Genomic DNA, 40564 nt, shown 5'->3' on the forward strand with positions numbered 1-40564 from the left:
AATGTACTGGGCACGTTCGGTGCCTTGTTCCTGAATCAGGGTATCCAGGGACTCCAGCCATTCGGCGGTCTCTTCCGGATMACGATCAGGCAGCTGGTTTGTCAACCCGCTGAGGATATGGGAGGTATCTTCTCCTGCAGCCACGTCCACCTCACTCTTCATCGTTGAATGGTGATCAATATTTTTCATTATGTGAAAAAACTTTCTTGCATTTCGAGATTATCGAGAGAGGCTGGGACGCGTCAACATCAGCGGCGCATCAACGCGGCCCGGCAGTCATAATCGGTTGGAAGGTCGGTACACAAGGCAACGCGGGGTCAGATGCGGCCCATAAAGCCGCCCGGCATCGGCCGTATCTGACCCCGCGTTGCCTTGGCGGTCAGGCTTAGGTGAGCAGCCTGCCCCACCGCGGGGAGAGCAGCGGGGCGCCGGCCATTTTGAGGCAGTGCCACAGGGTCACGGCCACCGAATCGAGCACGGGAACGCCCATGGCCGCCTCGATTTCCTCCGCGATGTTGGCACCGTAGAGATTGGTGCAGAGGTACACGAGCGCGTCCGGGTTCTGTGCCGCGAGTTCCAGGGATCCGGGCCGCATCTCGGCGTCGGAGACCCGGGCGAATGATTCGTTGTCGCTCAGGCCGAGGAAACGGTGGTCAAGTGTTTTGATCCCGTCCCGTTCGTAGGACGCCACGATCCGTTCGTTGACGTCCTCCGTGTACGGGGTGAACAGCCCGATCCGCTCGGTGCCGAAGGACCGGAAGGCCTCCATGTAGGCCAGTGTGGAGGTGGTGGCGGGAATGCCGGTGGCGTCCTGTATTCCCTTGACGAGTTCGCGGTCGTGATCGGCGCCGAGCCACGATCCTGAAGTGCCGTTCCACGCGATGACGTCGACGTCGGCGGTCGCCAGGATCTCGGCGGCAGCCCGCATTGCCGGGGCATCAAATTGCCGGTCGGAGGAATCGTCGAGGGCGATCCGCGTGACCTGGATCCTGGCGAAGTGGATTGTCACGTCGTCGCGGTCGCCGAGGATCCGGTAGCTTTGCGGCTCGAGGCAGGTGTTGGAGGACGGCACGATCATGCCGATACGGGTGGGGCGGGTTGCGGAAGGCATGGGTGCTCCTAGCGGGCAGCGGGGTAGACAGCGGCGGGGGCGGGGGTGGCGCTGACGGGGGCGGTGGCCGCGGCCGCCTGGTGCTCGCGGAAACCGTTTCGGGCCACAAACTGGCCCACGGGGCCGGGGTCATGGAAGCCGCCGGCGTCCAGCACGACGCGTCCGGCGGACACCACGACGGCGGGCCAGCCGGTGAGCGTCCTGCCGTCGAACGGCGAGAAATCCGTTCCCATGTGCAGGGCAGCGCCGTCAACGGTGCGTTCCTGTGCGGGATCGAAGACGACGAGGTCGGCGTCGTACCCTGCTGCGATCGTTCCCTTGCCCGGCAGGGCGTTGATCCGGGCCGGACCGGCGGCGAACACTTCCACGAAATCCTCCACCCGGGCTGCCCCGCCGGTGGCGTCCATCATGGCGGTAAAGGTGACAGGCATGCGGGTTTCCACTCCCGGCAGGCCGTGCGGCATGGCGCGGATGTCATCGGATCGCTCGCGTTTTTGCGTGAGGTCGTAGCAGGAGTGGTCCGAGGCCACCGTGTGGATGGCTCCGGCGGCAAGCCGGTCCCGCAGCGCGGCGACGGTCTCGGGGCTGCGCATCGGCGGGCAGCAGGCGTACCACTCGGGGAAGGACGTGCCGTAGACGGTGTCGTCCAGGGTGAGGTAGTGCGGGCACGTTTCCGAGAAGGCGTCCATTCCGTGGCTGCGGGCCCCGGCGACGAGGTCTACGGCCCCCGGCGTGGACTGGTGCACAAAGTAGACGGGAGCGTTGGTGTACTCGGCCATCGCCAGGGTCTCCTTGACCGAGATCTCCTCCGCGAGTTCGGGCCGGGTCCGGTGCAGGTGTTCGATGCCGATGCGGCCGTCGTCCGCATGCTGCTGGGTGCAGTCGGCAATGATGGGATCGTGTTCGGCGTGGATGTAGGTAAGGCCGTCGAGCCGGACCATCTCGCGCATGACCTTCAGGATGGTGTCCCCGTCGGCCATGGTGGTGCCCCGGTTCGTGGTGTACATCTTGACCGAACGGACACCTTCGGCGGCGAGCTGTTCGAGCTGCCACGGCACAGTCTCGTCCCACTGGACCACCGAGCCGTGCAGGGCGACGTCGCAGCGGGACTCGCGTGCCAGTTCCTTCTTGTGCAACACCGCGGCCAGCGGGGTCTCGCGGGCGTCGCGGGGGATGCCGAAGTCGATAATGGTGGTGGTGCCGCCCCAGAGGGCAGCGGTGGATGTTGTCCGGTAGTCGTCCAGGGTACGGAACCGTCCGGTTACCTGGGCGACATGGCAGTGGCCGTCCACGCCACCCGGAATCACCAGCTGGCCAGCGGCGTCGATGCTCCTGGCGGCAGCGGGGACCGGCTCAGAAGCGTCCACGAGCTGGACGATCGTCCTGCCGTGCACCACGACGTGCACATTCTGGCGGCCGAAACTGTTGACCACGGTGCCGTTGGCAATGACAAGGTCTGGGGTGTGGGACATCGTTGTCCTCCTTCGAGAAAGAAAATTAGTGGGACGGTGCGGGCAGCCGGGTGGCGTGCTGCGCCGTCGTGAGGGCGGCATCGAGGTTTTTCGAAAGCCCCTTGCGGGCCTTGACCGGTGGCGGCGCGAAGGCGCCGGCCCGGTGCGGACCGGACTGGAGGTTGACTACGGACTGGGCCATCTGGATGCCAGCGGAAATGCCGTCCACCACGGGGACGGGGATCTGGCCTGCAAGCTCGCGGGCAAGTCCGGCGAGCGGCGCGCCGGCGAGGATCACGACGTCGGCCCCGTCCTCGGCGACGGCCTGGCGGCTGAGCGCCAGCAGGGTCTCCTTGAAGTCCTGCTGCACGGAACCGATGCCGTTGAGGCTCTCGTTGATGGAGCGGATCGAGGCCAGCCGGCCGGCGAGCCCGAACCGTTCAACGCAGTCCAGATACCAGGGCCGGATGCGGTCCGAGATGGCGATGATCGAGAACCGGTGCCCCTGCAGGGCGGCGGCGCAAAGTGCCGCCTCGGTAATTCCGATGACGGGGACGTCGGCGAGTTCCTTCAGCGCCGGCATCCCTGGGTCGCCGAATGCGGCGACCACCACGCCGTCGACGCTGGCGCCGTCGCGAGTGTACTCTGCGATGATTTCGGCGACGGCACCGGCGGCGATCAGCGATTCAAAGCGGGTTTCGATATATTCGACGCCGTGGCCGGCGGTCCGGACTGCCAGTTCGGTTCCGGGCGAGGCTGAACGCCGGGCTTCGGATTCGATCAGCGAAGTGACATCGTTGCTGATGTTGGGGTTGATGACAAGGAGTTTCATTACTTCTTCCGATGAAGGTCGGGTTCCGTCCGGCGGAAATTCTCCGGAAACTGTTCCCGGTATTTGTCGATGTGCGACGCCGACTGGGCAGCCGCCCGGTCAGGGTCACCGCTGGCGATCGCGGTGTAGAGCGCCCGATGTTCTTCGATGAGTTCGGGGAGGTCGCTCACATGCCGGAACAGCCAGTGCATCCGGCCCTGGAGGGGTTCGAGCGCCGATTTGAGGAAGCCGTTGTTGGCGATCCGGGTGATGGCATCGTGGAATTCGCTGTTGGCCCGGTGGGCGTCCATAATGGCGCCCTTGGCTAGAGAGAGCTCGGCCACGTCCAACAAGGCTTCCAGCGCACTGAGGTCCTCCGGTGTGGCGCGGGCCGCGGCCAGCCTGCAGGCCAGCACTTCGAGCGACTGGCGGACGTCGAAGAGATCCTCCACGTCTTTGGGGCTGAGCGAGCTGACTTCGGCCCCGCGAGCGCCGCGGTCGCTGACCAGGCCTTCCTGGCGCAGCATTCGCAGCGCCTCGCGGACCGGGAGGCGGGAGACGTTGAATTCGGCGGCGAGGTCGCGCTCCACCAGCCTGGTGCCGGGAACGTAGTGCCCTTCAAAGATCCTGTTGCGGAGGGTGTCCCGGACAGCCTCCCGGAGGGGGCGTTCCTTGTCCTGGGTTTCTTCTGCGGTAAGCATGGTGCTCCATTTCGGGTTCTTTATGGCACTGCGTTCCCGGCTTCGGGAACTGGTGTTTCGTGGCCTAGCTTAGACAGGGAGCCGCTTGTTGTAGTTCAGGGTCAGCACGGATGCGCCCATGATGATCGCGGATCCCACGAAGTACAGCAGCGCCCAGGTGTATGAGCCGGTGGCACCGACGATCAGGCCGACCGCGATCGGGGTGACGAAGCCGGAGATGTTGCCGCTGAAGTTCATCGCGCCGCCCAGGACGCCGGCGTTGGTCCGGCCCCCAAGGATCGAGGGGATGCTCCAGAAGAGGCCCACCCAGCGAAGGAAGAACATGACGACGGAGAGCAGGACTACCGCCGTCGTCGGGTCGGCAACGACGGTGACACCGACAAGGCCGCCGATCACTACGACGCTGGAGGTGCCCAGGAGGGTGCGCATGACGCGGTTGGCCGAGGCGCCAGATGCCCGCCATTTGTCGGCGATGGTGCCGCCGAGGATTTCGCCGACGAAACCGGCGCCGAAGATCACGAACGTGGACCAGCCGATGGTCTTCAGGTCAAAGCCCTTGGCCTGGGCCAGGTAGAGCGGGCCCCAGGTGAGCAGGCCGTAGAAGACGCCGTTGAAGCCCAGCCAGCCGAAGCACATGGCCCAGAAGGAACGGAACTTCAGGTAGGGGAGCAGGGCGCGCTTGCCCTTGCTGCCGTCGAGCTCGGCTTCGGCGTCCTCGGCGGCGTGGGAGGCCTCGATGTACTCGGCCTCGGCATCGTTGACTCCGCGGTGCTGGCGGGGGTTGTCCCGGACGTACCACCAGACGGCGAGGCCCATGAGGACGGTGGCGGCGCCGGCGATGATGAAGGAGCTCCGCCAGCTGCCCGTCGAGGCGATCAGGCCTGCGATGAGGATGCCGCCGAGCCCGGCGCCCAAAGGGGCTCCGGCGTCAAGGATGGTGGCGCCGCGGCCGCGTTCCGATTTGTGCATCCAGATGGCATTCAGTTTTCCGCCGGCCGGCATGACCCCGGCCTCGGTGACGCCGATGCCCAGGCGGGCGATGAACATGCTGACAAAGCCTCCGGCCAGGCCGGAGGCCGCCGTTGCGGCGCCCCAGCCGACGCAGGACGCGGTCATCACCTTGCGGGGGCCGAACTTGTCGATCAGCCAGCCGACCGGGATCTGCATGAGGGCGTAGGTCCAGAAGAAGGCCGAGAGCAGGAGGCCCACGAGCTCCGGGGCCATGTTAAATTCCTTCTGGATGATGGGCAGGGCAACAGAGATGGATCCCCGGTCGATGTAGTTTACGGAGACGAGGACCAGCAGGAGGAGGAACATTTTCCATCGGACATTCGTGCGCCGTTGCACGCCGTCCTTGGAGCTTGTGAGGTCATCGGGCTGTACTGCTGTTTCGGTATTTGGAAGAGACACAACTTCTCCTTGATAGAGAGTAAACATGCCGGCAGGTGATGGGGGATTTGTTTGAGGGTCAGGATGCCGGAGCGTGGGGCGTCCTGTGCGCGGGCCCTGTGTCGATCGCAGCGGTTGATAGGGCTGATGTCAGCGCTGACATCAGGTTCGGATCAGGTGCAGAATCTGGGAGGGCGGGGCCCGGCAAGCTTTCTTATTTTGGGATCCCGATTTGGGATCCCAAAATTCAGATTAGGAGTGACGTGGGCCACTGTCAAGGGTCATGGGCCGGCTGGGCCGGTTCGCCGCGAAAATGTCGTTTGTGACTGGTCCTGGGGGCCGGGCGGGCTGCGCCGGAACATGGCTGCGCGGGAACATGGCTGCGCCGGCCACCAGGCAGGGAGGCCTGTTCCCGGAGCGGTGCCGGGGCCGGTAGGGGTGTGACGTGGTGCTGGCAGCCGGTCTTGGCTGCTCCGGGCTTAGCTGCCCCGGTAGGTGGAGTAGGCGAAGGGGCTCAGCAGAAGCGGGACGTGGTAGTGGGCCTGCGCTTCGGACACCGCAAAGGTCAGTGTGACTTCGGGGAAGAAGGTCTCGGTCCCGGCGGCCTCGTAATAGGCTCCGGTGTCGAAGCCCAGGCGGTAGGTGCCGGAGCCCAGGCTGTCGGGGCCGAGTGACTTGACTCGGCCGTCATCGTCCGTGGCGCCGGCCGCGATCCTGACCCAGCGTTCGCCGTCGAGCATGTCCAAGGTGACTGCGACGCCTGCGGCGGGCTTGCCGGAACCCGTGTCCAGAACGTGGGTAGTGACGTGGGAAGTGCTCATGCGCCTATCAGTCCTTCGAGTCGGAGTAACGCGATTTCGCGCAGCTGCTGGCCGATGACCACTTGTTCTTCTTCGGGAGTGTGGGCGAGCCGGGCGTTGAGGGCCGCCAGGATCTCCTCGCGGCTCCGGCCGGCCGCGCGGATCAGGAAGACCTGGCCGAATTTCTCTTCATAGCTCCGGTTCCCTGCGGCGATGGCTGCGGCGACGGCCGGATCCGGAGCGCCCAGGCTCGCCTGCTCCGATTGGGAGAGCCGGGCCTCCGCGCCGTTTCCTGCGGCCCGTTCGCCGATGCGGGGATGGTGGGCCAGCGCGGCTTCCACCTCCGCCTCGGTGAACGGTTCCGCCGCGCGGCCGGCGGTTTGGAGGAGGATTTCCGTACTGTCGAAGGGCCTCGAGCCGACGATCTCCTCAATCCATCGCTCGATGTCCAGACAGGGGCGCAGGGCGGCGGCGGCCTCCGCGCGTCCGGCGGCATTAAAGTCGTCCAACAGCATGTGCCAGATCCTTAGTGTCAATGCTGGCATCCACGGTGTAGGGCTATACGGACATAATATTCGTATCGTGGAACTGTTATTTCAGCATATGCAAAAGATTGAACCGTACCCGTCTGAGCTGTGTCAACCAGGGGCGGTTCCGCGACAGCCCCGGTCAGCTCGCCAGGAACCGCAGCAGAACCTCGTTGATCTCCGCGGCGTGGGTCCACAGCATGCCGTGCGGGGCGCCGTCGATCTCCACGTACTCGGCACTCGGCAGCGCCTTGGCGAATTGGCGGCCGGCGACGTCGATCGGCAGGATGTTGTCCGCCGTGCCGTGCACAATGAGGGCCGGGACATCGATCTTGGGGATGTCGGCTCGGAAGTCCGTGAGCCAGGTTGGCTGCGCCGCCGACGACGCCGTGGGCCCACCCCCGGTGGCGAGGTTCCAGCCCGCGTTCAGGACCTCCTGGCTGAGCCGGGGAGTGCCCAGGAAAGTGTCGCTGTTGTAGAAGTTCTTGAAGAATTCCGTGAAGAAGGCGTACCGGTCCGCCGTCACGGCCTCCATCAGCCCGTCGAACACCGACTGCGGGACACCGTCGGGGTTGTCCTCGGCCTGCAGCACGTACGGCTCCAGCGAGGCCAGGAACACCGCTTTCGAGACCCGGGCGGACCCGTAGGTTCCGAGGTAGCGGCCCACTTCGCCGGTGCCCATGGAGAAGCCCACCAGCACGGCGTCGTTCAGGTCCAGCGTGGTCAGGAGGGTGTTGAGGTCCGCCGCGAACGTGTCGTAGTCGTAGCCCTCGGTGGGTTTGCTGGACTGTCCGAAGCCGCGCCGGTCGTAGGTGATCACACGGTAGCCCGCGCCGAGAAGCGCCGCGGTCTGCTTTTCCCACGACGAGCCGTCCAGCGGGTAGCCATGGATAAGGACCACGGCCTGGCCGGATCCGTGGTCCTCGTAGTAGAGCTCAACGTCTGTGCTGTTTTCGGTTCCAACCTTGATGTAAGCCATGCCAGCGGTCCTCCCGGTTCGGCGCAATGCGCGGTGGTTCGGTGGTTCGGTGTGGGGCGGTTCGATGTGGGGCGGTTTCGATCTGGTGTGCAGTCAGTACGTGGGCTCCACTTTAGCGGCCGGAACTCCCGCCGCCAGGGCCTGTTCACCATCCGGAATGAGGAAGTCCTCCGCCAGGTCGGCCCACTGCGGCCGGAAGGAATACAGGCAGCCGAGCCGCAGGCGGGTCGCGGCGGCGTAAGCGTCGAAGCGTGCCGGGGTGACATGCAGTTCCTCGGCCGTGGCGATGACGTGGCGGCGGGCGGTTTGGTACCTTTCGGCGGTCAGGCGGTGTTGGTGCAGGCGCAGCTGAAGGTGCACGGCGATGTTGCCGAGGTCGGCGGCGGCCTCGGCGCGGCAGGCTTCATCGAAGTCCAGCAGACCCAGGGGAGCGCCGGGATCCAGGGTGAAGATCTGCTTGTCGTGAAGGTCCCCGTGCGACCACACCAGCGGATCCGGATCGGTCCGGAGCAGCTTTTGGGCGGCCTGCCCCGCGGCCCCGCGGACGGCCGCGCGCTCGGCTTGCGCCGCCGGAATGTCCCCGGCGTGCACCAGCCACAGGTGCACCGTGTGTTGCAGTCTCGCCAGTTCGACGGCGGCCGTCCGGACAGGGAGCGCATGGAGAGTGGGGCGGTGCGCGGGCGCCAAGGCCAGGGAATGCTGCCGGACCCAGGCCCGGGACCATTTTTGCCAGGCATTTTCAAAGACCACATCGCTGACCGCGGGGTCGATTCCCAGCTCGAACAGGGAACGGCCGGGCAGCGTCATGAGGGTGAGGCAGCCAGGGGTGGAGGAAACAATTTCCGGGGTGAGGAAGTCCCCTGCGCCGAGGAGCTCGTTCATCCGTTCGTGCCTGCCCACCGCTTCGTCGGACTGGCGGGCCCGGAAGAGCTTGAGGTGGTGCTCCCCGGCTCTGACCACGGCACGCTTGTGGGCCCGGTGCACCACCACCACCCCCAGCGGCGACGCGCGCTTCAGGGCGGGGAGACGCCGGTCGCGGCCGTCCCGCAGGAGCTCCAGCTGGCCCGCCCGGAGGTGGGCTGCCCGGACCCCTGCCCGGCCGGGAACCCCCAACTCCAGGACGTAGTCCTCCGCGGAGTCGTCGGGCCAGGAGCGGATGACCTGCCATTCGGTGTTGTCAGCATCCAGGATGGCGGCCGGGACGGGCGGGTGCCAGCCCATGGGGATCAGCTCCGGGATCCGAGGGGCCGGCTGCTGGCCAGGACGGTGGATCCGAAGGACTGACGATGCCTTACCCGGTCCTCGAGAACGCGGGTCGCCAGCGATGAGCCCGAAGGGAGCGAAGAACAGGCCAGTCGCAGCCAGCGTGCGTCCGAGTAGGCATCGAACCGATCCGGGTTGACCTGCAATTGCTCGGCCACGGCCAGCACCTTTGTGTGGGCCTTAAGGTATCGCGCCGGCGTCAGGTTACACCGCCACATGCGCCGCTCCAGATGGAAATCCAGGTAGGCGAGGTCGCGGGCGGCCTCGGCCCGGGCAGTATCGTCGAAGTCCAGCAGCCCGAACGGGGACCGGCCGTCGCCAGCGATGATCTGCCGGTCATGCAGGTCTCCGTGGGCCCATACCAGCGCGTCGGGTACCGAGCCGAGCAGGTTCGCCGTGACGTAATCTGCCATGGCGGTCAAGGTGCCGCGTTGGGTGGACAATTCCGGAACATTCTCTGTGTGGCGCAGCCATAGTTTCAACCAACGGGCCACGCCCCTCGCTTCCACCTCCGGTGAATGGACCGGCAGGGCGCCCAGAACGGTTTGTCTGCTGACGTCAGACGCCGCGCTCAGCTGGGCGAGCCAGGCGCTGGACCATTCTTCCCATGCGCCGGCAAACTCCTTGTCGCCGATCGTGACGTAGTCCTCGCCGATTTCGCCGAGCGTCGGTCCGGAGAGGGCGCTCAAAACGAGGGTGTCCGGGGAGCTCTGAAGCACCTCGGGCGCCGTAAAGGCGCCGGCGTCCAGCAGGAGGTCCATCTGGGCGTACCGTTCGGCCGGGACCGCGGCCCTGCCGGGCCGGAAGACCTTGATGTAGCAGCCCTCCGCCCGGATGATCGCCCGCGTGTAGGGCCAGTGGGAAATGATTTCCCCGCGCTGTCTTTCGGTCCGAAGGGCCGGCAGTTCGGGATCGTCCTCCGGCAGGATCTCAAAGTGGCCATGGCTCAGATGTGCTCCCCGAACGCCGGGCCGTTCTGCAGTCCGGACCTCAAGCAGGTATTCTCCGGGTTCTTTGTCGGGCCACGCGTTGTGGACGCGCCACGCCGTGCCGGCGTCGTCGGTGTATTTCCAAAGCGGCGGGTGCCAGCTCATGCGATCAACTCCAGGGCCCGGCGGATATGCCAGCTCGTGTCGGCCGGCCAGTCGCTGGCCCGGTTCCTGAACGGGTCGACGCTGTTCAGGAACAACCGGAAGGCCGCCCAGGTCTCCACCCTGGCCTGCGATACGTGCCCGCCGGCCTCGCGGTAACCGTCGATCAGCTGGGCCGTCTTGCGGCCGCCGGCGACGGGCCCGACGCCGGCGGGGTCTGCGATGTCCTCCACCGCGGCAAAGGACCCAAGGTCTCTGCCCGGGTCGGAGGTCCTGACTCGGTCGAAATCGATGATGCGGACGGCCGGGCCGTCCACCAGTACCTGGTCCGCCGAAAAGTCACCATGGACCATCACCGGCTGTTGCCTTCGGGGGCCGGCGGCGCCGACAGCTGCCAGGAGCCGGCCGGAGAGCGCGTCCACCGGAGCCTCGAGCCCGGGGAGCAGGCAAGTGATCATGGACCGCGTGGCCATGAGCTGGCGTACAAGGTCCTCCATGTCCGCCATCGGGTCCGCTCCGGTTCCCGCGTCCATTCCATGGATCGCCGCCAGGGCTTGGCCGGCCCGGTAGGCGGCCGGATCGTTGTCGACGCCGCCCAGGTCTCCGTGGCCCCAGTCCGGGGAGGCGCTGATGCCGTGCGCGGCGCATTCCGGGTCGGCGAGTTCGGGCAGGACCGGGATGCCGTGGCTCTGAAGCCGCTGCCGCAGGCGGAGACCTTCGGCAGCTTCGTCAGCTTGGACGGCGGTCTTGACGACGACGGGCAGTGTCGCCGATGGGATCCTGACAACGAGCCTGCGCTCCGGGTTGTATCTCAGCACGCTGACCGGGGGGTCCAGGAAGCGCCCTGCCGCGGGGAGCGCTCCGAGCCGTCCGAGTCCGTGGTCCCGGAGCCACCGCAGGTTGGGGCGCAGCGGCCAGTCCTCTTCGATGGGGCCGACAGCCACGACGACGTCACCGTGCGGACGGTCGGGCTGGACAACCCGGATGCCGCCGTCGCGCTTTTGCGAGCTGTCTGCCCGCTGCTGCAGTTTCCCGACGTGCTCCGGTGTTGTGGTCAATGCCCAGCCGTAGCTGCCGGCCCCATAGCCGGCCCGGCGGAAGGCGACGAGGGCGGAGGTGTGCGGTTTGTAGCGGGTCCTGATGATCTGGACACTTTCGCCCAGGAGCCCGGAGAGCAGCTCGTCGTCGAGCACCCAGTTCAGGGCCGGGATCCGGGGGTCCCGGGCCGCCAAGGCACGGTCAGCGTCGCGCCGCTGCGCCTGCAGCCACTCTTCCTGCAGCCTTTGTCCCTGCGGGGTGCTCATGTCGGCACCTTGAACAGTTCACCCGGCTCGGGGGTCTGCTGCCGGTGGACCCAGCCGGCAAAGCGGGAATCCGGATCGGCCAGCAATGACTGCGGCGGCCCGTCTTCCAGGATTTGGCCGTCTTCGAGCCAGATCACCCGGTCGCACGATTGGGCCGAGTTGACGTCGTGGGTGATCGTGATGGAGGTCCGGCCCTCGGTGAGTGTGTCCAGGGCGCTGAGGACCGAATCCCGGGATGCCGGATCGAGCCCGGCGGTCGCCTCGTCCAGGATCACGATCGGGGCCTTGCGGAGCATGGCACGGGCGACGGCCAGCCGTTGACGCTGGCCCCCGGAAAGATTGTTGGCCGCCTCGCCAAGGACGGTTTCGTAGCCCTGGGGCAGCGCGCGGATGAAACCGTCGGCCTGTGCGAGGGCCGCCACGGCTTCGATCTCCTCATCGGTGGCATCGAGGCGGCCGAACCTGATGTTCTCCCGGACGGAGGTTCCGAACAGCACGGAGTCCTGGAGCAGGATGGAGACGTGGGCGCGGACGGAAGCGATCTTGAGGTCCCGCAGGTCCTCGCCGCCGAGGCTGACATTCCCCTTCCACGGGTCCACCATCCGAAGGATCATGCTTGCCAGTGTGGACTTTCCGGCCCCGGAGGGCCCCAGCACGGCGCAGTGCTGACCTGCCGGTATGGTCAGGGTGATTCCCCTGAGCACCGCGGTTTCCTCGAAGTGGCCGGCCCAGACGTCATCGAACACAATGTCCGGGTGCGGGTTCCTGAGGGCGACGGCGTGCGGTGACTCGGGCACGTCACTCTGGGCCTCAAGCAGGTCCGCAACCCGTTCCCCGGACGCCGTCGCGCGGGCGATGCGGCTCGTGTACCTGGCCACATCCTTGAGTGGCCTCAGCCCGGTTTTCAGGTAGGTCAGGAAGACGACCAGATCACCCGGGGTCATCACGTGCTGCATCACCCTCCATCCGCCGGCGGCCAGGACCACCGCCGTCGCGATTCCCGTCAGGACGTCGGTCTTCCGCTGCAGGCTGGCGGCCAGCCGCAGCGTGACCACGCCGGAGCCAAGGGCCGACTGGTTGCTCTTGCTGAAGCCCGAGCTGAGGGTGTCTTCGAGTCCATACGCCTGGACTTCGCGCATTGCGCCCAACGTCTGGGCGGCGGTGGTGGCCAGGGCGCTTTCACCCTTGCGTGACTTGCGGGCCGCGGTAGTAATCGATCCCGAGTTCTTGCGGGACACCAACACGAATATCCCGATGGACACGAACGTCACCAGTGCGATCAAAGGATCGAGCCAGAGCATGATGAACATCATTGCTATCAGCGACACGAAATTGCCGATGAGGGGGAGCCCCGCCGTGACGGCCACATCCTGCAGCCGGGACACGTCTCCGACGAGCCGCTGGACAGTGTCGCCGGTGGAGGCGCGGCTGTGGTGGCGCATCGACAGGCCCTGGAGGTGGCGGAAGGTTCGGGCGCGCAATTCGGAGGAAATCCGGGTACCCACCAGGGCAAACGAAATCGCGGACACGTAGCCGGCCACGGCCCGGATCAGGCAGATGACAACCACCGCACCGGCGCAGAGGAGCAGCACCTCCGCACTCGCCTCCACGCTGAGCGGGGACCTGCGGAGATTGGCGCCGAGTGAGTGTGAGACGGAGTCCAGGACGATTTTCACCGGCCACGGCTCAAGAAGCCGGAAGAGGATTTCCACGGCCATGGCAATGAATCCCCAAGTGATGAGCAGCCTGTGCCCGCGCAAATGCGGGCGGACGCACCGCAAGGTCCGCCGCAGCGGTGAGAGTTCAGCCGGTGGGCTGGTGCGGGTCCGTCGCCACAAGGTCCGCCAGCTGCGGGGGTGCGAATGCCTGGCAGTGGTGGTCATTGCCTGGCCAGTCTGCGTGCAGGCGGCAGCGCCTCGGTGATCCGGGACAGCACCCCGCTCCAGCTGAACCGCTGCACGGCGTCGTTGCGGGCCTCGAGCCCCAGCCTTTCCCGCAAATTCGGGTCTTGGCCGAGCCGGAGGAGGGCGTCCGCGAGCGCGGCGGGGTCCCCGGGCGGGACGAGGATCCCGGTGCGGCCGTCCTGGATGATGGACGGGATCTGGCCCACGGCGCTCGCGATCACAGGCAACCCGGCCGCCATGTACTCAAAAACCTTCAGCGGCGAGAAGTAATCGTCCTGGCCAGGTCCGTCCGGGGGATAGGGTGCGGCGGCGGCGTCGAATTCTGCCAGGAGGCCGGGCACCGCAGCCGGCGCGACGGGGCCCGAGAAAACCGTCGGCACGCCGAGGGATTCGGCGAGGCGTTCGAGGTCCTGCCGGCCGGGGCCGTCACCCACCACATGGAGCTGCCAGCGCAGGCCCGGGTCGGCGGTCTGCTGGTTGGCCAGGGCGACACCGTGCAGCAGGCCGGGGACACCGTGCCAGGGCTTCAAGGTTCCGACGAACCCGACGGTGAGGTGGTCCGGATTCCGGCGGCCGGGGCGGCGGGCCGTGATCCGTTCGACGTTCACTCCGTTCGGCGCCAGCACGGTCCTGGCGGTCGGCACCCGCGCCCGCACCCAGCGGACCACGGGATCCGAGACGCAGGCCACGACGTCGGCCGTCGCGGCGTTGCGGCGGAACACCGTCTCAGCCTTCTTCACGTCGAGCAGCTGGCGGTACCGCTGCTGCTCCTCGATCAGCGGAGCATTGACCTCCAGCACGGACGGCACGTCCAGGATGCGGGCCACCACGGACAGCGCCGGGCTGAACAGCGAATAGCGCTCGTAGAACAGCCCGCAGCCGTTGCGCAGGACCTCGTCCGCCAGGCCCAGCGCGGCGTCCTGGACCGCCCGTTCCCGCGCGGAGGCGGGGACCGATTCCGGTTTGACTTCGACGACGTCGAGATCGGCAAGATCGCTGGGCCGCTCGGTGCCGAGCAGGGTGCAGTAGACGGTGACGGCGGCGCCGGTGCCGCGCCACGCCCGGACGATTTCCTGGACATGGACGGAGGAGCCCTTGGTGCCGAAGACAGGAACGCCGGGGTCGGCGCAGAGATAGGCCACGCGGGTCATGCGACTCTCCTTTCAGAACGGGAGAGGGACCTCAGGAGCTCGGCCTGGCGCTGGACGTCGTAGTCCTCCTCGATCAGGGCGCGGGCGTTGCGGGACATGGCGAGCCTGTCCGTGGCCGGGGAGCCGAGCTGGCAGATGCCGCGGGCCAGGGCGTGCGGGTTGCCCGGCCGGACCAGGACCCCGGTGGAGCCGTTCCGGACTACTTCGGGGATCCCGGTGACGGACGTGCTGACGCAGGGGACGCCCGTGGCCATGGCCTCGAGCAGGACCGTGGGCATGCCGTCCGCGTTGCCGTCGGCGCCGACGACGCAGGGCGCCACGAAGACATCGGAGGAGTGGAGCAGCTCGTGGACCTGGTCCTGGGTCTGCGGGCCGAGGAGGCGGACATGGGCGCCGAGTCGGAGCTGGCCGATGCCTGCCTCCAGTTCTTCGGCCATGAGCCCGGTCCCGGCGATCCGGAGGTCCAGTTTGACCCCTTGGTCCAGCAGTTCGGCGGCCGCGGGCAACAGATACTGGAAGCCTTTTTTCTCCACCAGGCGCCCGACGGCGGCGATGCGGAGGGTGGCTTCGAGCGGCCGGGGCTCCCGGTACGGGAAGCGCTCCAGCTCCAGGCCGTTGCGCACCAGATGGAGCCGGGCGGTCGAGGACGGGAAGCGGCGGCGCAGGTAGCGCATGTTGTATTGGCTGATGGTCACGGCGTGGTGGGCCTGCTCGAGCTTGAGCCGCAGGTCCTCGTCCTGGACCGATTCATGGAAGATATCCACCGCGTGCGCGGTGAACGAGAACGGGATGCCGGTGATGAGGGACGTCAGCCGGGCCACGGTGGTTGATCCCGAGGCGAAGTGGACGTGCATGTGCCGGATGTTGCGGTTCTGCAGCGCGGTGGCCAGGTTGATGGCCTGTACGGCGTCGTCTGCCGAGGCGGCGGCGAGTTCGCCCAAATTCCGGCCGACGGCGGCTGTGAGCCCGGCCGCGTCGGCCATCCGGAGGCTCTCCCACAGGGCCACGGTCTTGATGGGGCGGTCAATGTACGTCACCGGTGCCTGGACCCGGGCGAGCTCGGGGTGGAACCGGGGGTCGTCGGTGGGACGGAGCGAGAAGATTTCGATCCGGTCCCCGGCGGCCTCGCGGGCCAGGATCTCCGAAACGATGAACGTTTCGGAGAACCGCGGGTACATCTTCAGGACGTACGCCGTCCCGGGTTCAAACGGCGACACGGCTGGCACCTTTCACGCTCGCTGCGGCCTCGCTTTCGTCCGCGCTGAATTGTTCGGCACTGGCCCGTTCGGCGGTGACCTGATCGGCGCCGTCCCGATCCGCTTGGGCCAGCTCGGTAGTGGCCAGCGGCCGCAGCAGCTCGGCGGCCAGCTGCGGAACCCGGATCAGGCCGTCCAGCACCGCACGACGGCGGTCCACGGTGGTGCCGAACCGGGCGGCCAGCCAGGCTGCCAGGATCTCCGGCGTCAGCGTGCCAATCTCGTGTTGCTCCAGGTACCCGGCCGCGGCGAGGGACTCGGCCCGGATCCGCTGCTCGGCGCGCGACTGCGTGCGGGGCACGATCAGGGCCGGGACAGGGGTGCTCATGATTTCGCACACCGTGTTGTAGCCGCCCATGGCCACGACGGCGCCGGCGTGCCGGATGTGGAACACGATGTCATCGACTGTAGCGACCACTTTGACGCCGGGGCGGGCCCGCTGCCGGAGGTCATCGAGCTGCTCGGCGGGCATCTGCGGCCCGGCGACCACGAGGTGTCCCAGCCCGTCCGGGACCGGGGTGGCGACGGCGACGCGGGCCAGGGCATAGCCGTCCGAGCCGCCGCCGACCGTCGTCATGCAGTACCGCCCGGGCATGCAGCTGGTGCCGGAGGCCGGAGGGCGCCCCACGGCCAGGTAGCCCGTGTACCGGATGAGCTTTCGGAGGGCGAACGGTATTTCGCCGGCGGCTACGGGATCGTGGACGGCGGGATCGCCGTAGACCCAGATGGCATCGAACAGGTCCTTCACCACGCGGGGACCGCCCACCCTGGCCCATTCGGCGAGGGCCGCGGCGGGCGAGTCGAGGACCTCGCGGAGGCCCAGCACCACGCGCACGGGCCCGGCGGTGCGGGCGTGGCGCAAGGCTGTTTCGAGTTCGCCATGAACGCCCGTGGCGTGCCGGTCCACCACCACGAGGTGGGGGGAGAAGCCGGCCAGCGTTGCCTGCAGCAGCCTGGCCCGCAACGGCACGAGCTCCCCCATGGGCAAGGTCAGGTTCCGCGGCAGGTAGCCCGCGGAACCCTTCGCCACACCGGGAAGGAGCACCCAGTCCCACCCCTCGGGCAACCGGAACGCCGGTGCGAGGGCTGTGCCGGTGATGAGGATTCCGGTGACGGGGCGGCCGATCAGCCCGGGAAGCTGATTGTTCAGCGCGTGGGCCAGTGCCAGATTCCGACGCACATGTCCCAGGCCCACTGAATCATGTGAGTACAGCACTATCCGCAGTGGCTCCACAACAATCCTCCCCCGCCCCCGGTGCCCCGGACAAGGCCGCGATCGCGACTGTGTCCGGGCAGGTGCTGTCTGATGTTAAGCATCAGCGTGCGCCCCGAGAGTGAGGGTGGGATGAGGGGAAGATTAAGGATTCCTCATCCAAGGGCCCGCTTTTGCGGCGCCGCGCTTAGGCACGGGCACCAGCGGGTGCGGGCCAGAGGCGAGGTGGGGCCAGAGGGCTGGGGCAGGTCAGACGGCGGGGCAGGTCAGACTCGGACCCCGGAGGACTGCAGGGGGATCCGGATCAGGAACGTGGCCCCGTGGCCGTATTCGGATTCCACCGTGGCCACGCCCCCGTGTGCCTGGGCGATGGCCGCGACAATGGCAAGGCCCAGTCCCGAGCCCTCCACGCCGCGGCCCGTGTGCGCCCGGCCGAACCGCTCGAAGATCCGTTGCTGGTCCTCGGCGGCGATGCCGATCCCGTCATCGCGCACCCACAGCACGAGGGTGTCCTGCGGGGGCAGCGAGGTGCCGTCGTTCGCCGTCGGGCGCTCAATCCGGGAGCCGAGCGCGATGGTGGAGGACGGCCCGGTGTACTTGACGGCGTTCGCGGCGAGCTGGACCAGTGCCTGGGTGAGGCGCTGCGGATCCGCCTCCACCACGTAGTCAGCTCTTTCATCGATCTGCCAGTGCCGGTCGGCCAGGACGTGCACCTTCTCCATGACCTGATCCAGGAGCTCCGGGACCCGGACGGGTTCACGCTGGATGAAGCCGATCTCGCCGGAGTTGGCGAGCAGCAGGAGGTCGTCCACCAGGCGCTGCATCCGGTCCACCTCGTCCAGCAGCACGTCCCTGGTGGCAATGACATCGTCCGGATCATCGACCGTCACGAGCTCGAGGTGCCCGCGGAGAATGGTCAGCGGGGTCCGCAGTTCATGGCCGGCGTCGTCCAGGAACTGCTGCTGTTGCTGGGCGCCCTCATCGAGTCTTTCCAGCATGGTGTTGAAGGTCTTGGCAAGCAGGGTGACGTCGTCCTCGCCCTTGCGCACCGTCACCCTTTGCGTGAGGTCCTCCGGGCCCACCGCCCGGGACGTCTCGCGCATACGGCGGAGCGGATCGAGCAGCCGGCCGGCAACCACGCTGCCGATCACCGCGGCGGCCAGGAGCATGCCGAGGGCCACCAGCGAATACGTCCGGACCGAGCTGGCGTTGTGCTCGCGCTGGTCGCCGGCGTCCCGGCCGACCAGGAAGAATGTCCCGGGGGCGCCCTTCATGGGCACCACCACTGTCCTGAGTGGACGGCCGTCCGAGTTCAGCTCGCCGAAGGACGCGCCGGCCGGGTTGCTGAGCTGGGCAGCATCGGCCAACATGCTGTTGTTCAGGAGGTTGCTGTCCCCGTTGCCTTCAACGGTCCATGCCACATGCCCATCCACTATCCCTGCCATGACCTCGTTGCTGCGCGGCTCGATATCCTCCGCGGCCTCGTGAAGGGCGCTGACGTACGTCCTGTTGGCGTAGTCACCGGACGTTTTCTTCTTTGTCTGGACGACCTTGACCACGGCATTCGCCTTGTCGAGAACCGCCTGGTCGGTCCTGGCATCAGAGTCCTGGAACTGGACCACGAACGTGACCATCCCGGCTGTGACCACCCCGGCGAGCATCATGCCCAGCATGGCGGCCACCACCCGGAAACGCACCGAGTGGATCTTTGCGCCCCAGCCGGACGGGTCCTGGGTTTCCGCCTCAGGGAAGGCAACCGCCGGCGCGGCCTGGCCGTCTTCACTGGGATGTTCATCCAAGGTGGCCACTCTGTTCCCTTTCTGCGCGGATCAGCTTGCTATGCCTAGCTGAGGCGGTACCCGGCGCCGCGGGTGGTGAGGATCCGGTCCGCGCCGAGTTTCATCCGCAACTGGCGCACGTACACATCCACCACGTTGGACGTGCCGTCGAAGTCGTAGCCCCAGACATGGCTGAGCAGTTGCTGCCGGCTCAGGACCTGCCCGGGGTGGAGCAGGAACATTTCCACCAACGCGAATTCGCGGGCAGAGAGTTCCACCATCCTGCCGTCGACGCTGACCGAGTGGGTGAGCAGGTTCAGCTCCAAGTGCCCGTAGCGCATGACGCTTCCCGCCAGCACATCGCCGGTGTCCGACTTGCGGATCCGGGCCTTGATGCGGGCAACGAGTTCCTCGAAGTGGAAAGGCTTGACGATGTAGTCGTCGGCGCCGCCCTCCAGCGCTGCGACGGTGTCGCTGGATGATCCGCGGGCCGTGAGGAAGATGACCGGGATGCCCACCTGGCCGCGGCGCAGCGCCGCGAGGACGGCGTACCCGTCCAGGCGGGGGAGTCCGATGTCCAGGAGCAGGAGATCGAATTCGCCGCTGGAGGCGTAGTCCACGGCCGTGACGCCGTCGGCGACCACCGTGGGCACGTAGCCGGCCGCGCGCAGGCCCTTTTCGATGAAGCGGGAGATGCGTTCTTCGTCTTCTGCAATGAGGATGCGGGTCAAGGTGACTCCCTGGACAGCCCGGCTCCGGAAGGCTCCCCTAGCCGCGCATCTGCACGGTCCTCTTCGCGGGATCCTGGGCCTGCTCCAATACTGCGGCGTCTCCTACATGTGACTGGGAGGAATTCCGGGGCCCCAGCAGCCTCGATCAGCCCGGAGTGCGGGCCGCACCCGTGCCCCGTTGTGTGGGGCCGGCGGTTGAGCTGGCGCGGACCCGTCAGGGCGGCGCCGCGGCCCGTGCGGGACCGCGCGCTGGACAAGAGGCCCCTGCGTCGGGGCGACTGAACGTTCTTGATTCAGAAGGAATGGACATCTGGTGCTCCTCCAGAGGACGGCCCCACGGCGTGGGGTTCCATCGGGCAGCTGCGGCTGAGACTATTCCCGCTTCTTTCATCCTGCCCCCGTAATGGAGCCTGCGCCACCTCTGATCGGTTGATTTTCAGCCTGTTAACAGCTCACTCGCAGGAGCGGGCCCCTGCCGGCCCGTTATTGCCCAAAAAGCGCGCCGGTGAGCTGGTGAGTCAGGTCGTGGATGAGGTCCAGGCGGTCCGCACTGTCGGCGTCGTCCAGGCCCCACGTGTAGATGACCACCGCGTAGGAGCGGTCCCCGGCGCTGAGCAGGGCGGCGTCGTGGACGTAGCCCTGCACCACGCCGTACTTGTGGTGGACCGTGATGCCGGGCGCGACGGCGGCCGGGATGAGGTCCTCGTCATTGGTGTGCTGCATGTAGCCGAGCAGCTCCGCGGTGTGATCGGCGTTGAGCAGCTTGCCCGTGGTGAGCTGCGCCAGGAGCCGCGCCATGTCCGTCGGGGCCAGCAGGTTTTGTTCGGGATCGTAGGTGATGCCGAGGGTGGCGGCGTAGGCGGTGAGGTTGGGGTAGCCGATGTCCCGCATCAGCAGGAGCCATGAGTCGTCGCTGCTGGTGTTGATCATGGCTTTGAGCTGGAACGCGGCATTGAACGCGCCCAGGGGAGCATCGAGTGACTTATCGCCGGTTTCCACGAGGTGGTAGTAGGCGGCGGCCGTCAGGACCTTCGCGGTGCTCGCCGCCGTGTAGGGTGCCACGTCGCCGTAGCTCTGCAGCTGGCCGTCGCGGGTGTCCAGCACGGCGACGCCGATCCGGTGGTCGGGGTGCGCGCCGATGATCCGCTGCATCTCGGCGGGAAGGTCGACGGCGGCGGCCGCCGGGGCTGCCGGTGCGGTCTCCGCCGGCTCCTGCTGCCGGGCGACGGTCAGGACGTCACCGGTCAGGAAGTCGCGGGTCAGGAAGTCACGGGTGTGGGAATCGCTGCCGGGTGCGGTGCGGATCGCGCCGAGGACCACGACGGCGACCAGCACCAGCACGGCGGCGGCCCAGACGAGCACCACGTTCCTGCGGTGGTTGGGAGCGGCCGGCCGGGGGCCCGGATTCGTCATGTACGTGGGCCTTTCCGGACTCGACTGGGTGGTGCCTCCGACGTTAGGCCGGGCCAGGGGCGAAGTCCACGGAGCGCGCGGCGCGCGGCCCAAGTGGTACAAAAATCCCGGATGCGGGTCCACTACGCTGGCATTCATGACCCGGAAAATTACTGTCAGCCTGCCGGACGCCGCGCTGCGTGAGTATCTTCAGCCGCACCCGGACGTCACCGTCCTGGAGTGGGACCTCGCCGGTGAGCCGCCCCTGCCGCGGATCGACATCGTGGTCCCGCCGTACATGGGCGGCCCGGAGGTCCTGCGGAGCCTGGCAGCGGTGGACACGGCCCTGGTGCAGAGCCAGTCGATCGGGTACGACGGCGTGGCGGAGTTCCTGCCGGCCGGGCGGGTCTTCGCCAACGCGTCCGGCGTGCACGAGACCTCCACCGCGGAGCTGGCCCTCGCCCTGATCCTCGCCAGCCAGCGCGAACTGCCCCGCCTGATCCAGAACCAGCAGGACGGACGGTGGGACGCCCGGCCCACGGCCAGCCTGGCCGACCGCCGCGTCCTGATCGTTGGCTACGGCGGGGTGGGCAAGGCGATCGAAGACCGGCTGCTGCCGTTCGAGACCACCGTGACCCGGGTGGCCAGCACCGAACGGACCGATGGCCGAGGCCGGATCCACGGCATCGCCGAGCTGCACACGCTCCTGCCGGAGCACGACATCGTGGTGGTGGCGGTTCCGCTCAGCGACTCCACCCGGCACCTGATTGATGACGCCTTCCTCGCGGCCATGCCGGACGGCGCCCTGGTGGTGAACGTGGCCCGCGGCCCGGTGGCGGACACGGAGGCCCTGGTCCGCCACACCGCCTCCGGCCGGATCCGCGCCGCGCTGGACGTCACCGATCCCGAACCCTTGCCGCAGGACCACCCGCTCTGGCGGACCCCGGGCGTCATCATCAGCCCGCACGTGGGCGGCGCGAGCTCGGCGATGCGCCCGCGGATGGGCCGGCTGCTGCAGCGGCAGATCGAGATCATGCTGGCGGGCGAGCCGCCGGTGAACGTGGTGCTGAACGGCTAATCGGTCGCGGGCCACCGCCCAGGGCGTGTCGCTTTAGCCCTCCTGGGTCACGGCCGACATGTCGCCGACGCCAGGTGTGCCGTCGGCGAGCGCGTAGCGCTGCAGCACCGCGCCCTTCGGTGAGGCGACGACCGGCTCGATGAGCCTGAGGTTCGTCGGAACCACCCCGTCCGCGAAGACCTTCTTTCCGCCGCCGAGGAGGATCGGATACACCCAGAGCGTGAGTCGGTCGAAGAGCCGCTCGGCAAACAGGGTCTGCACGAAGTCGAGGCTGCCGATGACGTGGATGTTCTCGTGCCGGTCGCGCAGTTCGCGCACGGCGGCGACGATATCAGGACCGAGGAGCGTGGAGTCGGCCCACTCGAGGGCCGGCGACTGGCGCGATGCCACATATTTCGGGATGCGGTTGAACAGCCGCGCGATCTCACCGTTGGCGTGCGGCCAGTACCCGGCGAAAATGTCGTAGGTCCGGCGCCCGAGCAGCAGCGCGTCCATCCCCGTCATCCCGGAGGTGACCTGCCCGCCGACCACCTCGTCAATGAGGGGCGCCTGCCAGCCGCCAAACTCGAACCCGCTGTCGGTGTCCTCGTCCGGGCCGCCGGGCGCCTGCGCAACGCCGTCGAGAGTGGTGAACAGGTCGATATGGATCAGTCCCATGCCGTGCTCCTTCTCCGTCGCCCGTCGTCGCCGCGGCGACGGGATCACTTCGAGGCTGGCACACCGTTCCCTCGCGAAGCAACAGGTTTCAAGGGCTCCCGGCGGTGTCCACCACGCAGAACCTGTTGCCCTCCGGATCGGCCAGGATCACGTAGTCGGCGTCCGCCGGCCGTTTGCTCCATTCGACTCGGGTGGCGCCCAGGCCCAGGAGGCGCTGCACCTCGGCGTCCTGGGTGTCCGTGTAGAGGTCCAGGTGCAGGCGCGGGGGAATCTGGACGGCCGCGGGGACGCGGTCCAGGGAGACGCAGGTGCCCACCCCGCCCGGCGGCTGGAGGATCACGAAGTCGCCGTCGGGCTCGTAGCGGGGCTCGTAGCCCAGGGCGGCCTGCCAGAAACTCATCTGGCGTTCGAGGTTGTCCACCCGGATGACGATTGAGCCAATGCGCAGCATCCGGATCAAGCTACACCCGGGCCGCAGGCCCGGCAAGCAGGCCGGCCGGGCAAGCAGGCAAAGCGGATGAGCCACGGTCGGGTTGCTCCGACCTGCAGTCTTGTGCGGCGCGGTGGCATCGGCGAGGATGAACGCGACAGCCGTGCTGCGAAGAGGGAGTCCACCCGAATGACCAAGTATCAGATCTCGTTTCCGAGTGCCGCCAGGGTTGTCCCCGAGGAAGAGTTGCGGGCCGCAACGGAGGCGGCGCACGCGGTTGTCCAGGAGGCGAAGGACGCGGGCGTCTGGGTGTCCGGCGGCGGCATCGATGAGAGCATTCCGCCCGTCATGGACGACGCCGACGGGAGCGTCCGCGCGGGTACTTACCCGCAGACTGCGCAGTTCCATGGAAGCATCGTGGTGCTGGAGCTGCCCTCGTACGAGGCGGCCTTGGAGTGGGCGGCGAAGATTGCAGCCTCGTGCCGTAGTGCGCGACAGCCGCCCGTCTTCCAGGACGGCCCGGCTGACGTGGGCGATCCGAAAGAGATCGACGTAACCTTCGACTTCCGTTCCGACACGCCCACAGGCAAAGATCCGGATAGGTTTAGCCCAGCCCTCCGCAGTACCCATCGGAGGCTCTGGGGCAGGCCCGTGCCGAATGGTGCGCTGTTCGACCTGGACGTAAACAACCCCAACCGATACCTCTATCACGAGTCCGACTTGGGCCGATTCTTTCTGTCGAGTGACGCGATCATTCGGACCTTCTGCCGGCACCCAAGGGCCGCTTCGATCATGGCGCACATTCCGGAGGCAGAGCAGGAAGCCTTTAGCCGGCAGGGCTACACCATCGGCGGGATGATCGTTTTCCCGGGCAACAGGGTCAACAACAAGCAGACGATCAATCAGCGCCGAGGCACTCACCCCCGCATCGCCGACCGGTTTGACCTGACTCTCGAGTGCATCCGGCGTCACTATCTCCGCCAGTCCAGCCCGCTGGCCGACACCTTGGAGCTATACCCCGAGTTCTTCGGCTTGTTTGGCGACTTCCGTGGCTACGTGGACTTCTTTCTGCTCCAGGACCTGGTAACGGAGGACTACGCCAGCGTCCGGTTCTTCCTGCCGTTCGCCGATTTCACGACTCGTGCCATACCAAAGACCCTCGATGAGTATCTGCTCTACCGGCAAGCCAGCCTCGAGTTCGTGGGTGCACGGAACGCTCAGATCGCTGACTTCTGCGCGTAGCCAATATCGTCTTCGAAGCCACCACCTCGGACAACTGCCCCTCAGGCATCGCCGCAGGCCCGCCCCCGATTCGCCCTCAGAGGAACCCGGCCCACTCCCGGGTTCGGGACGTAAACTGACCCTCACATCGTTCTGTGTGAGACAGTCTGTGACGCGTGAAGTGGAGACCGGATGCTCTGGAAACTGCTCGTCGAATACCTGAGGCCGCAGCGGCGGCTGCTGCTCGCCGTCGTCGTCTTCCAGCTGGCGGCTTCCATTGCCTCGCTGTACCTGCCCACCCTGAACGCGGACATCATCGATCAGGGCGTGGCGAAGGGCGACACCGAGTACATCCTGCGCATCGGCGGGCTCATGCTGGCGGTTACCCTGCTGCAGGTCATCTGCACCGTCGTGGCCGTGTACTTCGGGGCGAAGGCCGCGATGGCACTGGGCCGGGACGTCCGGGGCGCCATCTTCAGCCGGGTCGCCGCGTTCTCCGAGCAGGAAGTCACCCGGTTCGGCCCGCCCAGCCTCATCACCCGCTCCACCAACGACGTCCAGCAGGTCCAGCAGCTGGTCCTGATGTCCGCCACACTCATGGTCACGGCGCCCATGCTCTGCATCGGCGGGGTGATCATGGCCATCCGGCAGGACCTGCAGCTGTCCTGGCTGATCGCCGTCAGCGTCCCCGTGCTGCTGGCCGCGGTGGGTTCGATCATCATCCGGATGGTGCCGCTGTTCCGGGTGATGCAGGCCCGGATCGACACCGTTAACCGGGTGCTGCGCGAACAGCTCACCGGCATCCGGGTGGTGCGGGCCTTCGTCCGGGAGGACGTGGAGACGGCCCGGTTTGCCCGCGCCAACGAGGACGTCACGGACACCGCGCTGCGCGCCGGCCGGCTCATGGCGCTCGCGTTTCCCACCGTGATGCTGGTGCTGAACGTCTCCAGCACGGCCGTGATCTGGTTCGGCGCGTTCCGGATCGAGGACGGCTCCATGCAGGTGGGGACCATGATCGCGTTCCTGAGCTACCTGATGCAGATCCTGATGTCGGTCATGATGGCCACGTTCATGGCGATCATGATCCCGCGCGCCGCCGTGTCCGGGGACCGGATCGGCGAGGTGCTCGGGACCGAATCCAGCGTCCGGCCGCCGCTGCGCCCGGTTTCGCGCGCGGCCGGGCGGGCAGCCCGTGGCGAGCTGGAGATGCGCGACGTCGGGTTCGCCTACCCGGGTGCCGAGCAGCCGGTGCTGTCGGACGTGAACTTTACCGCCCGCGCGGGGCAGACGACGGCGATCATCGGCAGCACCGGCTCCGGCAAGACCACCCTGGTGAACCTGATGCCGCGGCTCTTCGACGCGACCTCCGGCGCCGTGAAGATTGACGGCGTGGACGTCCGCGAGCTCCACCCGGACCTGCTGTGGGGGCACATCGGCCTGGTCCCGCAAAAGCCCTACCTGTTCTCCGGCACGGTGCGCAGCAACCTGCTCTACGGCAAGCCCGATGCCACCGAGGACGAGCTCTGGCGGGCCCTGAGGATTGCGCAGGCGCAGGATTTTGTGGAGGAGCTGGAGGGCGGGCTGGATGCGCCGATCTCGCAGGGCGGCACCAACGTCTCCGGCGGCCAGCGGCAGCGGCTCGCGATCGCCCGGGCGCTGGTGAAACAGCCCGAGCTGTACATCTTTGACGACTCCTTCTCCTCGCTGGACACCGCCACGGACGCCCGGCTGCGGCAGGCACTCAAGCAGCACACCGCCGGGGCCACCATGGTGATCATCGCCCAGCGGGTCTCCAGCATTGTGGACGCGGACCGGATCCTGGTGCTCGAGCGCGGCAGGATCGTCGCGCACGGCACGCACGAGGAACTGCTGGCGACCTCGGAGACGTACCAGGAGATTGTGAACTCCCAGCTCGCAGCGGAGGAGGCAGCGTGAGCCGCACCGACAAGGCGCCGACGCCGGCCCCCGCCGCCGCTCCCGCCGCCGGGACACCCGGGGCTCCCGCGGCGCAAACCCCGATGCGGATTCCCCGCCCGGCGGGCGGACCCGGCCGCGGCGGCCCGTTCGCCGGGATGAACATCCCGGCCGAGAAGGCCATGAACTTCTGGCCCTCCGCCCGGCGGCTGCTGGGGGAGCTTCGGCCCGAACGGCTGTGGCTGACGCTGGTCCTGGTGCTCGCCGTCGTCGGGGTGACGTTCTCGGTGATCGGGCCCCGGCTGCTGGGCGAGGGCACCAACCTGATCTTCGCCGGCGTCGTGTCCAAGCAGCTGCCGCCCGGGGAGACCCAGGAACAGGTGATCGCCCAGATGCGCGCCGCCGGGCAGACCCAGCAGGCGGACATGCTCAGCGCCATGACGCTGACCCCCGGCGCCGGGATTGACTTCACCGCGCTGGCCACCGTGCTGCTGTGGGCGTTGGTGCTGTACGTGCTGGCGTCGGTGTTCGGCTGGATGCAGGCGTACATCCTCAACGGCGTCGTGCAGCGCACGGTTTTCCGGCTGCGTGAGCGGATCGAGGCGAAGATCAATAAGCTGCCGCTGCGCTACTTCGACTCCGTGCAGCGCGGCGAGCTGCTCAGTCGGGTGACCAACGACGTCGACAACATCTCCCAAAGCCTGCAGCAGTCCATCAGCCAGGCCGTGACCTCGGTGCTGACCGTGGCCGGAGTGCTGGTGATGATGGTCCTGCTCTCGCCCACGCTGGCGCTGATTGCGCTGGTGACCATTCCGCTGACCCTCGTGACGACGGCGGTGATCGCCAAACGCTCCCAGAAGCTGTTCGTGGCGCAGTGGAGGCACACCGGCGAGCTGAACGGGCAGATCGAGGAGACCTACACCGGGCACGCGCTGGTGAAGGTGTTCGGCCGGCAGCGCGAGGTGGAGGAACGGTTCCGGCAGAAGAACGCGGAGCTGTACCAGGCGAGCTTCGGCGCACAGTTCATTTCCGGCCTGATCATGCCGGCCATGACGTTCATCGGGAACCTGGTCTACGTGGGGATCGCCGTGGTGGGCGGGCTGCAGGTGGCCTCCGGGGCGATGCAGCTCGGAGATGTGCAGGCGTTCATCCAGTACTCCCGGCAGTTCACCCAGCCGCTGGCCCAGCTGGGGTCCATGGCGAACCTGCTGCAGTCCGGCGTGGCCTCGGCCGAGCGGGTGTTCGAGCTGCTGGACACGGACGAGCAGTCGCCCGATCCTTCGCCGTCTGAAGCTCCTTCCGGGGGCCGGGGGCGGCTGGTGTTCGAGGACGTCTCCTTCTCCTATTCACCCGACAAGCCGCTGATTTCCTCGCTGAGTCTGGTGGCGGAGCCGGGGCAGACAGTGGCCATTGTGGGTCCGACCGGGGCGGGCAAGACCACGCTGGTGAACCTGATGATGCGCTTCTACGAGCTCGACGCCGGCCGGATCACGCTCGACGGCGTGGACGTCACCGCGATGACCCGCGACGAGCTGCGCTCGCGTATGGGCATGGTGCTGCAGGACACCTGGCTGTTCGGCGGGACCATCCGGGACAACATCGCCTACGGCCGGCCTGGCGCTTCGGAGGACGAAATTCTGGAGGCCGCGCGGGCGACATACGTGGACCGGTTCGTCCGGTCCCTGCCGGAGGGCTACGATACCGTGCTCGACGACGAAGGCGGCAACGTCTCGGCCGGCGAGAAGCAGCTGCTGACCATCGCCCGGGCCTTCCTGGCCCGGCCGTCCGTGCTGATCCTGGACGAGGCGACTTCTTCCGTGGATACGCGGACTGAGGTGCTCGTGCAGAAGGCGATGAGCGCGCTGCGCTCGGACCGGACTTCGTTTGTCATTGCCCACCGCCTCTCCACCATCCGCGACGCCGACCTCATCCTGGTGATGGAAGCCGGGCAGATCGTGGAGCAGGGGACGCACGCTCAATTGCTGTCCGCGGGCGGGGCGTACGCGGCGCTGTACGCGGCCCAGTTCGCGGCTCCTGTGGCGGAGGTTTAAGACGACGATCGAAACGCGACATGTCTGGGCGAACTCGTATTAGTCGTTTGGAATGTCGTGTCGAAAGGGAACCTGTTGGGGCAATTCCCCTAGTCTGCGAGCGGTGCTGGGGGCGATAGGTGTTCTAAATCTAGGCTCTCTGTCCTGAGGTAAAGGAAGAGGCTGAACTCATCGTCCGTGGATAGCTGACCAGTGACTGAGGCTACAGCTTCTGAAATCTCGGGTCGTAGTTCCGGCCCCTTAGGTTGACACAACTCGGCCAGAGACTCCGCAAAAGCTGACCATAGCATATGCCTGTCTGGAGCCGAGTAGGCTGGCGACTGTCTTGCGTCGGTCGCCATTAGTCTGTCAGCAATTTTGGCCGCGTCTTCGACCAGTTCGCCGTTTTGCCGCAGCTCGTTCATGAGCTCTGGGGACGCATCGCCCGGTTCAAAGTCCTCTAGAGCCGGCACAAGAGATGATGGCACGATTACGTGGATGGTCAGATGCATGCCGGTTGAGTTCCAGTCGTTGGACTGGATTCTCAAATCGACCGTCTCTCGAAGGAGCCGTCCCAGTGAAGACTCCTTGCCATGCCCCTTGGTGATTTTTTCTTGGAGCGGGCGAAACCAAGGCTGCACCTCGTCAGGAAAAGGGAATCTACTGAATTTGCGACCTATCTGGGCGGCGAATTTGCTTACTGCCACGGAGTCGTTCGGATCTACCCCGGATGAAAGACGCTCGCGCTCAACCAACGCTGATTTCGTCACGGTAGAGCAATGTGCAAGGTCAACGAAGTAATTGTCCTGGCAGAAACCGGAAAGATGGACATATTGGGGCATACGGCCGCTCTTAGCCATGCCACTCTTGTTCGGGGCCAATTGCACCACGGGGGCAACCACGGCATAAGGCTTGGAGGGCTGAACGAGATCACAAGTCTGGGTGATGATAGCGACGCCATAGGGATAAGCTACTTCCCCCAATGCGTCTGCACCGACGATCGGAAGAGAATAGAAATCCAGCACATCACCCTGGCGTAGCACGCCACATGCGGCAATGGTCGCGTCGTCTTGGGCAGTCCCGTTATCTGCTGCTGACGGGACTGTTACATCTCCGGTACCCAAGTCAGCCGATGAGACTGTCCGGGGTGTAAGCAGCGACCTGCAGAATTTCCGAATGCGGGTGCCGAGATTTGAGCTTTTCAAAGATGCTGGGTCCTTCAGGGGGAGTGGCAAGAATAAGTGAACGACGTTCTGCCGGGTTGCCGCTAGGGAGTCGGCTGATTACGTCGTGCATTTCACTCAATTGTTCCTCGTTGAGGGCATTCATGCGTCCTCCGCTGGCCCAGTGGTGAACGGCTCTCCGAGAGACGCCGAAGAGGCGCGCAAGTTGTTCCCAAGTGAGACCGGAATCCGCGTGGAGTCTGCGCACTGACTCCGCAGTGCTAGGCCGCTGAGGCTGGTCTGGCGCTGCATCCGCAACAGTTGAGAAAGTGATTGAAGAGGCCAGCGCCGAAATGTCGGAGTAGAGGCGAGTTGATGCCTCATTGTTTAGCCAAGTTCCAGTGAAGCCTTCGCAGATGATTTGGGAATCGAGCACAGGTGTTGCTGGGACACCCGTGGTCGTCATCATGAGGGCTAGCAAGCCGACACCAAGGTTCTGCACCGGCCGGTTGGGTTCAGACCAAGTCTTGTCATTCCGGTGCTGAGTGGAGCTGTCGGGAATCACCAATTGAGTCGTCATTTGTGGCCTCCAAAATGATTCAAGAATTCAGGCTTGACCGCCCACCTGAAATACGCATAAGCCAGTGACGCCAATTCTGTTGCCTTTGCCATGCTGTGAGTCGGATCTAAGGAGATTCTCGCCTCGGAAGATGCATCGAGATCTAGCAACCAGCTCTTCGCATCAATCGGAGGTATGACAGGATCAATGGTGGCCCCCTTAGGTAGCTGGGCTGACCGTACTCGCAGGTGGGATTCGTCTACTTTGTACACCGCTTCCGTCAAGGTGTGTACCATCTCAACTGATTTGCCAAAATCGGAGGAGCCGAGGGCCGGAATTTCAACTAGGTCGTTGAGTCGCTCAAAGTCTTCCGCTTTCGAAATGCGATTGGTGTAACGGAAGCCAATTCGTTCCACAACAGGAATCTCCACTATAGACAGAAGTGTCTTCAGGGCAGCCTCCATCCGTGTGAAGAAGTCGTTTCGATTAGTGTAATTCTTAGTCTGGAGCGTCATGAAACGCTGTGAAACTAGAATGCTCCAGTCCCCATCCGCACTCGTCCACTCGTAAATATCATCACCCTGGGACTGGGATATGCCTTGCGGAGAAAGCTGGTACTGAACTTCTTTGTGTTGGTTATTTATCGGGTAATCGTGGGCGATTGCGCGACCGAAGGAATTTGCAATACTGCTGATGTCACCTGTCATCGTTGTTATTTGGGGCCAGCGGATCTGGCTAATAACAAGAATTAGGGGCGCTGCCGCCAATTGAGTCTCCTCCACGGGTTCTCCTGTGAAGGGATTATTAGAGAGGTAGTCCGCCATGCTTCACACTGTACTTCACATGGCACTCAGACATGCCGGTAGTTTCAACGTTGTTATGTGAGGTGGGTCACAGTATCTTTGTGGGCTCACGACCACATTTGGGACGCAGCCCAGCTTCCTGGGAGGATGCCATCGGCACCGTCCGTTTGACCACGACCCATGAATGGCTCTTAGGCCTGAAGTCACTCCCGCGCCCGAGCGGACGTTCCATCTGGTCGGTAGTCAAGTTAGGAAGCATTCCGGCGTGCTCCAGGATGACGTTCGCGGTCTGCCCGGCGACATAGGCAAATCCCTCATGGAACCATGGGTACAGCACCGCAAACCTGCATAGCCGACACAAGCAAACTAATCTCTGGGGCAGCCTAACTGGTCCATCAGTCCGTTGACTGTCCCACGTACGGGTGGCGAGATTCCAATTGGCCAAGCGTTCCGTCCAACATTAGAGTCTCGAGTTGTGAACCCCAACCGGACTGAAAATACCATGCTGCACGGACCATACGGCTACGTTGACCTTCCGGTCGTTCCCTCGGAGGGGCGGGATCGACTCAATGTCGAGGCGTACTACGCGGGCCTTGCCTCGTTCATCGCCGAATGCCAGACGCCGATGACAATCGCGGTCCAAGGAGACTGGGGAAGCGGCAAATCGACCGCACTTAACTTCGTACAGTCGTTGCTGCCGGACTCGGTAGAAGTGATTGAATTCAACACGTGGTTATACTCCCAATTTGATCTAGGTGAGTCCCTCGTTTTCTCTATGGCCCACGAGATCATTCGCCCGATATCCAAGGGCTCAAGCACCGCGAAGAAGCTTATGCGGTTCGTCGCGACCATGGGCGCAGGTGTCCTCAAGGGCGGTGCAGACGTAGTCGGCGCTGCCACCGGCACGGCGCCCCTGGCATCCGCTGTGGTTGAGTCGTTGAAGAACGCGACCTACTCCGAAGAGGCACCTAACGCCATTGCCGAACTCAAGCTAATGCGCCAGCAGTTCGCTACCTCAGTGCACGAATACTGCAACGAGCACAACATCGACCGGATCGCGATCTTTATTGACGACCTGGATCGGGTGGACCCGGGTCGAGCCATTGAGATCCTCGAGAGCCTCAAACTGTTCTTCGAGGTTAAACAGTGTGTATTCGTCCTAGCGCTCGATTTCGACGTAGTGGTGCGGGGGGTGGGCATTCGGTACGGAAGCGAGTTCAAGACGAAAAAGGCTCGCCAGTACTTCGACAAGATCATCCAGGTGCCGTTCTCGATGCCAGTGGCTTCCTTCGAAGTCGACGAGATTCTGAGAGAAGCACTCGACCGCTCCGGCGTAATCGGACGCGACGGTGCGGACGACTTCGACAAGTACCTTAAAGTCGTTCGGGAGTCGGTAGGCACAAACCCTCGATCCATTAAGCGTCTGCTCAACTCTTTCGAATTGCTGCAACTGATTCTCTCTTCGCAAGGCACGCCGCTATTCGACGCAGAGACGAGACTGCCCCTCATCGTCTTCGCGCTGCTGTGCGCGCAGGCAGCATATCCCGAGCTGCACCGACAAGTGATCGAGGAGCGCGGGGCGGAGGACGACCTAGACGAAGTTCTCTCTGGCGGAGTGGGAGATGACGATGCCATCGCGCTTGCGAAGGCCTTCGACCTCGAGATGACCGATGTGCGCGCGTTCCGCCGATTCCGAGAGCATCTGGGGGTGCTGTCAAGCGACAAGGACGGTCAACTCGATCTTGCGGTTTTGCGTCGGGCGATAGCGCTCTCCCAGGTGACGTCTGTCGGCAGTGCCCGAAGCAACGAGACACAGGACGAAGGGAAGTCAATCGGCGTTCCGGAAGTGGTCGAGTCCGTGCGGGCGAACAGCAGCGAGCGTACAGCAGAGCTACTAAGTGCCCTGGCTGACGGTCTCGCCTCCCGCCTCGGCCGTCGAGAGTTCAGCATGATCGCCCAGAACTCGGCGAAGGTGATCACGTTATATACCTCGAAGGATGCCGACCACGTTTTGAAGCTAGGTCCGCGGGCCCGGCCAAGGTTTGCCGCCATCGGATACAGCCGCAAGGGGCTGAACATCACCTTTGGGCGTGCTGTCAGCGACGCGGAGCACCCAAGTAGGCCTTTTGGTGAGGAATGGGACGACCTTGTCGCCGAGCTCGAGCAAATATTCCCTGACGATGGCGGGCCGACGGGAGCCATGTTACGCATCCGCTCGACTGGATACCCGCTGTTCCTAGACGGCATAACTGAGAAGGATGGGATCGATGAGCTCTGCGATCTCCTGATAAAGGTGTACGACGTTGTCCTGAACTACCGTGCCAAGCGGGAGCGGTTGTCACTGGAGGGATGAAGGCGTTCAGACCATCAGATGCGCAACACTTCTGGTGCTTAGTGGATGCACTTGTTGAAGTTGCAGAAGCCGCATGCACCAGCCTGAACCACCGGCAAGAGGCCTGCACCGTCCGCTGCAGCCATGAAGTTGGATGAGCAGATCCCCGAGCGGGTCTTCGCCTTCGAGGCGGCCCGGGAAGACGGGGAGGTACATGCCCTTGACGCCAAACGCGCGAACGCGTGGCCCGAGCGGGCGCTCAAACGAGCGGCCAGGGGTAGCGCATGCCGGTGCGGTCAACCGGCAGGACCCGTGCGTGCAGCAGGCGCTGGACGCGGCGCTGCAGGGCGGTGACCTCGTCGTCGTCGAGGAGCTCGGCCACCTCGGGAGGAGCGGCCTCGGCGAGCGGGGCGATGTCCTCGAGCAAGGCATCGGGGATGGGTTCGCCGGCGAAGTCCCAGATCACGGTGCGGAGTTTGAAAGCGGCGGAGAAGCAGAGTCCGTGGTCGATGCCCCAGACCCGTCCGTCGTCGCCGCGCAGCACGAGCCCGCTCTTGCGGTCGGTGTTGTTGGCGACGTAGTCGAACAGGGTCATTCGCGCCAGGTCGCGGTGGGTCTCTGGGGCGTCCTCGAACAGCGTGAAGTAGTGCTCGCGGAAGTCGCACTCGATGAACCACTGCAGCGACCCGACCCCCAGCGGGGCTTCCTCGCGGATCACGGTCGGCGCCCCGATTTTACGTGGACGGGAAGGTGGGCGCGTCCGGTCGCCGGCGAGCGGCAATGGATTTGGCACCCAGCCCCGCCGATGCGATGACCAGGGCCAGCAAGATTTTGGGAGCTGCTCCGCCCTCGGGTCCAAGTGTTGCCGCCAAGATTTGCCGACTCATCAACAGCATCTCCTGCAGATCGCCAGCCAGTACACGGGTTCCCAGGACGTAGTCGACGGAGATGAACAGGGCGGGAACCACCCACAACAGGGCAAGATTCACGACCCACACCGCGGTCCGCCGCGCAGGACGAAGGCCGCACCATGCCAGGGCGCATCCAACGAGGATGGCGGGAATCCAGTGAGCGATTGACGGCACTGCGACGGGGACGTTGATGTGCCCAACAAAGCCGACAACCCACTCCACCGTCCACGACGCGAACGGCACCGCCATGAGTCCGGCGCCCAATGCCGTCAGGCTCCGTGACCTTGAGCAGAGCATCAGGTGCGCCACGAGGGCCGCAGCGAGCGAGGCGGTCACGCCCGCGAGTAACCCGGCGAAGTAGAGGCTCGCCGTTGTTCCGCCCGTCAAGCCGCCGTCGAGCACTGTAAAGGACTGGGCGGCCGCCGTGAACTGAACCACAAGAACGCCGGCTGCCGCGCACCACGCCACCAGCCGCCGTCGGGCAGGAGACCAGATGCGCACCGCGAGTCCGGCCGCTGCACCTCCTACGGTGAGGAGGGCCACGATCGTGGTGAGTTCGTACTGGCTTAGCGGCAGTAACGACACAGGCATCTGGTCTGGAATGACCTCTGCGCCCCACAAGTTCTGCAACGGGAGCTGTGCGCCGGATACCAGCCAAGGGCCCAAGCCGAGCAATCCTGCCAGGATCCCGATCAGCCACCCCCAAGCGGCATCCCCGGCGGGAGTCCGGCTTGGTGGTCGGCTGGGAGCTGCCTGTTCCGTCGCTTGATCCGGAAGGCTCACGGAGGCTCCTTGCATATGGGCGCTCTGGGAGGGGCGCGCACGAGAAAGTAAGGTATCCCGTCCAGAATAATGCACCGAATGGATTAACCTCCTGGGTCCGATCCACGAGGTGGACGACGACCTCTGGGACCGCGTGTTCCGGATCAACGTCACGGCCCTCATGCGCCTCACCCACGCAAGCGGACGACGGCGAAGAGCTCCCGCCGTCGTCCGAGGGAACAGCGACTCAATTGAAATAAATTTTGCATCCTGCCCGGGAACCGGATAAATTGTGAGCTGTGTCACCGACCAGTGGCACAGCTTATGATCTGCGGCGGGAGAGTCCTGCCGGTACGTTCAGCAGGCGCCGTAGGAGCAAATCCTCCCCAGGAATCTCTCAGGCCCACGTACCGCCGCGGCAAGGCAACTCTGGAAAGCAGTCCGGGCAATCGGGCTCACCGACGGTGCAAGTGGCGCGCTGCTATCAGCAGGGCAAAACGGAAACTCTCAGGTCCAATACAGAGCGGGGAGGAACCCGAATCATCGTGGCGTCTTGATGCCACCTGAATTATGGAGTTCCTCTCATGACGGTTCAATCGTCCCCGTCCACCTTCGCAGACCGCCACATCGGCGCCCGCCGCCAGGCCGACATCGACACCATGCTCAAGGCCGTCGGCTACGACAGCGTTGATGGCCTCGTTGACAACGCGGTCCCCGATTCCATCCGCCAGGAAAAGCCCCTCACCCTGGACAGCGCCCTCAGCGAAGTCCAGGTGCTGGCCGAACTGCGCAAGCTCGCCTCCAAGAACAAGACGGCCGTGCAGATGATCGGCCAGGGCTACTACGACACCGTCACCCCGCCGGTGATCCGCCGCAACATCCTCGAAGCCCCCGCCTGGTACACCGCCTACACCCCGTACCAGCCGGAAATCTCCCAGGGACGCCTCGAGGCGCTGCTGAACTTCCAGACCATGGTCCAGGACCTCACCGCACTCCCGGTCGCCAATGCGTCCCTCCTGGACGAGGCCACCGCGGTTGCCGAGGCCGTGCTTCTCATGCGCCGCGCCAACAAAAACAAGTCCGCTGCCGGGGCCAAGACCGTCCTCGACGCCGACTGCCTCCCGCAGACCATTGCCATCGTCAGGGGCCGAGCGGAGGCGCTGGGCTTCGAGGTGCAGGTCGCTGACCTCTCCGCCGGTCTGCCCGACGGCGACATCAACGGTCTCGTCCTCCAGCAGCCGGGCGTCTCCGGCCGGGTGTGGGACCAGTCCGGCGTGATCGCGGAGGCCAAAGAACGCGGCGCACTGGTCACCGTGGCGGCGGATCTGCTTGCCCTGACCCTGATCACCCCTCCGGGCGAGCAGGGGGCGGACATCGCCGTCGGCTCCACCCAGCGCCTGGGCGTGCCGCTGTTCTTCGGCGGCCCGCACGCCGCGTACATGGCGGTGCGCGAGGGCATGGAACGCACGCTCCCCGGCCGCATCGTCGGCGTCTCCAAAGACAACGCCGGCGTCCCGGCGTACCGCCTGGCCCTGCAGACCCGCGAGCAGCACATCCGCCGCGAGAAGGCCACGTCCAACATCTGCACCGCGCAGGCACTGCTGGCCATCGTGTCCTCGTTCTACGCCGTCTACCACGGCCCGGACGGACTGAAGGCGATCGCCGAGACCGTCCACAACAACACCCGCGCCCTCGCCGCCACGCTGAAGATCGCCGGCCGGGAACTGGCGAGCGAGTCCTTCTTCGACACCCTCACGGTCCGCGTCCCCGGCAAGGCCGCCAAGGTCATCGCCGCCGCCGAGGCCCGGGGCATCAACCTGCGGCTCATCGACGCGGACACAGTTAGCGTGTCCGTCGATGAAACCACGACGCCGGAGGTCCTCTCCGCGGTCGTCGTCGCCTTTGGCGCCGGTCCGGTGGTGGAGGCCAAGGGCTTCGAGCTGCCCGGGAGGGTGCTGCGCACCTCCGACTTCCTGCAGCATCCGGTCTTCAACACGCACCGCTCCGAAACCCAGCTGCTGCGCTACATCCGCAAGCTCTCGGACCGCGACCTCGCCCTGGACCGCACCATGATCCCGCTGGGCTCCTGCACCATGAAGCTGAACGCCACGGCCGAGATGGAAGCGATCTCCTGGCCAGAGTTCGCCTCCATCCACCCTTTCGCGCCGGACTCCCAGACCGAGGGCTGGCGGGAACTCGTCAGCGGCCTCGAAGCTGACCTCGCCGAAATCACGGGCTATGACCAGGTCTCCATCCAGCCGAACGCCGGCTCCCAGGGCGAGCTCGCCGGCCTGCTGGCCATCCGCGGCTACCACCACTCCCGCGGGGAGGCCCAGCGCAACGTCTGCCTGATCCCGGCCTCCGCGCACGGCACCAACGCCGCCTCCGCCGTGCTGGCCGGCATGAAGGTGGTCGTCGTGGCCACAGCCTCGGACGGCACGATCGACCACGCGGATCTTCAGGCGAAGATCGAGGCCAACAAGGACGCCCTGTCCTGCATCATGATCACCTACCCGTCCACCCACGGGGTGTACGACGCCGACGTCCGCGAGGTCTGCGACGCGATCCACGCCGTCGGCGGCCAGGTCTACGTCGACGGCGCCAACCTCAACGCCCTCGTCGGGCTGGCCCAGCCGGGCAAGTTTGGCGGCGACGTTTCGCACCTGAACCTGCACAAGACCTTCTGCATCCCTCACGGCGGCGGCGGACCGGGCGTTGGCCCGGTTGCTGCAAAGGCCCACCTGGCGCCGTTCATGCCGGGGGACGCGAACAAGGTCGAACCGGGAAAGGGAGTTGCCATCTCCGCTTCGCGTTACGGATCCGCCGGTGTCCTGCCGATCTCCTGGGCGTACGTGAAGTTGATGGGCGGCCAGGGCCTCACCGAGGCCACCAAGTCCGCGCTGCTCGCGGCGAACTACATCGCATCCCGGCTGGATGAGCACTTCCCGGTGCTCTACACGGGGGAGAGCGGCCTGGTGGCCCACGAGTGCATCCTGGATTTGCGTGAACTGACCGCCAGGACCGGCGTCACCGCCGAGGACGTGGCCAAGCGCCTCATCGACTTCGGCTTCCACGCCCCCACACTGTCCTTCCCCGTGGCGGGCACCCTCATGGTGGAGCCCACCGAGTCCGAGGACCTTGCGGAGATCGATCGCTTCATCGAGGCGATGATCACCATCCGCCAGGAGATCGACCAGGTCTCCAACGGCGATTTCACGGTGGAGAACTCCCCGCTGCGCAACGCACCCCACACGGCAGCCGCCGTCGTCAGCACCGACTGGACCCGCGAGTACCCGCGTGAGCAGGCCGCATTCCCCGTCCACACACTCAGGCAGGACAAGTACTTCCCGCCGGTCGGACGCATCGACGGCGCCGCCGGAGACCGCAACCTGGTCTGCTCCTGCCCGCCGCTTTCCGAATTCGAAAACTAAGGATTTTCTGATGAGTGAGAACTACACCGCTCTCTACGAGCAGCACAAAAAGGCCGGCGCCTCCTTCACGGACTTCGGCGGCTGGCAGATGCCGCTGAAGTACAGCTCCGAACTCGCCGAGCACCACGCCGTCCGCAACGCCGCGGGCCTGTTCGACCTCTCCCACATGGGCGAAGTCTGGGTCACCGGCCCGGACGCCGCGGCGTTCCTCGACTACGCCCTGGCCGGGAAGCTGTCGGCCGTGGCCGTCGGCAAGGCGAAGTACTCGCTGATCTGCCAGGAAGACGGCGGCATCATCGATGACCTCATCTCCTACCGCCGCGGTGAGGACAAGTACCTGGTGGTCCCCAACGCAGGCAACGCCAACGTCGTGGCCGCGGCACTGGCCGAAAGGGCCGGTTCTGCCCAAGAAGGCGGGTTCGACGTGACGGTGGAAGACGTTTCCGCCGAGATCTCGCTGATCGCCGTCCAGGGCCCGAACGCCGAAGCCATCCTGCTGACGCTGGTCCCGGCCGAGCAGCATGTCCTGGTCACCGAGCTGAAGTACTACGCTGCGGTTGAGGTTCAGATCTACGGACAAGATCTGCTCCTCGCCCGCACCGGTTACACCGGCGAGGACGGCTTCGAGATCTACATCTCGAACGAGGATGCGGCAGGTCTCTGGGAAGCACTGCTGGAAACCGGTGCCAGCCACGGGCTCATCCCGGCCGGCCTGGCCTGCCGTGACTCGCTGCGTTTGGAAGCCGGCATGCCGCTCTATGGCAACGAACTCTCCCGCGAAGGCAACCCATACGCAGCAGGCCTGGGCCCGGTCGTCTCGCTCGCCAAGGAGTCGGACTTCGTCGGCAAGGCCGCCCTGAGCGAGCTCAAGGCAGCCGGCGCAGGCTCCACGACCGGCCGCAAACTCGTCGGGCTCAAGGGCCTCGGACGCCGTGCCGCCCGCAGCCACTACCCGGTCCTCAAGGACGGCAACGTCGTCGGCGAAGTGACCTCCGGACAGCCCAGCCCCACCCTCGGCTACCCGGTCGCGATGGCCTACGTCGACATCGAACACGCCGCACCGGGCACAGCCCTGGACATTGACCTCCGCGGCAAGACGGAGCCTTTCGAAGTCGTCGCACTGTCGTTCTACAAGCGCCAAAAGTAGCCGGCCGCCGCTGGCTGAGCCTGCCGAAACCACATACGAACTTAAGGATTGAGATAAATGAGCAAAGTTGTAGCCGAACTGAAGTACTCCGCTGAACACGAGTGGGTTGCTGCCGACGGATCTGGCCCTGCAGGAATTGGGATTTCGGCCGTGGCCGCCGACGCCCTGGGCGACATCGTCTACGTGGACCTGCCCGAGGTCGGTTCCGCGGTGACCGCGGGGGAGACCTGCGGCGAGGTCGAGTCGACCAAGTCCGTCTCGGACCTCTACGCGCCGGTCACCGGCGAGGTGGTGGAGATCAATGACGCCGTCGTTTCCGATCCGGCGCTGATCAACAGCGATCCGTACGGTGCCGGCTGGCTGTTCAAGGTCGCCGTGACCGAAGAGGGTCCGCTGATGTCGGCGCAGGAGTACGCGTCCAAGAACGGCGGCGAACTGTGAGCGGCGCAACGGCGGCCGCGGGCACCCAGACGCTGGCGTTCGAGCAGGTCGTTTCGCCGAGCCTGGACGCGGACTTGTCCGTGCTGGATCCGGAGATCGCCGCGAAGATCGACGCCGAACTCACCCGGCAGCGGGACGGTTTGGAGATGATCGCCTCGGAGAACCACACGGCCAGGGCTGTGATGCAGGCGCAGGGTTCGGTGTTGACGAACAAGTATGCCGAGGGCTACCCGGGGAAGCGCTATTACGGCGGTTGCGAGCACGTGGACGTTGTGGAGCAGCTCGCGATCGACCGGGTCAAGGCCCTGTTCGGCGCCGGGTTCGCGAACGTGCAGCCGCATTCCGGCGCGCAGGCCAACGCCTCCGTGATGCACGCCCTGATCCGTCCGGGCGACACCATCATGGGCCTGAACCTGGCGCACGGCGGGCACCTGACGCACGGCATGAAGATCAACTTCTCCGGCCGGCTCTACAACGTGATCCCGTACCAGGTCCGTGAGGAGGACCACCGGATCGACATGGCCGAGGTCGAGGCCCTGGCGCAGGAGCACAAGCCGGCGCTGATCGTTGCCGGCTGGTCCGCGTACGCCCGGCAGCTGGACTTCGCCGAGTTCCGCCGGATCGCCGACTCGGTCGGGGCTTACCTGATGGTGGACATGGCGCACTTCGCCGGGCTCGTGGCCGCGGGTCTGCACCCGTCCCCGGTCCCGCACGCGCACGTCACCACCTCCACCACGCACAAGACCCTTGCCGGTCCGCGCGGCGGCATCATCCTCTCCAACGACGCCGAGATCGCCAAGAAGATCAACTCCGCGGTGTTCCCCGGCCAGCAG

Annotated in this window: 34 protein-coding genes, 1 pseudogene and 2 riboswitches; of the genes and pseudogenes, 9 read left to right on the plus strand and 26 right to left on the minus strand. The window is 65.9% G+C overall.

The window, feature by feature from the left end:
• The 19 genes from AC1DFR_RS20860 to AC1DFR_RS20950 form a co-directional block, all read right to left on the minus strand.
• On the minus strand, window positions 1–189 hold a 189-nt coding region (locus tag AC1DFR_RS20860; RefSeq protein WP_476874375.1), incomplete at its 3' end, for a hypothetical protein.
• Window positions 190–385: 196 nt separating this feature from the next.
• Window positions 386–1111, minus strand: coding sequence for a maleate cis-trans isomerase family protein (locus AC1DFR_RS20865; RefSeq protein WP_476874376.1), 726 nt, complete (start codon window positions 1109–1111; stop codon window positions 386–388).
• A gap of 8 nt (window positions 1112–1119) precedes the next feature.
• Window positions 1120–2583, minus strand: coding sequence for an amidohydrolase family protein (locus tag AC1DFR_RS20870; RefSeq protein ID WP_476874377.1), 1464 nt, complete (start codon window positions 2581–2583; stop codon window positions 1120–1122).
• 25 nt (window positions 2584–2608) lie between these two features.
• Window positions 2609–3394, minus strand: a complete 786-nt coding sequence (locus AC1DFR_RS20875; protein ID WP_476874378.1) for an aspartate/glutamate racemase family protein — start codon at window positions 3392–3394, stop codon at window positions 2609–2611.
• A complete protein-coding gene (locus AC1DFR_RS20880; RefSeq protein WP_476858188.1) occupies window positions 3394–4074 on the minus strand; it encodes a GntR family transcriptional regulator in 681 nt (226 codons plus the stop codon). Before AC1DFR_RS20880 ends, AC1DFR_RS20875 begins: the two co-directional genes overlap by 1 nt.
• A gap of 69 nt (window positions 4075–4143) precedes the next feature.
• Window positions 4144–5484 (minus strand): MFS transporter, encoded by a 1341-nt coding sequence (locus tag AC1DFR_RS20885; RefSeq protein WP_476858189.1) that lies wholly within the window; start codon window positions 5482–5484, stop codon window positions 4144–4146.
• A gap of 458 nt (window positions 5485–5942) precedes the next feature.
• The gene (gene uraH / locus AC1DFR_RS20890) at window positions 5943–6284 is read right to left on the minus strand and encodes a hydroxyisourate hydrolase (RefSeq protein ID WP_476874379.1); all 342 of its coding nucleotides are present in this window, start codon (window positions 6282–6284) and stop codon (window positions 5943–5945) included.
• Window positions 6281–6778 (minus strand): 2-oxo-4-hydroxy-4-carboxy-5-ureidoimidazoline decarboxylase, encoded by a 498-nt coding sequence (gene uraD, locus AC1DFR_RS20895; protein WP_476874380.1) that lies wholly within the window; start codon window positions 6776–6778, stop codon window positions 6281–6283. The genes uraH and uraD overlap by 4 nt, the downstream gene beginning before the upstream one ends.
• Before the next feature lie 154 nt (window positions 6779–6932).
• A complete protein-coding gene (locus AC1DFR_RS20900; protein ID WP_476849758.1) occupies window positions 6933–7769 on the minus strand; it encodes an alpha/beta fold hydrolase in 837 nt (278 codons plus the stop codon).
• Window positions 7770–7862: 93 nt separating this feature from the next.
• Window positions 7863–8990, minus strand: a complete 1128-nt coding sequence (locus tag AC1DFR_RS20905; protein ID WP_476874381.1) for a phosphotransferase — start codon at window positions 8988–8990, stop codon at window positions 7863–7865.
• Between the two features lie 5 nt (window positions 8991–8995).
• A complete protein-coding gene (locus AC1DFR_RS20910; RefSeq protein ID WP_476874382.1) occupies window positions 8996–10126 on the minus strand; it encodes a phosphotransferase in 1131 nt (376 codons plus the stop codon).
• On the minus strand, window positions 10123–11427 hold the full coding sequence (locus tag AC1DFR_RS20915; RefSeq protein ID WP_476874383.1) for a phosphotransferase family protein: 1305 nt from the start codon (window positions 11425–11427) through the stop codon (window positions 10123–10125). Before AC1DFR_RS20915 ends, AC1DFR_RS20910 begins: the two co-directional genes overlap by 4 nt.
• Window positions 11424–13310, minus strand: coding sequence for an ABC transporter ATP-binding protein (locus AC1DFR_RS20920; RefSeq protein ID WP_476874384.1), 1887 nt, complete (start codon window positions 13308–13310; stop codon window positions 11424–11426). Before AC1DFR_RS20920 ends, AC1DFR_RS20915 begins: the two co-directional genes overlap by 4 nt.
• Window positions 13307–14482 (minus strand): glycosyltransferase, encoded by a 1176-nt coding sequence (locus AC1DFR_RS20925; RefSeq protein WP_476849753.1) that lies wholly within the window; start codon window positions 14480–14482, stop codon window positions 13307–13309. Before AC1DFR_RS20925 ends, AC1DFR_RS20920 begins: the two co-directional genes overlap by 4 nt.
• Window positions 14479–15699: a glycosyltransferase gene (locus AC1DFR_RS20930; RefSeq protein ID WP_476874385.1), complete on the minus strand. Its 1221-nt coding sequence runs from the start codon at window positions 15697–15699 to the stop codon at window positions 14479–14481. Before AC1DFR_RS20930 ends, AC1DFR_RS20925 begins: the two co-directional genes overlap by 4 nt.
• Window positions 15686–16918 (minus strand): glycosyltransferase family protein, encoded by a 1233-nt coding sequence (locus AC1DFR_RS20935; protein WP_476874386.1) that lies wholly within the window; start codon window positions 16916–16918, stop codon window positions 15686–15688. The genes AC1DFR_RS20930 and AC1DFR_RS20935 overlap by 14 nt, the downstream gene beginning before the upstream one ends.
• A 299-nt stretch (window positions 16919–17217) precedes the next feature.
• A complete protein-coding gene (locus AC1DFR_RS20940; protein WP_476874387.1) occupies window positions 17218–18750 on the minus strand; it encodes a sensor histidine kinase in 1533 nt (510 codons plus the stop codon).
• 44 nt (window positions 18751–18794) lie between these two features.
• Window positions 18795–19460 carry a response regulator transcription factor gene (locus AC1DFR_RS20945; protein ID WP_223913445.1) on the minus strand — a complete coding sequence of 222 codons (666 nt, stop codon included), beginning with the start codon at window positions 19458–19460 and terminating at the stop codon, window positions 18795–18797.
• 483 nt (window positions 19461–19943) lie between these two features.
• Window positions 19944–20873 carry a serine hydrolase gene (locus AC1DFR_RS20950; RefSeq protein ID WP_476874388.1) on the minus strand — a complete coding sequence of 310 codons (930 nt, stop codon included), beginning with the start codon at window positions 20871–20873 and terminating at the stop codon, window positions 19944–19946.
• A 136-nt stretch (window positions 20874–21009) separates the two neighbouring features.
• Between AC1DFR_RS20950 and AC1DFR_RS20955 the strand changes: the two genes are divergently transcribed.
• Entirely contained in the window at window positions 21010–21930 is a 921-nt protein-coding gene (locus AC1DFR_RS20955) for a 2-hydroxyacid dehydrogenase (protein ID WP_476872339.1), read from the plus strand.
• Window positions 21931–21963: 33 nt separating this feature from the next.
• Here AC1DFR_RS20955 and AC1DFR_RS20960 read toward each other — a convergent pair whose 3' ends face one another.
• On the minus strand, window positions 21964–22587 hold the full coding sequence (locus AC1DFR_RS20960) for a dihydrofolate reductase family protein (protein WP_476872340.1): 624 nt from the start codon (window positions 22585–22587) through the stop codon (window positions 21964–21966).
• An 88-nt stretch (window positions 22588–22675) separates the two neighbouring features.
• Window positions 22676–23038, minus strand: coding sequence for a VOC family protein (locus tag AC1DFR_RS20965; protein ID WP_476872341.1), 363 nt, complete (start codon window positions 23036–23038; stop codon window positions 22676–22678).
• A 168-nt stretch (window positions 23039–23206) separates the two neighbouring features.
• Here AC1DFR_RS20965 and AC1DFR_RS20970 point away from each other — a divergent pair, with 168 nt between their 5' ends.
• The 3 genes from AC1DFR_RS20970 (at window position 23207) to AC1DFR_RS20980 (ending at window position 28203) form a co-directional block, all read left to right on the plus strand.
• Window positions 23207–24259, plus strand: coding sequence for a YciI family protein (locus tag AC1DFR_RS20970; protein ID WP_476874389.1), 1053 nt, complete (start codon window positions 23207–23209; stop codon window positions 24257–24259).
• 171 nt (window positions 24260–24430) lie between these two features.
• Entirely contained in the window at window positions 24431–26173 is a 1743-nt protein-coding gene (locus tag AC1DFR_RS20975) for an ABC transporter ATP-binding protein (RefSeq protein ID WP_476874390.1), read from the plus strand.
• Between the two features lie 83 nt (window positions 26174–26256).
• Window positions 26257–28203, plus strand: coding sequence for an ABC transporter ATP-binding protein (locus AC1DFR_RS20980; protein ID WP_476874400.1), 1947 nt, complete (start codon window positions 26257–26259; stop codon window positions 28201–28203).
• A gap of 89 nt (window positions 28204–28292) precedes the next feature.
• On the opposite strand, the gene AC1DFR_RS20985 is transcribed toward AC1DFR_RS20980, so the two are convergent.
• The 3 genes from AC1DFR_RS20985 to AC1DFR_RS20995 are packed head-to-tail and all read right to left on the minus strand — an operon-like array spanning window position 28293 to window position 30728.
• Window positions 28293–29306 carry a hypothetical protein gene (locus AC1DFR_RS20985; RefSeq protein ID WP_476874391.1) on the minus strand — a complete coding sequence of 338 codons (1014 nt, stop codon included), beginning with the start codon at window positions 29304–29306 and terminating at the stop codon, window positions 28293–28295.
• Window position 29307: 1 nt separating this feature from the next.
• Window positions 29308–29925, minus strand: coding sequence for a helix-turn-helix domain-containing protein (locus tag AC1DFR_RS20990; protein WP_476874392.1), 618 nt, complete (start codon window positions 29923–29925; stop codon window positions 29308–29310).
• Complete coding sequence (locus AC1DFR_RS20995) at window positions 29922–30728, minus strand: TIGR04255 family protein (RefSeq protein WP_476874393.1); 807 nt, start codon at window positions 30726–30728, stop codon at window positions 29922–29924. Before AC1DFR_RS20995 ends, AC1DFR_RS20990 begins: the two co-directional genes overlap by 4 nt.
• Before the next feature lie 481 nt (window positions 30729–31209).
• Here AC1DFR_RS20995 and AC1DFR_RS21000 point away from each other — a divergent pair, with 481 nt between their 5' ends.
• Window positions 31210–33060 (plus strand): KAP family P-loop NTPase fold protein, encoded by a 1851-nt coding sequence (locus tag AC1DFR_RS21000; protein WP_476874394.1) that lies wholly within the window; start codon window positions 31210–31212, stop codon window positions 33058–33060.
• 238 nt (window positions 33061–33298) lie between these two features.
• Here the strand turns inward: AC1DFR_RS21000 and AC1DFR_RS21005 are convergent.
• Both AC1DFR_RS21005 and AC1DFR_RS21010 read right to left on the minus strand, forming a co-directional pair.
• Window positions 33299–33763: pseudogene (locus tag AC1DFR_RS21005) on the minus strand (protein kinase family protein); the annotation flags it as partial.
• Between the two features lie 10 nt (window positions 33764–33773).
• On the minus strand, window positions 33774–34733 hold the full coding sequence (locus AC1DFR_RS21010) for a hypothetical protein (RefSeq protein WP_476874395.1): 960 nt from the start codon (window positions 34731–34733) through the stop codon (window positions 33774–33776).
• Window positions 34734–35037: 304 nt separating this feature from the next.
• Window positions 35038–35135, plus strand: a riboswitch (glycine riboswitch).
• 1 nt (window position 35136) lies between these two features.
• Window positions 35137–35244: riboswitch (glycine riboswitch) on the plus strand.
• A gap of 52 nt (window positions 35245–35296) precedes the next feature.
• Between AC1DFR_RS21010 and gcvP the strand changes: the two genes are divergently transcribed.
• From gcvP to glyA, 4 genes are all read left to right on the plus strand, one after another.
• Window positions 35297–38143, plus strand: coding sequence for an aminomethyl-transferring glycine dehydrogenase (gcvP, locus tag AC1DFR_RS21015; RefSeq protein WP_476874396.1), 2847 nt, complete (start codon window positions 35297–35299; stop codon window positions 38141–38143).
• Between the two features lie 10 nt (window positions 38144–38153).
• The gene (gene gcvT, locus AC1DFR_RS21020) at window positions 38154–39290 is read left to right on the plus strand and encodes a glycine cleavage system aminomethyltransferase GcvT (protein ID WP_476874397.1); all 1137 of its coding nucleotides are present in this window, start codon (window positions 38154–38156) and stop codon (window positions 39288–39290) included.
• 57 nt (window positions 39291–39347) lie between these two features.
• On the plus strand, window positions 39348–39731 hold the full coding sequence (gcvH, locus tag AC1DFR_RS21025) for a glycine cleavage system protein GcvH (protein WP_476874398.1): 384 nt from the start codon (window positions 39348–39350) through the stop codon (window positions 39729–39731).
• The coding region (gene glyA / locus AC1DFR_RS21030; RefSeq protein WP_476874399.1) for a serine hydroxymethyltransferase at window positions 39728–40564 on the plus strand (837 nt) is incomplete at its 3' end. The genes gcvH and glyA, both read left to right, overlap by 4 nt.

It is taken from the genome of Arthrobacter sp. 05T410 (assembly GCF_056396505.1).

Coding starts and splice junctions, on each gene's coding strand:
- AC1DFR_RS20865 (WP_476874376.1), bottom strand. CDS start 1,111: ATGCCTTCCGCAACCCGCCCCACCCGTATCGGCATGATCGTGCCGTCC.
- AC1DFR_RS20870 (WP_476874377.1), bottom strand. CDS start 2,583: ATGTCCCACACCCCAGACCTTGTCATTGCCAACGGCACCGTGGTCAAC.
- AC1DFR_RS20875 (WP_476874378.1), bottom strand. CDS start 3,394: ATGAAACTCCTTGTCATCAACCCCAACATCAGCAACGATGTCACTTCG.
- AC1DFR_RS20880 (WP_476858188.1), bottom strand. CDS start 4,074: ATGCTTACCGCAGAAGAAACCCAGGACAAGGAACGCCCCCTCCGGGAG.
- uraH (WP_476874379.1), bottom strand. CDS start 6,284: ATGAGCACTTCCCACGTCACTACCCACGTTCTGGACACGGGTTCCGGC.
- uraD (WP_476874380.1), bottom strand. CDS start 6,778: ATGCTGTTGGACGACTTTAATGCCGCCGGACGCGCGGAGGCCGCCGCC.
- AC1DFR_RS20900 (WP_476849758.1), bottom strand. CDS start 7,769: ATGGCTTACATCAAGGTTGGAACCGAAAACAGCACAGACGTTGAGCTC.
- AC1DFR_RS20905 (WP_476874381.1), bottom strand. CDS start 8,990: ATGGGCTGGCACCCGCCCGTCCCGGCCGCCATCCTGGATGCTGACAAC.
- AC1DFR_RS20910 (WP_476874382.1), bottom strand. CDS start 10,126: ATGAGCTGGCACCCGCCGCTTTGGAAATACACCGACGACGCCGGCACG.
- AC1DFR_RS20915 (WP_476874383.1), bottom strand. CDS start 11,427: ATGAGCACCCCGCAGGGACAAAGGCTGCAGGAAGAGTGGCTGCAGGCG.
- AC1DFR_RS20920 (WP_476874384.1), bottom strand. CDS start 13,310: ATGACCACCACTGCCAGGCATTCGCACCCCCGCAGCTGGCGGACCTTG.
- AC1DFR_RS20925 (WP_476849753.1), bottom strand. CDS start 14,482: ATGACCCGCGTGGCCTATCTCTGCGCCGACCCCGGCGTTCCTGTCTTC.
- AC1DFR_RS20950 (WP_476874388.1), bottom strand. CDS start 20,873: ATGACGAATCCGGGCCCCCGGCCGGCCGCTCCCAACCACCGCAGGAAC.
- AC1DFR_RS20955 (WP_476872339.1), top strand. CDS start 21,010: ATGACCCGGAAAATTACTGTCAGCCTGCCGGACGCCGCGCTGCGTGAG.
- AC1DFR_RS20960 (WP_476872340.1), bottom strand. CDS start 22,587: ATGGGACTGATCCATATCGACCTGTTCACCACTCTCGACGGCGTTGCG.
- AC1DFR_RS20965 (WP_476872341.1), bottom strand. CDS start 23,038: ATGCTGCGCATTGGCTCAATCGTCATCCGGGTGGACAACCTCGAACGC.
- AC1DFR_RS20970 (WP_476874389.1), top strand. CDS start 23,207: ATGACCAAGTATCAGATCTCGTTTCCGAGTGCCGCCAGGGTTGTCCCC.
- AC1DFR_RS20975 (WP_476874390.1), top strand. CDS start 24,431: ATGCTCTGGAAACTGCTCGTCGAATACCTGAGGCCGCAGCGGCGGCTG.
- AC1DFR_RS20980 (WP_476874400.1), top strand. CDS start 26,257: ATGCGGATTCCCCGCCCGGCGGGCGGACCCGGCCGCGGCGGCCCGTTC.
- AC1DFR_RS20990 (WP_476874392.1), bottom strand. CDS start 29,925: ATGACGACTCAATTGGTGATTCCCGACAGCTCCACTCAGCACCGGAAT.
- AC1DFR_RS20995 (WP_476874393.1), bottom strand. CDS start 30,728: ATGGCGGACTACCTCTCTAATAATCCCTTCACAGGAGAACCCGTGGAG.
- AC1DFR_RS21000 (WP_476874394.1), top strand. CDS start 31,210: ATGCTGCACGGACCATACGGCTACGTTGACCTTCCGGTCGTTCCCTCG.
- gcvP (WP_476874396.1), top strand. CDS start 35,297: ATGACGGTTCAATCGTCCCCGTCCACCTTCGCAGACCGCCACATCGGC.
- gcvT (WP_476874397.1), top strand. CDS start 38,154: ATGAGTGAGAACTACACCGCTCTCTACGAGCAGCACAAAAAGGCCGGC.
- gcvH (WP_476874398.1), top strand. CDS start 39,348: ATGAGCAAAGTTGTAGCCGAACTGAAGTACTCCGCTGAACACGAGTGG.